The 56,357-nt window shown below is 73.2% G+C and carries 52 protein-coding genes and 1 pseudogene (2 of these 53 cut by a window edge); 28 read left to right on the top strand and 25 right to left on the bottom strand.

Annotation, left to right across the window (positions count from 1 at the left end; genetic code table 11):
* From BLW85_RS16895 to BLW85_RS16885, 3 genes are all read right to left on the bottom strand, one after another.
* On the bottom strand, positions 1 to 257 hold the 5' portion of the coding sequence (locus BLW85_RS16895; RefSeq protein WP_070023646.1) for a hypothetical protein. Its footprint begins 187 nt before the window's first position; only the first 257 of its 444 coding nucleotides appear in the window; the start codon lies at positions 255 to 257; its stop codon lies beyond the left edge, outside the window.
* A gap of 83 nt (positions 258 to 340) precedes the next feature.
* A complete protein-coding gene (locus tag BLW85_RS16890; RefSeq protein ID WP_239697584.1) occupies positions 341 to 910 on the bottom strand; it encodes a carbonic anhydrase in 570 nt (189 codons plus the stop codon).
* 170 nt (positions 911 to 1,080) lie between these two features.
* On the bottom strand, positions 1,081 to 1,503 hold the full coding sequence (locus BLW85_RS16885; RefSeq protein WP_079172351.1) for a MerR family transcriptional regulator: 423 nt from the start codon (positions 1,501 to 1,503) through the stop codon (positions 1,081 to 1,083).
* Positions 1,504 to 1,563: 60 nt separating this feature from the next.
* Between BLW85_RS16885 and BLW85_RS16880 the strand changes: the two genes are divergently transcribed.
* From BLW85_RS16880 to BLW85_RS16870, 3 genes are all read left to right on the top strand, one after another.
* Positions 1,564 to 2,769, top strand: coding sequence for an MFS transporter (locus BLW85_RS16880; RefSeq protein ID WP_074992481.1), 1,206 nt, complete (start codon positions 1,564 to 1,566; stop codon positions 2,767 to 2,769).
* Between the two features lie 141 nt (positions 2,770 to 2,910).
* Positions 2,911 to 3,753: a MurR/RpiR family transcriptional regulator gene (locus BLW85_RS16875; RefSeq protein WP_070023640.1), complete on the top strand. Its 843-nt coding sequence runs from the start codon at positions 2,911 to 2,913 to the stop codon at positions 3,751 to 3,753.
* Positions 3,754 to 3,905: 152 nt separating this feature from the next.
* Positions 3,906 to 4,460, top strand: a complete 555-nt coding sequence (locus BLW85_RS16870) for a hypothetical protein (protein WP_070023638.1) — start codon at positions 3,906 to 3,908, stop codon at positions 4,458 to 4,460.
* Between the two features lie 7 nt (positions 4,461 to 4,467).
* On the opposite strand, the gene BLW85_RS16865 is transcribed toward BLW85_RS16870, so the two are convergent.
* The 5 genes from BLW85_RS16865 to BLW85_RS16845 form a co-directional block, all read right to left on the bottom strand.
* Positions 4,468 to 4,842: a roadblock/LC7 domain-containing protein gene (locus tag BLW85_RS16865; protein ID WP_070023636.1), complete on the bottom strand. Its 375-nt coding sequence runs from the start codon at positions 4,840 to 4,842 to the stop codon at positions 4,468 to 4,470.
* Between the two features lie 11 nt (positions 4,843 to 4,853).
* Positions 4,854 to 5,345, bottom strand: a complete 492-nt coding sequence (locus BLW85_RS16860) for a roadblock/LC7 domain-containing protein (protein ID WP_070023634.1) — start codon at positions 5,343 to 5,345, stop codon at positions 4,854 to 4,856.
* 31 nt (positions 5,346 to 5,376) lie between these two features.
* Complete coding sequence (locus tag BLW85_RS16855; protein ID WP_074992480.1) at positions 5,377 to 6,264, bottom strand: hypothetical protein; 888 nt, start codon at positions 6,262 to 6,264, stop codon at positions 5,377 to 5,379.
* Positions 6,261 to 6,644, bottom strand: a complete 384-nt coding sequence (locus BLW85_RS16850) for a hypothetical protein (RefSeq protein WP_070023630.1) — start codon at positions 6,642 to 6,644, stop codon at positions 6,261 to 6,263. The genes BLW85_RS16855 and BLW85_RS16850 overlap by 4 nt, the downstream gene beginning before the upstream one ends.
* Positions 6,645 to 6,824: 180 nt before the next feature.
* Positions 6,825 to 8,222 (bottom strand): type III PLP-dependent enzyme domain-containing protein, encoded by a 1,398-nt coding sequence (locus tag BLW85_RS16845; RefSeq protein WP_239697585.1) that lies wholly within the window; start codon positions 8,220 to 8,222, stop codon positions 6,825 to 6,827.
* A 137-nt stretch (positions 8,223 to 8,359) separates the two neighbouring features.
* Between BLW85_RS16845 and hutU the strand changes: the two are divergent.
* From hutU to hutI, 4 genes and pseudogenes are all read left to right on the top strand, one after another.
* Positions 8,360 to 10,021, top strand: a pseudogene (gene hutU / locus BLW85_RS16840) (urocanate hydratase); the annotation flags it as partial.
* Positions 10,022 to 10,146: 125 nt separating this feature from the next.
* Positions 10,147 to 11,349, top strand: a complete 1,203-nt coding sequence (locus tag BLW85_RS16835) for an allantoate amidohydrolase (protein WP_074992478.1) — start codon at positions 10,147 to 10,149, stop codon at positions 11,347 to 11,349.
* Positions 11,346 to 12,683 (top strand): formimidoylglutamate deiminase, encoded by a 1,338-nt coding sequence (locus BLW85_RS16830; RefSeq protein WP_074992477.1) that lies wholly within the window; start codon positions 11,346 to 11,348, stop codon positions 12,681 to 12,683. The genes BLW85_RS16835 and BLW85_RS16830 overlap by 4 nt, the downstream gene beginning before the upstream one ends.
* Before the next feature lie 20 nt (positions 12,684 to 12,703).
* A complete protein-coding gene (gene hutI, locus BLW85_RS16825) occupies positions 12,704 to 13,879 on the top strand; it encodes an imidazolonepropionase (protein ID WP_070023624.1) in 1,176 nt (391 codons plus the stop codon).
* Positions 13,880 to 13,985: 106 nt separating this feature from the next.
* Here hutI and BLW85_RS16820 read toward each other — a convergent pair whose 3' ends face one another.
* A complete protein-coding gene (locus BLW85_RS16820; RefSeq protein ID WP_074992476.1) occupies positions 13,986 to 14,882 on the bottom strand; it encodes an RNA polymerase sigma factor SigF in 897 nt (298 codons plus the stop codon).
* A 246-nt stretch (positions 14,883 to 15,128) separates the two neighbouring features.
* Here BLW85_RS16820 and BLW85_RS16815 point away from each other — a divergent pair, with 246 nt between their 5' ends.
* Positions 15,129 to 15,515: an STAS domain-containing protein gene (locus BLW85_RS16815; protein WP_070023621.1), complete on the top strand. Its 387-nt coding sequence runs from the start codon at positions 15,129 to 15,131 to the stop codon at positions 15,513 to 15,515.
* A 486-nt stretch (positions 15,516 to 16,001) separates the two neighbouring features.
* On the top strand, positions 16,002 to 16,580 hold the full coding sequence (locus BLW85_RS16810; protein ID WP_074992475.1) for an ATP-binding protein: 579 nt from the start codon (positions 16,002 to 16,004) through the stop codon (positions 16,578 to 16,580).
* A gap of 276 nt (positions 16,581 to 16,856) precedes the next feature.
* Here BLW85_RS16810 and BLW85_RS16805 read toward each other — a convergent pair whose 3' ends face one another.
* Positions 16,857 to 18,362 (bottom strand): peptide MFS transporter, encoded by a 1,506-nt coding sequence (locus BLW85_RS16805; protein ID WP_074992474.1) that lies wholly within the window; start codon positions 18,360 to 18,362, stop codon positions 16,857 to 16,859.
* Between the two features lie 499 nt (positions 18,363 to 18,861).
* Between BLW85_RS16805 and BLW85_RS16800 the strand changes: the two genes are divergently transcribed.
* Both BLW85_RS16800 and BLW85_RS16795 read left to right on the top strand, forming a co-directional pair.
* Complete coding sequence (locus BLW85_RS16800; RefSeq protein WP_070023613.1) at positions 18,862 to 19,539, top strand: response regulator transcription factor; 678 nt, start codon at positions 18,862 to 18,864, stop codon at positions 19,537 to 19,539.
* A 40-nt stretch (positions 19,540 to 19,579) separates the two neighbouring features.
* Complete coding sequence (locus BLW85_RS16795) at positions 19,580 to 20,854, top strand: ATP-binding protein (RefSeq protein ID WP_070023611.1); 1,275 nt, start codon at positions 19,580 to 19,582, stop codon at positions 20,852 to 20,854.
* Between the two features lie 13 nt (positions 20,855 to 20,867).
* Here BLW85_RS16795 and BLW85_RS16790 read toward each other — a convergent pair whose 3' ends face one another.
* Entirely contained in the window at positions 20,868 to 21,374 is a 507-nt protein-coding gene (locus tag BLW85_RS16790) for a GtrA family protein (RefSeq protein WP_074992473.1), read from the bottom strand.
* 228 nt (positions 21,375 to 21,602) lie between these two features.
* Between BLW85_RS16790 and BLW85_RS16785 the strand changes: the two genes are divergently transcribed.
* From BLW85_RS16785 to BLW85_RS16775, 3 genes are read left to right on the top strand one after another with little or no spacing between them, the layout of a single operon-like run.
* Positions 21,603 to 22,742, top strand: coding sequence for a 5-(carboxyamino)imidazole ribonucleotide synthase (locus BLW85_RS16785; protein WP_074992472.1), 1,140 nt, complete (start codon positions 21,603 to 21,605; stop codon positions 22,740 to 22,742).
* On the top strand, positions 22,739 to 23,278 hold the full coding sequence (gene purE / locus BLW85_RS16780) for a 5-(carboxyamino)imidazole ribonucleotide mutase (RefSeq protein WP_070023606.1): 540 nt from the start codon (positions 22,739 to 22,741) through the stop codon (positions 23,276 to 23,278). The genes BLW85_RS16785 and purE overlap by 4 nt, the downstream gene beginning before the upstream one ends.
* A 5-nt stretch (positions 23,279 to 23,283) precedes the next feature.
* Positions 23,284 to 24,462, top strand: coding sequence for a dipeptidase (locus BLW85_RS16775; RefSeq protein WP_074992471.1), 1,179 nt, complete (start codon positions 23,284 to 23,286; stop codon positions 24,460 to 24,462).
* Between the two features lie 78 nt (positions 24,463 to 24,540).
* Here BLW85_RS16775 and BLW85_RS16770 read toward each other — a convergent pair whose 3' ends face one another.
* Both BLW85_RS16770 and BLW85_RS16765 read right to left on the bottom strand, forming a co-directional pair.
* Positions 24,541 to 24,933, bottom strand: coding sequence for a VOC family protein (locus BLW85_RS16770; protein WP_070023603.1), 393 nt, complete (start codon positions 24,931 to 24,933; stop codon positions 24,541 to 24,543).
* 21 nt (positions 24,934 to 24,954) lie between these two features.
* Positions 24,955 to 25,317: a VOC family protein gene (locus tag BLW85_RS16765; RefSeq protein ID WP_074992470.1), complete on the bottom strand. Its 363-nt coding sequence runs from the start codon at positions 25,315 to 25,317 to the stop codon at positions 24,955 to 24,957.
* Between the two features lie 83 nt (positions 25,318 to 25,400).
* On the opposite strand from BLW85_RS16765, the gene BLW85_RS16760 reads away from it, so the two are divergent.
* Positions 25,401 to 25,907: a CGNR zinc finger domain-containing protein gene (locus tag BLW85_RS16760; protein ID WP_070023599.1), complete on the top strand. Its 507-nt coding sequence runs from the start codon at positions 25,401 to 25,403 to the stop codon at positions 25,905 to 25,907.
* A 99-nt stretch (positions 25,908 to 26,006) separates the two neighbouring features.
* Here the strand turns inward: BLW85_RS16760 and BLW85_RS16755 are convergent, their stop codons facing one another.
* On the bottom strand, positions 26,007 to 27,350 hold the full coding sequence (locus BLW85_RS16755) for a UDP-glucose dehydrogenase family protein (protein WP_070023597.1): 1,344 nt from the start codon (positions 27,348 to 27,350) through the stop codon (positions 26,007 to 26,009).
* A gap of 190 nt (positions 27,351 to 27,540) precedes the next feature.
* Between BLW85_RS16755 and BLW85_RS16750 the strand changes: the two genes are divergently transcribed.
* Together BLW85_RS16750 and BLW85_RS16745 are read left to right on the top strand one after the other, a co-directional pair.
* Complete coding sequence (locus BLW85_RS16750; RefSeq protein WP_070023595.1) at positions 27,541 to 28,698, top strand: acyl-CoA dehydrogenase family protein; 1,158 nt, start codon at positions 27,541 to 27,543, stop codon at positions 28,696 to 28,698.
* Positions 28,699 to 28,857: 159 nt separating this feature from the next.
* The gene (locus BLW85_RS16745; protein WP_070023593.1) at positions 28,858 to 29,223 is read left to right on the top strand and encodes a four-helix bundle copper-binding protein; all 366 of its coding nucleotides are present in this window, start codon (positions 28,858 to 28,860) and stop codon (positions 29,221 to 29,223) included.
* Between the two features lie 66 nt (positions 29,224 to 29,289).
* On the opposite strand, the gene BLW85_RS16740 is transcribed toward BLW85_RS16745, so the two are convergent.
* Positions 29,290 to 30,546 (bottom strand): LCP family protein, encoded by a 1,257-nt coding sequence (locus BLW85_RS16740; RefSeq protein WP_079172350.1) that lies wholly within the window; start codon positions 30,544 to 30,546, stop codon positions 29,290 to 29,292.
* Positions 30,547 to 30,665: 119 nt separating this feature from the next.
* Here BLW85_RS16740 and BLW85_RS16735 point away from each other — a divergent pair, with 119 nt between their 5' ends.
* The gene (locus BLW85_RS16735) at positions 30,666 to 31,223 is read left to right on the top strand and encodes an acyl-CoA thioesterase (protein WP_070023589.1); all 558 of its coding nucleotides are present in this window, start codon (positions 30,666 to 30,668) and stop codon (positions 31,221 to 31,223) included.
* Between the two features lie 16 nt (positions 31,224 to 31,239).
* On the opposite strand, the gene BLW85_RS16730 is transcribed toward BLW85_RS16735, so the two are convergent.
* Positions 31,240 to 32,736, bottom strand: a complete 1,497-nt coding sequence (locus tag BLW85_RS16730; protein WP_483027209.1) for an LCP family protein — start codon at positions 32,734 to 32,736, stop codon at positions 31,240 to 31,242.
* A 126-nt stretch (positions 32,737 to 32,862) separates the two neighbouring features.
* Between BLW85_RS16730 and BLW85_RS16725 the strand changes: the two genes are divergently transcribed.
* Positions 32,863 to 33,888, top strand: coding sequence for a glycosyltransferase family 2 protein (locus BLW85_RS16725; RefSeq protein ID WP_074992468.1), 1,026 nt, complete (start codon positions 32,863 to 32,865; stop codon positions 33,886 to 33,888).
* 42 nt (positions 33,889 to 33,930) lie between these two features.
* On the opposite strand, the gene BLW85_RS16720 is transcribed toward BLW85_RS16725, so the two are convergent.
* From BLW85_RS16720 to BLW85_RS16705, 4 genes are all read right to left on the bottom strand, one after another.
* Entirely contained in the window at positions 33,931 to 35,526 is a 1,596-nt protein-coding gene (locus BLW85_RS16720; RefSeq protein ID WP_074996099.1) for an LCP family protein, read from the bottom strand.
* 134 nt (positions 35,527 to 35,660) lie between these two features.
* On the bottom strand, positions 35,661 to 37,517 hold the full coding sequence (locus BLW85_RS16715; protein ID WP_070023583.1) for an LCP family protein: 1,857 nt from the start codon (positions 37,515 to 37,517) through the stop codon (positions 35,661 to 35,663).
* Positions 37,518 to 37,748: 231 nt separating this feature from the next.
* A complete protein-coding gene (locus tag BLW85_RS16710) occupies positions 37,749 to 38,924 on the bottom strand; it encodes an LCP family protein (protein ID WP_074992467.1) in 1,176 nt (391 codons plus the stop codon).
* A 78-nt stretch (positions 38,925 to 39,002) separates the two neighbouring features.
* Positions 39,003 to 39,764, bottom strand: a complete 762-nt coding sequence (locus BLW85_RS16705; RefSeq protein ID WP_074992466.1) for a TIGR03089 family protein — start codon at positions 39,762 to 39,764, stop codon at positions 39,003 to 39,005.
* Between the two features lie 285 nt (positions 39,765 to 40,049).
* Between BLW85_RS16705 and manB the strand changes: the two genes are divergently transcribed.
* Entirely contained in the window at positions 40,050 to 41,132 is a 1,083-nt protein-coding gene (gene manB, locus BLW85_RS16700) for a mannose-1-phosphate guanylyltransferase (RefSeq protein ID WP_074992465.1), read from the top strand.
* A 73-nt stretch (positions 41,133 to 41,205) separates the two neighbouring features.
* Here the strand turns inward: manB and BLW85_RS16695 are convergent, their stop codons facing one another.
* From BLW85_RS16695 to BLW85_RS16680, 4 genes are all read right to left on the bottom strand, one after another.
* Entirely contained in the window at positions 41,206 to 42,219 is a 1,014-nt protein-coding gene (locus BLW85_RS16695; RefSeq protein ID WP_208624848.1) for a DNA-3-methyladenine glycosylase family protein, read from the bottom strand.
* Positions 42,220 to 42,383: 164 nt separating this feature from the next.
* Entirely contained in the window at positions 42,384 to 43,700 is a 1,317-nt protein-coding gene (locus BLW85_RS16690; protein ID WP_071828486.1) for a coenzyme F420-0:L-glutamate ligase, read from the bottom strand.
* Complete coding sequence (gene cofD / locus BLW85_RS16685) at positions 43,697 to 44,656, bottom strand: 2-phospho-L-lactate transferase (protein ID WP_070023573.1); 960 nt, start codon at positions 44,654 to 44,656, stop codon at positions 43,697 to 43,699. Before cofD ends, BLW85_RS16690 begins: the two co-directional genes overlap by 4 nt.
* A gap of 34 nt (positions 44,657 to 44,690) precedes the next feature.
* On the bottom strand, positions 44,691 to 45,221 hold the full coding sequence (locus tag BLW85_RS16680) for a cysteine dioxygenase (protein ID WP_070023571.1): 531 nt from the start codon (positions 45,219 to 45,221) through the stop codon (positions 44,691 to 44,693).
* A gap of 681 nt (positions 45,222 to 45,902) precedes the next feature.
* On the opposite strand from BLW85_RS16680, the gene BLW85_RS16670 reads away from it, so the two are divergent.
* The 3 genes from BLW85_RS16670 to BLW85_RS16660 all read left to right on the top strand — a co-directional run bounded on the left by BLW85_RS16670 (position 45,903) and on the right by BLW85_RS16660 (position 51,596).
* Entirely contained in the window at positions 45,903 to 46,166 is a 264-nt protein-coding gene (locus BLW85_RS16670) for a WhiB family transcriptional regulator (RefSeq protein WP_003975777.1), read from the top strand.
* A 205-nt stretch (positions 46,167 to 46,371) separates the two neighbouring features.
* On the top strand, positions 46,372 to 50,079 hold the full coding sequence (locus tag BLW85_RS16665) for a glycosyltransferase family 2 protein (RefSeq protein ID WP_107409132.1): 3,708 nt from the start codon (positions 46,372 to 46,374) through the stop codon (positions 50,077 to 50,079).
* Positions 50,076 to 51,596 (top strand): DUF5719 family protein, encoded by a 1,521-nt coding sequence (locus tag BLW85_RS16660; protein WP_070023567.1) that lies wholly within the window; start codon positions 50,076 to 50,078, stop codon positions 51,594 to 51,596. Before BLW85_RS16665 ends, BLW85_RS16660 begins: the two co-directional genes overlap by 4 nt.
* 71 nt (positions 51,597 to 51,667) lie before the next feature.
* On the opposite strand, the gene BLW85_RS16655 is transcribed toward BLW85_RS16660, so the two are convergent.
* A complete protein-coding gene (locus tag BLW85_RS16655) occupies positions 51,668 to 52,120 on the bottom strand; it encodes a metallopeptidase family protein (RefSeq protein WP_071828487.1) in 453 nt (150 codons plus the stop codon).
* Between the two features lie 353 nt (positions 52,121 to 52,473).
* On the opposite strand from BLW85_RS16655, the gene BLW85_RS16650 reads away from it, so the two are divergent.
* The 5 genes from BLW85_RS16650 to manA all read left to right on the top strand — a co-directional run.
* Positions 52,474 to 52,848, top strand: coding sequence for a DUF3499 domain-containing protein (locus BLW85_RS16650; protein WP_037660842.1), 375 nt, complete (start codon positions 52,474 to 52,476; stop codon positions 52,846 to 52,848).
* 117 nt (positions 52,849 to 52,965) lie between these two features.
* Complete coding sequence (locus BLW85_RS16645) at positions 52,966 to 54,330, top strand: phosphomannomutase/phosphoglucomutase (protein ID WP_070023563.1); 1,365 nt, start codon at positions 52,966 to 52,968, stop codon at positions 54,328 to 54,330.
* Positions 54,331 to 54,402: 72 nt separating this feature from the next.
* Positions 54,403 to 54,573, top strand: coding sequence for a Trm112 family protein (locus tag BLW85_RS16640; protein ID WP_071828489.1), 171 nt, complete (start codon positions 54,403 to 54,405; stop codon positions 54,571 to 54,573).
* 102 nt (positions 54,574 to 54,675) lie between these two features.
* The gene (locus BLW85_RS16635; RefSeq protein ID WP_074992463.1) at positions 54,676 to 55,803 is read left to right on the top strand and encodes an SIS domain-containing protein; all 1,128 of its coding nucleotides are present in this window, start codon (positions 54,676 to 54,678) and stop codon (positions 55,801 to 55,803) included.
* A gap of 57 nt (positions 55,804 to 55,860) precedes the next feature.
* Positions 55,861 to 56,357, top strand: the beginning of a protein-coding gene (gene manA / locus BLW85_RS16630) for a mannose-6-phosphate isomerase, class I (protein WP_074992462.1). It continues 655 nt past the right edge of the window; 497 of the gene's 1,152 nt are visible here — the first part of the coding sequence; its start codon is at positions 55,861 to 55,863; the stop codon falls past the right edge of the window.

Raw genomic sequence — 56,357 nt, 5'->3', positions numbered from 1 at the left:
TCGCCCCAGGAGTCGGCGGCCGTCCTGGGCCGCCGGTCGCCGCGCGCGGCCGCCATCTGCTGCTCGGCCAGCTGCCGCCGCACCCGTCGGTCCACCGCGCCGTCCAGCCGCTGCTCGACCTTCTCCAGGAAGGACTCGACCAGGGCGGAGTCGTAGTCGTCGCCCAGGTCCCTGCGGGCCCGGACGGTGGCGTCGAGGTCCTTCCGCAGCTCGGCGTCGCTCCGGAGATCGGCGTCCTGCGGGTCACGTGCGCTCATGGCCCCACCCTAGGGAGCCGCAAGGCCCCGGCGCACTGGGGAAAGCCCCCCTCTCGGGGTGGTGGGGACCACCCCGGGAACCCTTAGGGCAACAGGGACACCAGCCCCGAAGCGGCGTCGAGGCGGGCGGCCGCCACATGGGCGGCGGCGAAGGCGGGATCGGCGCGGATCGCGTCGCGCACCCAGGCCGTGTGGGCGCGCAGGGTGTGCTCGGCCCAGTCGCCGGGCCGGCCCCGGGTGCGGCGGGCGGCCGGGGCGATCTCGTCCACCAGCAGTTCCAGATGGTCCGGCACCGGGGCCCCGGTGCGCAGCCGCTCCAGCGTGGCGGCCACGGCGGCGCAGCGGTCGTGCCCGAGCACCAGTACGAGCGGGGCGCCCAGCTCCTGCACGCCGTACTGGACAGCGCCGAGCACGGCCTCGTCCAGCACCTGCCCGGCCGTACGGCTGACCAGCAGCTCGCCGAGCGGCTGGTCGAAGACCAGCTCCGGCGGGACCGGGGCGTCCACACAGCCGACGACCACCGCGCACGGAACGCGCCCGGCCGGGCGGCCGCAGCGGCGTGGACGGCCGCCGGCGTAGCGGGCGTTGCCGGCGAGGAGTTCGTCCAGCACGGCGGCGGCGGTGCGCGGCGGCTCGCCGGTGCCGGGCGGCACGGACGGCGAGGGGCAGGGGGGACGGGGAGCGGGCGCGGCCGGCGTCCGTAAGGTCCGGTGGGGGGTGGCCATGACGCTTCCTCGGTGTCGTGCCAGTAGCGCTCACCGTAGGCGCCCGCTCCATCACTCTGGGTGGCGGTTTAACGACGCTTGGGTGTTTCCTCGCCGGGTCATCGCTGCCCCGATACCGCCTCTTGAACGGCCTCGCACGCGGGCTCCGGCACGCCCCGCACGCCGCCGCGGCGGACCGCCGCGACGTACTCGGAGATGGCGTCCCGGCTGCGGACCAGGCACTCGATGCGCCGGCTCATCCGGTCCAGCTCGCGCTCCAGCGTCGCCATCGTCTCGGGGGTCGCGTCCGTGACGTGGATGGCCCGGGGCTGCTTCAGGCAGGGCAGGATCTGCTTGATGACGCGGGTCGGCAGCCCGGAGTCGAGCAGCCCCCGGATCTGCAGCACCCGGTCCACGCTGCGCTCGGGATAGTCCCGGTAGCCGTTGGCCGAGCGGTCCGGCACGAGCAGTCCCTGCTCCTCGTAGTAGCGCAGCATCCGGCGTGGTGTGCCGGTGCGTTCGGCCAGTTCCCCGATGCGCATGAGACGCCTCCCCGAGTCGACTTGACCTTCACATAAATGTGAGGGTTCAACGCTACAGGCATGACGACCTCCCAGGCATCACCACGCACCGGCGCGCCCGTCGCGCGGGCCGCCGCACTGCCCGTCTCCCCGCTCCTGGCCCTGTGCACGGCCGCTTTCCTGAGCATCCTCACCGAGGCCCTGCCCGCCGGCGTGCTGCCGGAGATGGCCCGCGACCTCTCCGTCGGCGAGGCCGCGGCGGGCCAGACGCTGACGGTCTACGCGATCGCCACGGGCCTGTCGGCGATCCCCGTCTCCCTGGCCACGGCGGGCTGGCGCCGCAAGCGGCTGATGCTGCTCGCGGTCCTGACGTTCGCCGTCGCCAACGCCGTCACCGCGCTGTCCGCGGACTACCTGCTGACCATGGCCGTCCGGCTGGCCGCCGGGGTCGCCGCGGCCGTGGTGTGGGCCGAACTCGTCGGCTACGCGCGCCGGCTGGCGCCGCCGCGGCTGGTGGGTCGGGCCATCGCGATCACCATGGCCGGCGTCCCGCTCGCCCTCTCCCTGGGCATCCCGATCGGCACCTTCCTGGGCGGACTGCTGGGCTGGCGGCCCACCTTCGGCCTGGTGGCCCTGGTCTCGCTGCTGCTGCTCGGCTGGATCGCCCGCTCGGTGCCGGACTTCCCCGGGCGGCGGCCCGGCGAGCGGCCGCCGGTGCGCGGGGCGCTCAGGCTCCCGGGCGTGGTCCCGGTGCTGTTCGTGGTGGCCGCGTACGTGCTGGCGCACAACATCCTCTACACCTACATCGCCGCGTTCCTGGACCGGCACGGCATGGGCGGCTCCCGGGACCTCGTCCTGCTGGTCTTCGGCGTCGCCTCGGTGGTGAGCATCCTGGTCACCGGCGCCCTGGTCGACCGCCGGCTGCGCGCCCTGACCATCGCCAGCGCCGCCCTGTTCCTGGTGGCGGCCGGTCTGCTGGCGGCACTGGCCGCAAGCGCGGTGGCGGTCTACGGCGCCATGGTGCTGTGGGGCCTGGGCTGGGGCGGCCTGTCCGCCCTGCTCCAGACCGCGGTCACCGACGCGGGCGGCGACCGGGGCCAGGCCCTGCTGGTCACCACCTGGAACTCGGCCATGGCCGCGGGCGGCGCGGCCGGCGGCCTGCTGCTGCGGGCCTTCGGCGCCGGGTCCTTCCCGTGGACCGTGCTGATCCTGCTGGCCCCCGTGCTGACCGTCGTGCTCACCGCCCGCGCGCACGCCTTCCCGGCGGAGCGGCCGGGGGTGGATTGAGACTCCGGGGTGGAGCGCGGGCCCCGGGTCGCGTTGTATAAAGGTATACAGCGCAACCTTTCCTGAATATCAGCCCGTGTTCGGCACGGCCTCGGCGCTGTACTCTCCCGGGGCGTCGAGGACATCCGAGGGGGAGTACACATGAGCGTGACCGACAGCCCGGCCAACCGGTTGCAGGCGCTCTTCGAGGGCCACCGGCTCACGCCGACCCAGCGCCGCATCGCGCACAGCATGGTGCGGCGCGCCGCCGACGTGCCCTTCCTGTCCAGCGTGGAGCTGGCCGAACTGGCCGGGGTCAGCCAGCCGTCGGTGACGCGGTTCGCGGTGGCCCTCGGGTTCGACGGGTATCCCGCGCTGCGCAAGCACCTGCGCGAGGTGGTGCCCGCCGAGCCCGCCCCCGAGAACGGCGCGCACAACGAGTACCAACTGGCCGTCGAGGCCGAGATCGAGAACCTGCGGCATCTCGCGGACCTGCTCGCCGACCCGCGTCCGGTGCGGGAGGCCGGCCGCGTCCTCGCCGCCTCCCGCCCGCTGCCGGTGCTCGGGCTGCGCGCCGCCGCCTCCCAGGCGTACGGGTTCGCCTACTTCGCCGCCAAGGTCCACCCGGACGTCCGGCTGCTGGAGGAGGGCGGCACGATGATCCAGGACCGCATCGACGCCGCCGTCCGCGCGGGCGCCAGCGCGCTGCTGTGCTTCGCGCTGCCCCGGCACCCGCGCGAGGTGGTCGACACCCTCGCCTACGCCCAGGAGGTCGGCCTGACCGTCGTCACGGTCGCCGACTCCGCGTTCGCGCCCGTCGCCAAGCACTCCGACCTGCTGCTGCCCGCCGCCGTCGGCACCGGGCTGGCCTTCGACACCGCGTGCGCGCCGATGCTGCTGGGCCGGGTGCTGCTGGAGGCGGTCTGCGACGATCTGCCGGACGCGCAGGCCCGCCTGGAGGAGTTCGACGCCAAGGCCGCCGCGCGGGGACTCTTCGTGGAGTGACCCGGCCGCCGGGGCGGCACGCGGCCGCGTCCTCTCAGCTCCGTCTCACGTTCGCGCGCTAAGGTCCCGGCCGACTGTGGAGACACGTGACACGGGAGGCCGACGTGGCGCGCGCGGGACGCGAAGGACGCGGTGGACAGGGACTGGCCCGGGTGGCCGTCGTCGTACGGGCGGGGGCCGCTCCGCTCTGGTGGCTCGGTGTGGCCGCCGCGGCGATCGGCGCCGCACCACAGGGAATGACGGGGCGCCGGATCGGTGTGTTCGCCGGGGCCGCGCTGTTCGTCGTCGGCGCCGCGGTGGTCTCGCTGGCCCGCCGCGGGCGGTACGCCGTCCTCGTTCGCTCGGTGGCCCGCGCGGGCAGGTACGACGTCCTCCAGGACCGGGCGGTGACGGTGCGCGCCTGGCGTCGCGGGCACCGCTGGTGGCTGCTGCTGGCCTGGGCCGTCGCGCTCGGCTCGGCCTTCGCCGTGCCGGTGGCCGGCGGACTGCTGCTGGCCGGGTGCGGCACCGGGCTGCGGCTGAAGGCCGCCTGGCTCGGCCGGCGCGAACAGGCCCTGGACACCCTGCTCTGGGTGCGCGTCGACTGGCTCGACCGGCGCGGCGGCGGCCCGGCCGGCAAGGCCGTCAAGGGCCTGCGCGGCACGGGCGTCGCGGCCGGCGACGCGGCCCCCGGCGGGGCCCGCCGCCGTACCGCGGCCCTCGTCTGAGCGGGGGTCAGACCTCCAGGTCCTCCTCGATCCGCTTCAGCTGGTGGCGGGCCATCGCCAGGTTGGCCCGGGCGGAGTCCAGGACCAGGTAGAGGAACAGGCCGTTGCCGCCGCGCCCCTTGAGCAGGCGGATGAGGTGGTACTGGTCGCTGAGCGTGATGAGGATGTCCTCGATCTCGCTGTTGATGCCCAGCATCTCCATCGTGCGCATCTTGGCGCGGATCACATCGGTGTTGCCGGCCGCGGCCACGTTCAGGTCGAAGGTCTTGCTGCCGCCCATCGTGCCCAGCGCCATCCCGCTGGTGTAGTCGACGAGCGCGACGCCGGTGGCGCCCTCGATCGAGGTCAGCGCCTCTTTGAGGGCGGTCTCGGTGTTGGCCATGTCGGGTCCTCTCAACTGTCGGTTGTGGTGCGTGCGGTGGTGGTGCGCGGCGTGCGCGTGGTCCGGGTGCGCGCGGGCGCGGGAGTCGCGGACCGGCGCGCGGGGGCGGCTTGGGCGGCGGCCTCGGCGGCGTCCAGCAGTTCGCCGATGAGGGCACCCGAGCGGCGGCCCTCCAGGTGCAGCCGGCCGACGTTGACCCGGTCCTGGGCGAGCAGGGTCAGTACGGCGCTGCGGCCGGCCGCGTAGGTGGCGACGTAGCCGCGCTCGCCGCGCACCAGCAGCTCCCGCAGGCCGCCGTTGCCGGTGGCGTCGGCGACCCGCACGGAGACCCCGAGCGCGGCCGCGGTGAGCGCCGCGAGGCCGTCCGGATCGACACCGGGCGTGTCGTGGGCGACGACGAGGCCGTCGACGCCCGCCGCGAGCGCCCCGGTCAGCTGGGGCACCCGGGTGCGCAGCCGGTGCAGCTCCTCCAGGACGGTGCGCAGGTCGTCCTCGGACACCATCAGCTCTCTCCTCTCGGCGGGGCGTGGCCGTTCAAAGCGCCTCCAGCGCATCCCTGAGCCTCTTCAGCAGCGCGATGTCGGGGTCGGTGACCGGGGGGACGAGCGGGGGCGGCGGCAGGTCCCGGACCTGCCCGGGTGCCGCCCCGGGCGCCGCCGGTACGGGTGCGAGGTGCCCGGCCGCCGCCAGCCGGCGGACGTCGACCAGCGTGTGGAACGCCTGCCGGCCCAGCTCCCGGGCGATGTCGGTGGCCGTACGGGTGCCGTCCACGCGGTCCAGGACGGCGCGTTGGCGGGGGGTGACGGGGGCGGCGCGGGAGGGTCCGGCCGCCCGGGGGCCGTTGGGGGCCGGGACGGCGGTGGGGGTCGGGCCGGCCGTCCGGGGGCCGGGGTCCGCGCGGATCAGGGGCGCGGTGTCGGCGGCCGGGTCGGGCCACAGGCGGTGCAGTTGCAGCCGGCGCCGCAGGGTCTCGTGTTCCAGCGCGACCACCGGGACCGAGGGCAGCGGGCCGGTGCGGGGCGCGCCGTCGTAGCGGAACCTGCCCGGTGTGCTGCTCGGCGCCAGGGCGAAGTACCCGGCGTCGTACAGCGCGTCCAGATGGCACAGCTCCAGCGCGCCCGCGGGTAACAACCCGGACTCCAGTAGGAGTTCGGCCGCGTGCAGCGGGCCCTCGGCCGCGGCGGCGGCCCGCTGCCAGGCGGCGGCCGCCAGGGTGCCGTGGGCCGTGAGGAGCACGTCGAGCCCGGGGGCGAGGGGGCTCTCGGCGTACACCACCCGGCCCTCGGCGAGATGCAGGGCGCCGTACTCGCGGACCAGGATCCCGGTGGCCCGCTCCTCGGCCAGCCGGGTCAGCATCGGGGACAGGGCGCGCGGGGCCGACTTGTCCCGCACCGGCAGCGGCGGTGTACGGACCATGGTCATCCCAGCACCAGGCGGGCGGCCATCTCGCCGAGCCGGATCCGGGCGAGCGCGAGATTGCCCTCCGCGCGCCCCAGCCACAGGTGCAGGAACACGCTGCTGTCGAACGACGTGTCCACGAACCGCAGCAGGTGGTAGCTGTCGGCGTTGCTGACGATCACGTCCTCCACGGGCGGCCGGTCCTCGCCGCGGGCGGTGAAGGTGCCGTGCTCGGCGGCGATCCGGGCCAGTTCGGCGGCCTCGGCGGCGGCCGCCTCGTGGTCCCCGCCGGGTGCCTCGCCGACGGTGCCGAGCGCGAGTCCGCTCGTCCAGTCCACCAGCGCGGCACCCCGGGCACCGGGCAATCGCATCGCTTCCAGCAGGCACTCGTCGATTCCGGGCACCGCGTGGCTCCCCTCCCGCCTGGGACTCCGGCTGAGTGACCCCGACACTACGCAACGTGTGGGGGAGGGGTGAGCCGTTTGGCATTTTCCAGTGGAACATGCGTCCGGCGTACTAGTGTTGGCCAACCGACCCCTGTGTCACCGGAGTTGATCCACTTGTTCGAGGCCGGCGGGGTCGCGTCAACGGCGCTCGGGCGCTCGGAGGGCGGCGAGCGCGGACGCGTGCGCCCCTCCGGACTCCGCGACCACCTCCGCGACCGTCTGCGGCTCCCGCACGGTGGCGAAGGCGACGCCGCCCGCGCCGTCCGGCACGAAGCCGTAGATCCCGGGCCGGGCCAGGGAGTTGTAGGCGTAGTGGTGCGCGAAGTAGTACGCGCCCGTGTCCAGCGCCGCCGCGTAGTCGCCCTGCTCCAGCGGGGGCAACGCGCGCCCCTCGGCCAGCAGGTCGCCCGAGAAGCAGGCCGGTCCCGCCACGTCCTGCACCACCTCGGGCCCCGGCTTCGGCCGGCCTTCCGCGTCGTACGCGGCCAGCCGCAGCGGCCACGCCCCCGGCGCGTACACCGTCCGCGTCGCCACCTGCACGCCCGCGTGCGTCACCGCGATCCGCCGCCCGCCCGAGCGCTTGGCGTACTCCACCCGCGCCACCACCGTGCCGTGCTTGGCCAGCAGCGACCGCCCGAACTCGGTCACCAGTCCGTAGCGCCCCGCGCGCAGCCCCGGCACCTGCTCGGCCAGCAGCCGCGCGTACTGCGCGTACGTCGGCGCCGTCGCCTCGCCCGCGAAGTTCACCGGCAGCCCGCCGCCGATGTCCAGCGTGTCGACCTGCCGCCGCCCCACCCGCGCGTTGATCTCCTCGGCCAGCGCGAAGGTCTCCGCCACGCCCTGCGCCAGCAGCGCCAGCGGAATCCCCTGTGAGCCGGTGTGCGCGTGCAGCCGGGTCAGCCACGGCCGCTGCGCGTACGCCTGTACGACCCACTCGCGCGCCCCCTCGTCGCGCAGCGCCACCCCGAACTTCGAGGTCTCGGTCGCCGTGGACGTCGCCCCGATGCTGCCGCCGCCGATCTGCGGATTGACCCGGATGCCCAGCGGGGAACGGGTGGGCGCGCGGCCCACCAGGGCGTCCAGCCGGGCCAGCTCCTGCGGGTTGTCCGCGTTCACCGCGATGCCGAGCGCCAGCGCCTCGCGCAGCTCCGCCGGGGTCTTGGCCGGTGAGTCCAGCACCGTGTGCGCCACCGGCACGCCGGCCGCGCGGGCGAGGGCCAGCTCGCCGGGGCTCGCCACCTCGGCGCCGATGCCCGCCTCGTGCAGCAGCCGCAGCACCGGCACCAGCGGGGTCGCCTTCACGGCGAACGCGTGCAGCACCGGGGTGCCCGGCGCCAGCACCGCCTCGAACGCCGCCCGCAGCGCCGCCGCCGACTCCCGGATGCCGGTGACGTCGAGCAGCCCCACCACCGCCGCGTCCGGCCCCAGCAGGCCCTGCGCCACCGCGGCCCGCACCGCGTCGTCCCGCCGCGCGGCCCGCTGCCCCGCCTCGGCCTCGGCCTCGGCCGTCACCTCGTCCACGACCTCGTGGTTCACCGCGTCTCCCTCCTGTCGGCCGTCAGGTGGTTCCAGCCAAACACCCGGGACGCACGGATGGGGACGCCCCGATGTATTGACTAGTTCTATTCAGGCGGCCAGGATGTGAATAGACGTAGCAACAGCAGGAGGCAGAGATGTCGGGACCCCGCCCCGTACGAGCACCGCGCGGCACGGAACTCAGCGCCCTGGGCTGGCAGCAGGAGGCCGCCCTGCGCATGCTCCAGAACAACCTCGACCCCGAGGTGGCCGAGCACCCCGACAAGCTCGTCGTCTACGGCGGCACCGGCAAGGCCGCCCGTGACTGGCGCTCCTTCGACGCGATGGTGCGCACGCTGCGCACGCTCAAGCAGGACGAGACCATGCTGGTCCAGTCCGGCCGCCCGGTCGGCGTGATGCAGACCCACGAGTGGGCCCCGCGCGTCCTCATCGCCAACTCCAACCTGGTCGGCGACTGGGCCAACTGGGAGGAGTTCCGCCGACTGGAGGCCCTCGGCCTGACCATGTACGGCCAGATGACCGCCGGCTCCTGGATCTACATCGGCACCCAGGGCATCCTCCAGGGCACCTACGAGACCTTCGCCGCCGTCGCCGCGAAGAAGTTCGGCGGCACCCTCGCCGGGACCATCACCCTCACCGCCGGCCTCGGCGGCATGGGCGGCGCCCAGCCGCTCGCCGTCACCATGAACGACGGCGTCGCCATCTGCATCGACTGCGACCCGCGCGCCATCGACCGCCGCATCGAGCACCGCTACCTGGACGTCCGGGCCGACAGCCTCGACCACGCGCTCCAGCTCGCCACGGAGGCCCGGGACGCGCGCCGCCCGCTGTCCATCGGCGTCCTCGGCAACGCGGCCGAGCTGGTCCCGCAGCTGCTGGCGATGAACGCGCCCATCGACATCGTCACCGACCAGACCTCGGCCCACGACCCGCTGTCCTACCTGCCGGTCGGCGTCGCCTTCGAGGACATGGCCGACGCCGCGGCGAAGGACCCGGCCGGGTTCACCACCCGGGCCCGCGAGTCCATGGCCAGGCACGTCGAGGCGATGGTCGGCTTCCTGGACGCGGGCGCCGAGGTCTTCGACTACGGCAACTCGATCCGCGGCGAGGCCCAGCTCGCCGGGTACGACCGCGCCTTCGCCTTCCCCGGCTTCGTGCCCGCCTACATCCGGCCGCTGTTCTGCGAGGGCAAGGGCCCCTTCCGCTGGGCCGCGCTGTCCGGCGACCCGGCGGACATCGCCAAGACCGACAAGGCGATCCTCGACCTCTTCCCGGAGAACGAGTCCCTCGCCCGCTGGATCAAGATGGCCGGCGAGCGCGTGCACTTCCAGGGCCTGCCCGCCCGCATCTGCTGGCTCGGCTACGGCGAGCGGGACAAGGCCGGCGAGCGGTTCAACGACATGGTGGCCTCCGGCGAGCTGGCCGCGCCGCTCGCCATCGGCCGCGACCACCTCGACTGCGGCTCCGTCGCCTCGCCGTACCGCGAGACCGAGGCGATGCTCGACGGGTCCGACGCGATCGCCGACTGGCCGCTGCTGAACGCCATGGTCAACGTGGCCTCGGGCGCCTCCTGGGTGTCCATCCACCACGGTGGCGGCGTGGGCATGGGCCGCTCCATCCACGCCGGCCAGGTCACCGTCGCCGACGGCACCAGGCTCGGCGGCGAGAAGATCCGGCGCGTGCTCACCAACGACCCCGGCATGGGCGTCATCCGGCACGTGGACGCCGGGTACGACATCGCCGAGTCCGTCGCCCAGGAGCGGGGGGCCCGGGTGCCGATGCGCGAGGGTGGCGACGCGTGAGCCGCACTCCGGGCGGGCACGGCGACGGTGCGGCGGGGGCCGGGACCCCGTCGCCGGGGGCGGGTGCGGGTGCGGCCGCGCCCGCCCGCCCGAGGCCGGTCCGCGGTGCCTCGTTCCACGAGATGTGGGCCGAGCTGCTCCCCATCGGGCGCGACGCCGGCTCCGGCGGATACCGCCGCTACGCCTGGACCGGGCCCGACGCCGAATGCCGGGCCTGGTTCAGGCAGCAGGCCGAGGACCGCGGCCTGGTCCACGAGGTGGACCGGAACGGCAACCAGTGGGCCTGGCTGGGGGACCCGGCCGCCGGGGACGCCGTGGTCACCGGGTCGCACCTGGACTCCGTGCCGGACGGAGGGGCCTTCGACGGGCCCCTCGGGGTCGTGTCCTCCTTCGCCGCCCTGGACGAACTGCTCGGCAGGGGAGTGCGGTTCACCCGGCCGCTCGCCATCGTCAACTTCGGCGACGAGGAGGGCGCCCGGTTCGGGCTGGCCTGTGTCGGATCGCGGCTGACCGCCGGCGCGCTGACGGTGGAGGACGCGCACCGGCTCACCGACGGGGACGGGATCACCCTGCCCCGGGCCATGGCGGCCGCCGGGTACGACCCCGAGGCCATCGGCCCGGACCCGGAACGCCTCGCCCGGATCGGCGCGTTCGTGGAACTCCACGTCGAACAGGGCCGCGCGCTGGACCTGTCCGGCGACCGGGTCGGCATCGCCAGCGCCATCTGGCCGCACGGCCGCTGGCGGTTCGACTTCCGGGGCGAGGCCAACCACGCGGGCACCACCCGGCTGGCCGACCGCCGCGACCCGATGCTGTCGTACGCCGAGACCGTGCTCGCCGCGCGGCGCGAGGCCGAACTCGCCGGTGCCGTCGCCACCTTCGGCAAGATCGCGGTGGACCCCAACGGCGTCAACGCGATCCCCTCGCGGGTGCGCGGCTGGCTCGACTCCCGCGCCGCCGACCAGGAGACCCTGGACACGGTGGTCTCCGGCATCGAGAAGGCGGCCCGGGAGTACGCGGACGCGCACGGCGTGGACCTGGACGTCGTACGGGAGTCCTTCACGCCCGTCGTGGAGTTCGACCACGCGCTGCGCGACGAGCTGGGCCGCATCCTGGGCCGGGACACCGAGCTGACGGTGCCCGTCCTCGGCACCGGCGCGGGACACGACGCCGGAATCCTCTCGGGGAGCATCCCCACCGCCATGCTGTTCGTGCGCAACCCCACCGGTGTCTCGCACTCCCCGGCCGAGTTCGCGGCCGAGGACGACTGCGTGGCCGGGGTGGGCGCGCTCGCCGACGTACTGGAAGGGCTGGCCTGCAGGTGACCAAGGCGACCTACTGGCTGGAACACGCCTGGCTCGGCGACCGTGTCGAGCCGGGGGTCCTGGTCGAGACCGACGGCGGGCGGATCGGTGCCGTGCGCACCGGGACGCCCGCCCCGCCGCCCGGCGCCGAGGTGCTGCGCGGGCTCACCCTGCCGGGCCTGGCCAACGCGCACAGCCACGCCTTCCACCGGGCGCTGCGCGGCACCGTCCAGGTCGGCTCCGGCACCTTCTGGACCTGGCGCGAGGTGATGTACTCCGTCGCCGACCGGCTCACCCCGGAGCGCTACCACGCGCTCGCCCGCGCGGTGTACGCCGAGATGGCGCTGGCCGGCATCACCTGTGTCGGCGAGTTCCACTACGTGCACCACGCCCCCGGCGGCACCCCCTACGCCGACCCCAACGCCATGGGCGAGGCGCTGATCGCGGCCGCCGCCGAGGCCGGCATCCGGATCACCCTCCTCGACACCTGCTATCTCTCCGCGGGCTTCGGCGAGGCGCCCAACACGCACCAGCTGCGGTTCTCCGACGGCACCGCGGAGGCGTGGGCGGAACGCTGTTCGGTTCTCAAGGAACGGGATCACGCACGGATCGGGGCGGCGATCCACTCGGTGCGGGCCGTGCCAGCGGGCCAGTTGGCGACCGTGGCCCGCTGGGCGGAGGAGCGGCGGGCGCCCCTGCACGTGCACCTGTCGGAGCAGACCGCCGAGAACGACGCCTGCCTCGCCGCGCACGGCCGCACGCCCACCCGGCTGCTCGCCGACCACGGCGTCCTCGGGCCGCGCACCACCGGGGTGCACAACACGCACCTCACCGACGAGGACATCGCGCTGCTCGGCGGCTCGGCGACCGGCACCTGCATGTGCCCGACGACCGAGCGGGACCTGGCCGACGGCATCGGCCCGGCCGTCGCCCTGCAACGGGCCGGCTCCCCGCTCTCCCTCGGCTCCGACAGCCACGCCGTCATCGACCTGCTCGAAGAGGCGCGCGCGATGGAGCTGAACGAGCGGCTGCGCACCCGCACCCGGGGCCACTGGACGGTCGCCGCCCTGCTGCGGGCCGCCACCGCCGACGGCCACGCCGCCCTCGGCTGGCACGAGGCCGGCGCCATCGCGCCGGGCGCGCTCGCCGACCTGACGACGATCGCCCTGGACTCGGTCAGAACAGCGGGCCCCGCGCCGCGGCTGGGCGCCGAGACGGCCGTATTCGCGGCGGGCGCGGCGGACGTACGGCATACGGTCGTGGGCGGCCGGCACGTCGTACGCGACGGGGCGCACACGCGCGTCCCGGACGTACCGCAGGCCCTCGCGCGGGCGGTCGAGGCCCTCCGCTCCTGACACCCACCCACGAGGACACCATGAGCAGCAGCACCGTCATCACCAACATCGCCGCACTGGTCACCAACGACCCCTCCCTCGGTGACAACTCCCCTCTCGGTCTGATCCAGGACGCGGCCGTCGTCATCGACGGCGACCGCGTCGCGTGGACCGGTGAGTCAAGGAAAGCACCCGCCACTGACAACCGGGTCGACGCGGGCGGCAGGGCGGTGCTGCCCGGCTTCGTGGACTCGCACTCCCACCTGGTCTTCGCCGGGGACCGCACCCAGGAGTTCAACGCCCGGATGTCCGGCCGCTCCTACTCGGCGGGCGGCATCCGCACCACCGTCGCCGCCACCCGGGCCGCGAGCGACGCGGAGCTGGAGGCCAACCTCACCCACTACCTGGCCGAGGCGCTGCGCCAGGGCACCACCACCTTCGAGACCAAGTCCGGCTACGGCCTGACCGTCGAGGACGAGGCCCGCGCCCTGCGCCTGGCCGCGAGGCACACCGACGAGGTGACGTACCTCGGCGCGCACATCGTCTCCCCCGACTACGCCGACGACCCCGCGGCCTACGTCGCCCTGGTCACCGGCGAGATGCTGGACGCCTGCGCGCCGCACGCCCGCTGGATCGACGTCTTCTGCGAGAAGGGCGCCTTCGACGGCGACCAGGCCCGCGCGATCCTCACCGCCGGCAAGGCGAAGGGCCTGCACCCGCGCATCCACGCCAACCAGCTGTCCTACGGCCCCGGCGTGCAGCTCGCCGTCGAGCTGGACGCGGCCAGCGCCGACCACTGCACCCACCTCACCGACGCGGACGTCGACGCCCTGGCGAGCGGCGGCACGGTGGCCACACTGCTGCCCGGCGCCGAGTTCTCCACCCGCGCCGCGTGGCCGGACGCCCGCCGGCTGCTGGACGCGGGGGTGACCGTCGCCCTGTCCACGGACTGCAACCCGGGCTCCTCCTTCACCTCCTCCGTGCCGTTCTGCATCGCCCTGGCCGTCCGCGACATGGGGATGACCCCGGACGAGGCGGTCTGGTCGGCCACGGCGGGCGGCGCCGCGGCCCTGCGCCGCACCGACGTCGGCCGCCTCGCCCCCGGCGCCCGCGCCGATCTGACGCTCCTCGACGCCCCCAGCCACGTCCACCTCGCCTACCGGCCGGGCGTGCCGCTGGTCAGCGGGGTGTGGCGGGCCGGCGTCCGCGTGGTCTGAGCCGGCGGCCGGACCCCGGCCGCACCCGTACACGCCGAAGCGGCCCGGTCCAGGAGACCGGGCCGCTTCGGCCGTGTGTGCTGCTGCGGGACCGTGGTCCGGGAGGTCACTCCTCCACCGTCAGTCCCTTGCGCAGCCGTACCAGCGTGCGGGACAGCAGCCGGGACACGTGCATCTGGGAGATGCCGAGCTCCTCGCCGATCTCCGACTGGGTCATGTTGGCCACGAAGCGCAGCGAGAGGATCTTGCGGTCGCGCGCGGGCAGCCCGGCGATCAGGGGCTTGAGGGACTCGATGTACTCGATCCCCTCGATCCCGTGGTCCTCGTACCCGATGCGGTCCGCGAGCGCGCCCTCGGTCTCGTCCTCCTCGGGCTGGGCGTCCAGCGAGGAGGCGGTGTAGGCGTTCGAGGCCGCCATGCCCTCGACCACCTCCTCGTTGGTGATGCCGAGGCGCTCGGCCAGCTCCGCGACGGTCGGCGCGCGGTCCAGCTGCTGGGCCAGCTCGTCCCCGGCCTTCGCCAGGTCCAGGCGCAGCTCCTGCAGCCGGCGCGGCACGCGCACGGACCACGAGGTGTCGCGGAAGAAGCGCTTGATCTCGCCGATGATGGTTGGCATCGCGAAGGTGGGGAACTCGACGCCGCGCGCGAGCTCGAAGCGGTCGATCGCCTTGATCAGGCCGATGGTGCCGACCTGGATGATGTCCTCCATCGGCTCGCTGCGGGAGCGGAAGCGGGAGGCGGCGAACTTGACCAGCGCGAGGTTCAGCTCGACGAGGGTGTTGCGGACGTACGCGTACTCGTGCGTCCCTTCCTCCAGCGTCTCCAGACGCTCGAAGAGGGTCTTGGACAGGGCCCGTGCGTCGACGGGACCGACCTCGTCGTAAGGGGGGATCTCCGGGAGCCCCTCGAAGGGGTCGTGGAGATCGATGGGATGGTCCAGTTGTTCCGGTGGGGGTGTCGACGTCGCGGTCGGGGTAGGCGAGGCGTCGAGCCGGGGTGACATGGGTGTCCTCCATCGTTCTCGGCATCAGGCTGCCGAAGCCGTTGCGTGCACTGCGGAGTGCGGCGCCTCCAAAGCCGGCGTGTAGGGGTAGGTGTCCTTACTAGCCCTATCGGCTTTCCCGAAGCGATCGCAAGTGCGTTCTGTTTGCCTATGTCCGGTTATGTGAGGTTGTTCGGGTGTCGGAGTGCCCTGGGAAGGCGTAATGTTCGAGGGCATCAGCAGCCACGACCTCGGGAGAGAGACGGCATGGACCACGGGACGGTCGGCAGCGCACAGTCGGGCCGGCTTCTGGTGGAGGTGCGTGAAGAGGGCGCCAGCGCCGTTGTCACACCGGCGGGTGAGCTCGACCACCACACCGCCGATCTGCTGCGCGAGCCCCTCGACGACCTCCTCGGCAAGGGATTCTCACGGCTCGTGGTGGACTGCTCGCGCCTCGACTTCTGCGACTCCACGGGGCTCAACGTCCTGCTCGGGGCCCGGCTCAAGGCGGAGGCCGCCGGTGGCGGGGTCCACCTGGCCGGAATGCAGCCCGTCGTCGCCCGCGTGTTCGAGATCACCGGGGCCGAGGCGGTCTTCACCGTCCACGACTCCGTGGCGGACGCGCTGGCCGGGGAGGGCGGCGGCGCCGACTGAGCCCGCGTCCTCCGCGTGGCCGGGTGTACCGGTATGGCTGCTGACCATCCACTTCTCATGAACCCCAGACATCTCGCCGATCCCACACAAGACGGTGGTGTTCCGGCGCCCGGGTCGGGCAGGAGAAGTGCTGACGACCACCGGCCGCCGGGTCGCCGTCACCGCCCCGCGGGTGTGACGCATCCGCGGGTGTGCGACGGCCCCGATCGGGCAGGAACCTGCCCGGACGACCGCGAACCGGCGGCCGGACGGCGCGTGCGGGCGACGGCCCGTACGGCGGACGGACGGCGATCGGCGGATCGTCGGCCTGTCGCGGCCACGGCCGGGCACACGGGCACGGAAGGTGGACGACGGGCGGACGGGACTGATGTGCGGATGACGGGACGTACGGCCGGGCGCTGGTGCCGACGGCGGACGGACCGGCCGGTACCGGGCGGTGCCGGACTTTTCAATCGTGAACTGGTGATTCGGTGAGGTGAAGCGCTGATGAGCACCACCCGGCCCTACTCGCCGGGCGACCGCGGCCCGGAGCCGAGCGGCGCTTCCGGGGCGTCCGAGGAGGACACGCCGTCCGGCGCGCCCTCCGTCATGGGCGCGACCGTGTCGTCCGTGCCGCCGTCCGGGGCCGACGCCGGCGTCGCCGGGGCGTCGTCCGGGCGGCAGGTCCGCAGGCTGGAGCTGCGGGGGGAGAGCGGCGTCGTGCCGCTCGCCCGCGACTTCACCCGGCAGGCGCTGTACGCCTGGGGCTGGCTGCCCGCCGCGGCCGCCGACCGGCGTGCCGCGGCCGAGGACGTCCTGCTCGTGGTCTCCGAACTCGTCACCAACGCCTGTCTGCACGCCGAGGGCCCCGACGAGCTGGTCCTCACCTGCGACAACAAGGTGATCCGTCTGGAGGTCAGCGACCGCGGCACCGGCCAGCCGGCCCCCCGCAACCCGCACCGCGCCGGACGTCCCGGCGGCCACGGCATGTTCATCGTCCAGCGCCTGTGCCTGGACTGGGGTGTCCTGCGCAGCCCCGGACGGCCCGGCAAGACGGTGTGGGCGGAGCTGGGCGCCCCGGCCTGAGCCGGGCCCGCCACGTCACCGGCTCCCGCCCCGGACCGACCCGACTTCCCCCGCGACGCGTCTTCCCCCTCGTGACCCCGGGCGTGCCCCGACGGCAGATCTGATGTGCCGTCAGGAGGCGCCGGGGCCGGCTCCCTGCTGCCCCCGGGCCGCTCCGGCGGCCCGCGCCCCGGCCGACATCGCCACCTCCGGCAGTGCCCGCGGTGCCCGTGAAAAGCGGAGAGGGCCGCCGCACCCGGGTGGGTGCGGCGGCCCTCTCCGTCGAGGACATGGCGGCTAGCGCACGTCGCCCATCATCTTCTTCACCTTGTTGCGGTACATCCACACCGCCACACCGGCGACGACGGCCAGCACCGCCTCCAGGGCCACGAAGCCCTTCTTGTCGAGGTTGACCCCGCCGACCGCCGGGTTGGACAGCAGCGCGGTCACGGAGTCGCCCGCGGTGACCGCGAGGAACCAGACGCCCATCATCTGCGAGGCGTACTTCTTCGGCGCCATCTTCGTCGTCACGGACAGACCCACCGGCGACAGCGTCAGCTCACCGACGGTCTGCAGGAAGTAGATGCCGACCAGCCACAGCGCGGCGGCCTTGTGACCGTCCTGCGCGATGGACAGCGGGGCGAGGAAGACGAAGAAGGACGCGCCGACCAGGACCAGGCCGGAGGAGAACTTCACGATCGTGCTCGGCTCCTTGCCGCGCCGGTTCAGCGCGAGCCAGAGCCAGGCGAAGACCGGCGCCAGGGCCATGATCATGACCGGGTTGACCGACTGGTACCAGGAGACCGGGAAGTTCCAGCCGAGGATCGTGTTCTTGGCCGAGTCGGACGCGAACAGCGACAGGGTCGAACCACCCTGGTCGTAGATCATCCAGAAGACCGCGGCGGCGACGAAGAACCAGATGTACGCCCGGACCTTCGTGCGCTCCTCGCCGTCGAGGTCCTTGTCCCGCAGGATGCGCGCGATGACCAGGATCGGCACGATCAGGCCGATGAGGGTCAGCGGGATCAGCGCCCAGTTGAGGGTGAAGTGGCCGGTGAAGCCGACGATGCCGTAGAAGACCGCGGCGATGACGAGCCAGATCAGGCCCTTGCGCAGGGTGGCGGACTTCTCCTGGGCCGTCATCGGCGTCGGGACGACCTTGCTCTGCTCGCTCAGGTGACGGCCGCCGAGCAGGTACTGGACCAGGCCCAGCGCCATGCCGAGCGCGGCCAGCGCGAAGCCGAGGTGCCAGTTGACGTTCTCACCGATGGTGCCGATGACCAGCGGTGCGACGAAGGCGCCCAGGTTGATGCCGATGTAGAAGAGGGTGAAGCCACCGTCGCGGCGTCCGTCGTTCGGGCCGTCGTACAGGTGGCCGACCATGGTCGAGATGTTGGCCTTGAGCAGGCCGGAACCGATGGCGACCAGCACCAGGCCGACGAAGAAGCTCGCGGCGGCCGGCAGGGCCAGGCACAGATGGCCCAGCATGATGATCAGACCGGCGGCCGCGACCGTCTTGCGGGGGCCGAGGAGCCGGTCGGCGACCCAGCCGCCGGGCAGCGCGAGCAGGTACACGAGCGACAGGTAGACGGCGTAGATCGCCGTCGCCGTGCCCGCACTCAGGTGCAGGCCACCCGGAGCCACCAGGTACAGCGGGAGCAGGGCCCTCATGCCGTAGTAGGAGAAGCGCTCCCACATCTCGGTCATGAAGAGGGTGGCCAGGCCGCGGGGGTGGCCGAAGAAGGTCTTCTCGGTGCCGGGGGTGCCCGGGTGGACCGAGTCCTTCGTCAGGCTGGACGCCATGGTCGTTCCTTGCTGGTCGGGACGCGCGGTGGAGCGTTGCGCGCCCGGTGGGGGGTGTCGGCCGGCACCGGCAGGGTCGGCCGCCCGCCCCCAACGCCCGGGGGGAGTCCACTCCGGATCACGGAGTGGTGGACGGCGACCACCGGGATCCACGCTCCGTGACGCGACGGTGCGTTCGGAGCCCGGCCAGAGGTCATTCCTTTCAAGGCCGGTCGGTGCCCGACCGGCCCGCACACAACAAAGACCTTCAGCGACAAGCCCGCCGAAGGTCTCCGGATGTACTACAGGCGTTCACGTCACTCTACGTCAGGACACTGCCGGATATGGAAGGACTTGAGACGCGGATCACAGGTGTCGGTGGAACCACGCGACCGAATTCGAAGGTCCCTTCTACGATCGCATCCCACAGGTGATGGTCCGTACCACCGGGCACCCCAGGTAAGAATCCCTGGAACCGATCACACCCCAGCACCGCACGCGGGCGGTCTACCATCACCTCATGACCCGTGTACTGCTCGCCGAGGACGACGCGTCCATCTCGGAGCCGCTGGCCCGCGCCCTGCGCCGGGAAGGTTACGAGGTCGAGGTGCGCGAGGACGGACCCACCGCGCTCGACGCCGGAATGCAGGGCGGTGTCGACCTGGTCGTACTGGACCTGGGCCTGCCCGGCATGGACGGCCTGGAGGTCGCCCGCCGGCTGCGCTCCGACGGCCACACCGTGCCGATCCTCATCCTTACCGCGCGGGCCGACGAGGTGGACACCGTCGTCGGTCTGGACGCGGGCGCCGACGACTACGTCACCAAGCCCTTCCGGCTCGCCGAACTGCTCGCCCGCGTACGGGCGCTGCTGCGGCGCGGTGCCGCCGAGCCTCAGCAGCCGCCGGCCACGCACGGCGTGCGCATCGACGTCGAGTCGCACCGCGCGTGGATGGGCGACGAGGAACTCCAGCTCACCGCCAAGGAGTTCGACCTGCTGCGCGTCCTGGTGCGGGACGCCGGCCGGGTGGTCACGCGCGACCAGCTGATGCGCGAGGTCTGGGACACCACCTGGTGGTCGTCCACCAAGACCCTCGACATGCACATCTCCTGGCTGCGCAAGAAGCTCGGCGACGACGCGGCCAACCCCCGCTACATCGCCACGGTCCGAGGCGTGGGCTTCCGCTTCGAGAAGAGCTGAGCCCCGCACCGGGGCCGGCGGTCACTCCAGGTAACGGAACATGCGTCGACGTCTCATCCAGTCCACCCTCGCCGTCGTCCTCGTGGTGATCGCCGTCTTCGGCGTCTCCCTGGTGATCGTCGAGAGCCGCACGATCAGCAACAGCGCCCAGGAGCGGGTGGAGTCCGAGGCGGTGCGGCTGGCCAGCATCGTGGACAGCCGGATCCTGGCCTCGGAGCACGTCGACACCGACGCGCTGCGCAACCCGGTCAGCAAGGACCAGTACGCGGTGATCCGCGTGCCCGGCCGGCCGCCGATCGAGATCGGCACCCGGCCCGTGGGCGACGTCATCCACGCCACGCAGCACGGCGAGGAGGGCGAGACGGTCACCGTGCAGGAGCCGCGCTCCGCGGTGACCCGCGAGGTCGGCCGCACCCTGCTGATCATCGGTCTGGTGGCGCTGCTCGCGGTGGTCGCCGCGGTCCTGCTCGCGGTACGGCAGGCCAACCGGCTCGCCTCCCCGCTGACCGACCTCGCCGAGACCGCCGAACGGCTGGGCTCCGGCGACCCGCGCCCGCGGCACAAGCGGTACGGCGTGCCCGAGCTGGACCGGGTCGCCGATGTGCTGGACTCCTCCGCCGAGCGGATCGCCCGCATGCTGACCGCCGAGCGGCGGCTGGCCGCCGACGCCTCCCACCAGCTGCGCACCCCGCTCACCGCGCTGTCGATGCGGCTGGAGGAGATCACCCTCACCGATGACCCGGACATCGTGAAGGAGGAGGCGAACGTCGCGCTCACCCAGGTCGAGCGGCTGACCGACGTGGTCGAGCGGCTGCTGACGAACTCCCGCGACCCCCGTACCGGCTCCGCCGTCACCTTCGACCTGGACGAGGTCATCCAGCAGCAGCTCGCCGAGTGGCGGCCCGCCTACCGCGGCGTGGGCCGGGCCATCGTCTCCTCCGGCAAGCGGCACCTCCAGGCCGTGGGCACGCCGGGCGCGGTCGCCCAGGTGCTGGCCGCGCTGATCGAGAACTCGCTGATGCACGGTGGCGGCACCGTCGCCCTGCGTACCCGGGTCACCGGCAACCAGGCCGTGGTCGAGGTGACGGACGAGGGGCCCGGGGTGCCGGCCGACCTGGGGGCGCGGATCTTCGAGCGGACCATCAGCGGCCGCAACTCCACGGGCATCGGCCTCGCCGTCGCCCGGGACCTCGCCGAGGCCGACGGCGGCCGGCTGGAGCTGCTCCAGTCCCAGCCGCCGGTGTTCGGCCTGTTCCTGTCCCGCACGCCCCCGGCGCACCGGGCGGACGACGAGGCGTACCCGACCGTCCGCTGAGCCGCGCCCGCGGCTACGGGACCCGCTGGGTCTTCGGCTCGGGCCCGGCGGGCGCCCGGCGGGACTCGGCCGCCAGGATCGACTCCGCCTCCTGCGCGGGCAGCGCGCGGAACACCCAGGTGCGGTACGACCAGAACCGGAACAGGGTGGCGATGCCGATGCCGAGGAACTTGAAGACGTTGCTCTCCAGCGGGGTGTCCCAGTGGAGGCCGTAGGTGGCCAGGAAGAGCACGCCGTTCTCGATCACCAGACCGATCGCGCTGAAGAACAGGAAGAGCGTGAGTTCCTTGGTCCGGCCGCTGCGGTCACGGTCCCGGTACGTCCAGTAGCGGAAGCCGACGTAGTTGAACGCGATGGCGACCACGGTCGCGATGATGCTGGCGCGCACCACCGGAAGGTCGGACATATGCCGGACCAGGTTGAAAACGCCCAGATTGACCAGGACTCCGGCGCCGCCGACGGCGCCGAACTTGGCCACCTCGCCCACGAGCCGTTGCAGCCCCGAGGAACGCTGTTCCATGGCGTTGCAGCTCCCGTCGGTAGGTTTCGTCAACCCCGCCATGCTATCGGCGCAAACGGCCCAACGCCTGAGGACGAGGCCAGGGCGGGGAAACAGGTCGGAAAGAGACCGGAAAGCGATGGGTAAGAGCCCGGAACGCACCGGAGACGGACCGGTAAGGGCCCGGGAGCCGACCGAGTGCGGAGGGACGGCATCCGGCCGCCTTGCCGTGGCCGATACGCTGTAGGTGTGACGTTCCCGGTAGTCGGCATGGTCGGCGGGGGGCAGCTCGCGCGTATGACGCACGAAGCGGGCATCCCGTTGGGCATCAGGTTCAAGCTCCTCAGTGACACTCCCCAGGATTCCGCGGCGCAGGTCGTGGGCGATGTCGTCATCGGCGACTATCGCGATCTCGACACGCTGCGCGAGTTCGCGCGCGGATGCGACGTGATCACCTTCGATCACGAACACGTACCCACCGAGCACCTCAGGGCCCTGGAGGCGGACGGCATCCCCGTGCGCCCGGGGCCCGACGCGCTGGTGCACGCCCAGGACAAGGGCGTGATGCGGGCGCGGCTCGACGCGATCGGCATCCCGTGCCCACGGCACCGGATCGTCGCCGATCCGGAGGACGTGGTGCGGTTCGCGGGCGAGGGCGACGGCTTCCCCGTCGTCCTGAAGACCGTCCGCGGCGGCTACGACGGCAAGGGCGTCTGGGTGGTGGAGACCCCCGAGGAGGCCGCCGAGCCGTTCCGGGCGGGCGTCCCGGTCCTCGCCGAGGAGAAGGTCGACTACGTCCGCGAGCTGGCCGCCAACGTCGTCCGCTCCCCGCACGGCCAGGCCGTCGCCTACCCGGTGGTGGAGTCCCAGCAGGTGAACGGGGTGTGCGACACGGTGATCGCCCCGGCCCCCGACCTGGACGAGGAGCTGGCCCTGGAGGCCGAGCAGATGGCCCTCACCATCGCCAAGGAGCTGGGCGTCGTCGGGCACCTCGCCGTCGAGCTGTTCCAGACCCGCGACGGCCGCATCCTCGTCAACGAGCTGGCGATGCGCCCGCACAACTCCGGCCACTGGTCCATGGACGGCGCGATCACCTCGCAGTTCGCCAACCACGTCCGCGCCGTCCTCGACCTGCCGCTCGGCGACCCGCGCCCGCGCGCCCCGTGGACGGTGATGGTCAACGTGCTGGGCGGCGACTACCCGGACATGTACTCCGCGTACTTGCACTGCATGGCCCGCGACCCCAAGCTCAAGATCCACATGTACGGCAAGGACGTGAAGCCCGGCCGCAAGGTCGGACACGTCAACACCTACGGCGACGACCTGGACGACGTGCTGGAGCGCGCCCGTCACGCAGCCGGCTACCTGAGAGGCACCATCACCGAATGAGCCCTGCCCTCCCGTCCTCCCCGCTGGTCGGCATCGTCATGGGGTCGGACTCCGACTGGCCCGTCATGGAGGCCGCCGCCAAGGCCCTGGACGAGTTCGAGATCGCGTACGAGGTCGACGTCGTCTCGGCGCACCGGATGCCCCGCGAGATGATCACGTACGGCGAGCAGGCAGCCGACCGCGGGCTCAAGGCGATCATCGCCGGGGCCGGGGGCGCCGCCCATCTGCCGGGCATGCTGGCCTCGGTCACCCCGCTGCCGGTCATCGGCGTGCCGGTGCCGCTGAAGTACCTCGACGGCATGGACTCCCTGCTGTCGATCGTGCAGATGCCGGCCGGCGTCCCGGTCGCCACGGTCTCCGTGGCCGGTGCCCGCAACGCCGGACTGCTCGCGGCCCGGATGCTCGCCGCGCACGACGAGGACCTGCTGCACCGCATGCGCGACTTCCAGCACGACCTCAACGAGCAGGCCACCGAGAAGGGCAAGCGGCTGCGCGCCAAGGTCGAGGGCGCCGGCGGCTTCGGGTTCGGGAAGTGAGCGGCGTGGCGAACCTGGACGAGGCCCGCGCCCTGCTGCGCGAGTTCCCGGTGGTCGACGGCCACAACGACCTGCCGTGGGCGCTGCGCGAGAAGTCGGGGTACGACCTGGACCGGCTCGACATCGCCGGGCACCAGCACGAGCACCTGCACACCGACATCCCGCGGCTGCGCGCGGGCGGTGTCGGTGCCCAGTACTGGTCGGTCTACGTCCCGGCCGAGCAGCCGGACCCGGTCGCCGCGACGCTGGAACAGATCGACTGCGTACGGCAGTTGCTGGACCGCTACCAGGCGGACCTGGCGCCCGCGCTGACCGCCGCCGACATGGAGGCGGCGCGCGGCGAGGGCCGTATCGCCTCCCTGATGGGCGCCGAGGGCGGGCACTCCATCGCCAACTCCCTCGGCACCCTGCGCGGTCTGCACGCGCTCGGCGTGCGCTACCTGACCCTCACCCACAACTCCAATGTGGACTGGGCGGATTCGGCGACCGACACGCCGAAGGCGAACGGCCTGACCGCGTTCGGCCGCGAGGTCGTGCGCGAGATGAACCGGATCGGCATGTTGGTCGACCTCTCGCACGTGGCGCCCTCGACCATGCGCGACGCGCTGGACGCGACCTCCGCGCCGGTGATCTTCTCGCACTCCTCCGCCCGCGCGGTCTGCGACCACCCCCGCAACATCCCGGACGACGTGCTGGAGCGGCTGCCCGCCAACGGCGGCATGGCGATGGTGACGTTCGTGCCGAAGTTCGTGCTCCAGGCGGCCGTGGACTGGACGGCCGCGGCCGACGAGAACATGCGCGCCCACGGCCTGCACCACCTGGACACCAGCGCCGAGGCGATGAGGATCCACCGCGCCTTCGAGGAGCGCACCCCGCGCCCCGTCGCCACGGTGTCGGTGGTCGCCGACCACCTGGACCACATGCGCGAGGTCGCCGGCATCGACCACCTCGGCATCGGCGGCGACTACGACGGCACGGCCTTCACCCCGGACGGCCTCGACGACGTCTCCGGCTACCCGAACCTCCTCGCGGAGCTGCTGGAGCGCGGCTGGTCCAGGGCGGACCTGGCCAAGCTCACCTGGCAGAACGCGGTGCGGGTGCTGGGCGCGGCGGAGGACGTCGCCCGCGACCTCCAGTCGCGGCGCGGCCCGTCCCACGCCACGATCGAGTCGCTCGACGGCTGACGTGCGGCGACAAGGCGGGGCGGCCGGTACGGCCGCCCCGCCTTTTTCCGTCTTCTCCCCGGCTGGCGCGCGCGGCCGCTAGGCGTGCTCGATCCGGCACAGGCAGAACGGATGCCCGGCCGGGTCGGCGTACACCTGGAAGTCCTTCTTCTCCCGGTCCTCCAGGTCCAGCGGGCGGGCGCCGAGCGCCAGGACCTTCTCGTGGGCGGCGTCGATCTCCGCCCAGGTGCTGCCGGCGTCGAAGTCGAGGTGCAGCTGCTGGCCGTTGTGGTCGGCGCGGGGCCACTGCGGCGGCGTGTGGTCCGGGGCGAGCTGGAAGCCCAGCCGGGGGCCGTCCGGGATCTGGAGTACCACCCAGTCGTCGGACTCCGCCTGCGGGGTGCCCCCGGCCACCGCCGCGTAGAAGGCGGCCAGGGCATGCGGGTCACGGCAGTCGAGCACGATGTTGCGGAAACGGGCGACGGACGCCATGTTCTCCTCCTGGAGGACGGTTCAGCAGGCGCAGAGACAGAACGGGTGTCCCGCCGGATCGGCGTACACCCGGAAGGAGCGGGAGCGGTCGTCGGTGTCCAGGGGCTTCGCCCCCAGCTTGAGGACCCCTTCCTCCGCCGCGTCCAGGTCCGGCACGTCCAGGTCCAGGTGGAACTGCTGCGAGCGCTCCTCGGAGGGCCACTGCGGCGGGGTGTGCCCGGCGGCCCGCTGGAAGGCCAGCGTCTGCCCGCCGGGCACCGGCAGTTCCACCCAGTCGTCCTCCTCGCGCCCCACCGTGCCGCCGAGCACCTCGGCGTAGAAGCGGGCCAGCGCGCCGGGATCGGGACAGTCCAGGACCACCACACCGAGCTTGGCGAGAGCCATGACGACCTCCTTCTGTTACCTGTAGAGGCGGGTAACCGGTAACGGTTACCCCATGCTCCCGGACTGGCGGTAACGTCGCAACCATGAATGACAGATCGGCGGCTCCCGGCGGCCTTGCCCTGGTCGAGTCCCTGGTCAACACCGTGGACCTGGAGAGCGGCGTCGACGCGCTGGACACTCCGCAGGGGCGCGAGCGCTTCGGGATCGCCGAGGACGGCCTGGCCGAGGCACGGGAGCTGCGGGAGTCGCTGCGGGCCGCGCTGCTCGCCCACGCCGGGCATCCACCGCACCGGTCGGTCACCCCGCTCGGCGACCTGCTGGCCCGCGCGCCGCTGTACGTCGCCGTCGACGCCCAGGACGGCTCGGCGGCCCTCGCCCCGGGCGCGGACGCCCCGCTGCCGTCCCGGATCGCCGCGGCCGTCGCCGGGGCGCTGGTGGCCGGCACCTGGATGCGGCTGAAGGCGTGCGAGGCCGAGACCTGCCACTGGGCGTACTACGACCGCAGCCCCGCCGGGCGGGGCCGCTGGTGCTCGATGCGGGTCTGCGGGGCGCGCGCCAAGATGCGGCGCTACCGGGCCAAGGGGGCCTGACCGGCCCACAGGGAGCTGGGGCAAAATGCGGGGCGGCACCGGTTCGGCCGACTGAGCCTCGGCCGAACCGGCGCCGCCCCGGTATGTCGTCTTCGCCGGTCAGGCGGTCGGGCGGCCCATCGCCCGGTACGTCCAGCCCGCCCGGCGCCACAGCTCCGGGTCGAGGGTGTTGCGCCCGTCCAGGACCACTCGGTCCGACACCACCTCGCCCAGCGCGGCCGGGTCCAGCTCGCGGAACTCCCGCCACTCGGTCAGGTGCAGCACGACGTCGGCGCCGCGCACGGCCTCCAGCGCCGAGCCGGCGTAGCCCAGGGTGGGGAAGACCTTGCGGGCGTTGTCCATGCCCTTCGGGTCGTACACGGTCACCTGGCCGCCCTGGAGGTGTATCTGGCCGGCCACGTTCAGCGCGGGCGAGTCACGGACGTCGTCCGAGTCGGGCTTGAAGGTGGCACCGAGCACGGCCACCCGCTTGCCGAGGAAGGAGCCGCCGCCCAGCGCCTCCCGGGCCATCTCCACCATCTGGCCGCGCCGGCGCATGTTGATGGAGTCGATCTCCCGCAGGAAGGTCAGCGCCTGGTCCGCGCCCAGCTCGCCGGCGCGGGCCATGAACGCCCGGATGTCCTTGGGCAGGCAGCCGCCGCCGAAGCCGATCCCGGCGCGCAGGAACTTGCGCCCGATCCGGTCGTCGTGGCCGATGGCCTCCGCCAGCTTGGCCACGTCGCCGCCGGCCGCCTCGCAGACCTCCGCCATCGCGTTGATGAAGGAGATCTTGGTGGCGAGGAAGGAGTTCGCGGCGGTCTTCACCAGTTCGGCGGTGGGGAAGTCGGTGACGACGAAGGGGGTGCCCTCCTCCACCGGCGTCGCGTACACCTCGCGCAGCAGCTTCTCCGCGCGCTCGCTGCGCACGCCCACCACGATCCGGTCCGGGTGCAGGGTGTCCTCGACGGCGAAGCCCTCGCGCAGGAACTCCGGGTTCCAGGCCAGCTCGGCGTCGCCGCCCGCCGGGGCGTGCTCGGCGAGGTAGGCGGCGAGCCGGTCGGCCGAGCCCACCGGCACCGTGGACTTGCCGACCACCAGGGCCGGGCCGCGCAGATGCGGGGCGAGGGAGGCGACGGCGGAGTCGACGTACGACATGTCACAGGCGTACTCGCCGTGCTTCTGCGGGGTGTTCACACAGACGAAGTGCACATCGCCGAAGGCACCGGCCTCGGCCCAGTCGGTGGTGAACCGCAGCCGCCCGGTGGACCCCTCGAAACCGGCCACGTGCCGGCGCAGCAGCTCCTCGAGACCCGGCTCGTACATCGGGGTCTCGCCGCGCTCCAGCATGGCGATCTTCTCGGGCACGACATCCAGGCCCAGTACCTCGAACCCCAGCTCGGCCATGGCCGCGGCGTGCGTGGCGCCGAGATAGCCGGTGCCGATCACTGTGATCTTCAGGCTCATGGATGCACTCCAGCTCGGGGATTGTCTCGTGCGGGCCCGAGCATAGCGGTGCCGCTCGGCGGGCAGCTTTCCCGCTGTCGCCAAGCTCACGTAGGCGACCTGGGGCAGGAGCCCTAAAATTCGAGTTACTTAACGGTAATTAGCGTCTGTAATGTGCCACCATCACTGCGTCTTTGGAGCGTGAGAGACCTTGGCCGGATCGGCTGACTTCGACCTGTACCGCCCGTCCGAGGAGCACGACATGCTCCGCGACGCCGTCCGCTCCCTGGTCGAGGCGAAGATCGCGCCGTACGCCGCGGCGGTGGACGAGGAGGCACGCTTCCCGCAGGAGGCCCTCGACGCCCTGGTCGCCAACGACCTGCACGCCGTGCACGTCCCCGAGGAGTACGGCGGCTCCGGCGCCGACGCCCTCGCCACGGTCATCGTGATCGAGGAGGTGGCCCGCGCCTGCGTCTCCTCCTCCCTGATCCCCGCGGTGAACAAGCTCGGCTCGCTCCCGGTGATCCTCTCCGGCTCCGAGGAGCTGAAGAAGAAGTACCTGGGCCCGCTGGCCAAGGGCGACGCGATGTTCTCGTACTGCCTCTCCGAGCCGGAGGCGGGCTCGGACGCGGCCGGCATGAAGACCAAGGCGGTCCGCGACGGCGACCACTGGATCCTCAACGGCGTCAAGCGGTGGATCACCAACGCGGGCGTCTCCGAGTACTACACCGTCATGGCGGTGACCGACCCGGCCAAGCGCTCCAAGGGCATCTCCGCCTTCGTGGTCGAGAAGTCCGACGAGGGCGTCTCCTTCGGCGCCCCCGAGAAGAAGCTCGGCATCAAGGGCTCGCCGACCCGTGAGGTCTACTTCGACAACGTCCGCATCCCCGCCGACCGCATGATCGGCGAGGAGGGCACCGGCTTCGCCACGGCGATGAAGACCCTGGACCACACCCGCATCACCATCGCCGCCCAGGCGCTCGGTGTCGCCCAGGGCGCCCTCGACTACGCCAAGGGCTACGTCCAGGAGCGCAAGCAGTTCGGCAAGGCGATCGCCGACTTCCAGGGCATCCAGTTCATGCTCGCGGACATGTCCATGAAGATCTCGGCGGCCCGCGCCCTGACCTACCAGGCCGCCGCCGCCTCCGAGCGCGGCGACTCCGACCTCACCTACCTGGGCGCCGCGGCCAAGTGCTTCGCCTCCGACGTCGCCATGGAGGTCACCACCGACGCCGTCCAGCTCCTCGGCGGCTACGGCTACACCCGCGACTACCCGGTCGAGCGCATGATGCGCGACGCCAAGATCACCCAGATCTACGAGGGCACGAATCAGGTCCAGCGCATCGTGATGGCGCGCAACCTGCCGTAACGGCCCTCCGGCTCGTCACCGAGGCCCCCGGCCGCCGCCGGGGGCCTCTTCGCGTCCCGGCCTTACGACCGGTCGGTCACATGCGGGGCGGCGCCGGGCGACGTAGGACGGAAGCACACGGGACCCGAGCCCGGGTCCCCCCGCTCCCGAGGAGGAGCCATGGCCCAGCCCGGAACCACCATGCCCGCCATGACCAAGCAGATGCAGGACTGCATCGAGGCCTGCATGAACTGCCACAGCATCTGCGAGGAGACCATGAGCTCCTGCATGCAGCAGGGCGGGCAGGCGCAGATGCAGATCATGCGGGCGCTCATGGACTGCTCGGAGACGACCAGGATGTGCGCCGACATGATGATGCGCCGCTCGCCGATGTCGGGCGAGATGTGCGCGATGTGCGCCAAGGCGTGCGACATGTGCGCCGAGGCGTGTATGGCCATGCCCGACGACCCGCAGCTGATGCGCTGCGCGCAGGCGTGTCGCCGCTGTGCGGAGATGTGCCGCGCGATGGCGGGCGTCCGGATGTGAGCCGACCGCCGGGCGGCGTTCGAGGGCGGCCCGCCGGGTGCCCTCGGACGCCGCCCGGCGCCGTGCCTAGTTGCCGGTGACGGTGATCTTCTGGTCGTTGTTCAGCTGGTCCACCAGGGTCTTCACCTTCGCCTTGTCCCAGACGAGGTTGCCGCCCACGGAGCCCGATATCGGCATGTTCAGCGAGGTGCCGTCACCGCCGTTGACGCCCTTCATCGCCCAGAACATCGAGGCCAGGTCCCACAGGGACATGTCCTTGTCCACGATCAGCGAGTCCAGGCCCGCGCCCATGGTCGGGTAGAGCCGGAACGGGTTGAGGACCGTCGACGGCGTGGCCACCTGGTGGGCCAGGGCCGCCAGGAACTTCTGCTGGTTCTTGGTCCGCTGGAGGTCGGAGGCGGCGAACGCGTGCCGGGTGCGGACGAAGGCGAGCGCCTGCTGCCCGTTCAGGGTCTGCTTGCCGGCCTGGAAGTCGGCGCCGGACCACTTGTCCTTGAAGCCCTTGTCGATGTCGATCTGGACCCCGCCGACCGCGTCCACGATGTTGGCGAAGCCCTGGAAGCCGATCTCGACGTAGTGGTCGATGTGCAGCCCGGTGTTGTACTCGATCGTGCGCACCAGCAGCGTCGGGCCGTCCTCGGCGTAGGCCGCGTTCAGCTTCTCCTGGCGGCCGGTGGCGGGGTAGACCTTCCCGGACGTCGAGCCCTTGTACGAGGGGATCTCCACGTTCGAGTCGCGCGGCAGCGAGATCAGCGTGTCGCCGTTGTCGCCGACGTGCAGGATCATCATCGAGTCGGTGCGCTTGCCCTCGGCGGCACCGGTGTGCAGCTTCTTCTCGTCCGCCTTGGTCATGCCCTCGCGGCTGTCCGAGCCGACGATCAGGTAGTTGGTGCCCGAGCCCGACTGCGGCCGGTCGATCACCGTGGACAGGTCGACCTCACGGCGCAGCTTGGAGTCGGCCCAGAAGTAGGTCGCGACCGATGTGACGACGACCACGGTGGCCAGCGTGATCGCCGTCCACTTGATCCGCCGGCGCCAGTTCGGCGCGCGGCGCGGGCCGGGTCCCGGCGCGCCGCCCGGCCCGCGGCCGCCGGGGCCGCCGTAGACCTGGCCGGTGTTGTAGCCGCTGTCGTACCCGCCGTCGTACCCGCCGCCGTCCACGTACGACGGCTGCTGCGGAACGCCGGCCCCCGGCGGCGGCGCCGCAGGGCCGCGCCGCACCTGACGCATCACGCGGGCGCCCTCCGGCTGTGCGCCGGAGCTGCCGCGTCCGTAACGGGGGCCGCGATCGTCGTCGGACCATCCCTCGGGCCAGTCATTCATGCGGACCAGTGTGCAGGGCGCCGCCGTACGGCTTACAAGGGCTGTCGGAAAATAAGGGCGCCGCTGTTGCGAAGCTGACACAAATTCCGCGAATGTCACTTCGGCATAAGGTAGAGCGCATGACAGACCAGGCCACGGACTCGGAAGCAGTGGAAACGGACATCCCGGGCAAGCCCACGTCCGCCTCGCGCACCACGCTGAGCCACATCATGACGCACAGCGACACCAACCTGCTGGGCACGGTGCACGGCGGGGTGATCATGAAACTGGTGGACGACGCGGCGGGCGCGGTCGCCGGACGGCACTCCGGCGGTCCCGCCGTCACCGCGTCCATGGACGAGATGGCGTTCCTCGAACCGGTCCGCGTCGGCGACCTGGTCCATGTGAAGGCGCAGGTCAACTGGACCGGCCGGACCTCCATGGAGGTCGGCGTACGGGTCCTCGCCGAGCGCTGGAACGAGTCCGCCCCGGCCACCCAGGTCGGCTCGGCCTACCTCGTCTTCGCGGCCGTGGACGCCGACGGCAAGCCGCGCCCGGTGCCGCCGGTGATACCCGAGACCGACCGCGACCGCCGCCGCTACCAGGAGGCGCAGATCCGCCGCACCCACCGGCTGGCCCGCCGCCGCGCCATCCGCGAGCTGCGCGAGCAGCGGGCCGCGGAGGGCCTCCAGGACTGAGCGGCCGGTGGTGTGGTCAGGCGTCGCCCGAGCACACCACCTCGTTGCCCCGCACCACCCTCTGGTCCGGACGCCCCGGGTCCTCGAAGCGCACCGCCCGCACGCCCCGGAAGCCGGCCCCGGCGGTCACCGTCAGCACCGGCCCCTGCCCGGGCGCCGCGCGCAGCTCGCTGCCCGGCAGGGCCGCGGCCAGGGCGTGGGCGGAGCGGTCCCAGCGGGGGTCGTAGGTGATGAGCGTGGCCGCCGACCGGGCGGGCGCGGTCACCGGCCGGTGGGTGGTGGCGAAGCCGCTCGCCGCCAGCTCGGTGTCGATCCGCTTGGCCAGCCCCGAGGTGGTGGTGCCGTTCGCCACCTGGACCCGGACCTGCCGGGGGTCCACGTCGACGGGCGCCGCGGCGGGGGCGGCGGCGTGGTGCGCCGCGGTGAGCGGCTTGTCGTCGCGCAGCGCCGCGAACAGCCGGGCGGACCGGGCCGGGTCCCACTTCAGGGTCTCGCCGACGCCCTTGACCTGGTAGTTCATCTGTCCGATGGGGACGGTGGTGAACTCCGAGGACGCAGGCGAGAAGTTCCGCATCGCGCGGCCGAGGTCGAGCAGCTCGTCGGTGCCGAAGCCCTTGTCGGCACGGACCGAGCCCAGCACCGCCCGGGTCACGTCCCTGAACCGCATCGGGTTCAGCAGCACCCCGGACGAGGTGGCCTTCTCGATCAGCGCGGCCAGGAACCGCTGCTGCCGCTTCATCCGGCCCAGATCGCTCGCCCCGTCCAGGTGCCGTGAGCGCACGTACTGGAGCGCCTGGCCGCCCAGCAGGGTGTGCGTGCCGGGCGCGAGGTCGAGCCCGCTGTACGTGTCCTTCAGCGGCGTCGCCGTGCAGATCCGGACCCCGCCGAGGACGTCCACGGTCCGCATGAAGCTGGTGAAGTCGATCTCCAGGTAGTGGTCGATCTTCACCCGGGTCATGTCCTCGACCGTGCGCACGGTCAGCTGGGGGCCGCCCTCGGCGTAGGCCGCGTTCAGCTTCAGCGGGTGCGGGCCGAGCTGCCGGCCGGTGCTCTGGTCGAGGTGGGCGGGCACCTCGGCGTAGGAGTCGCGCGGCAGGCTCACCACCGTGGCCCGCTCCCGGTCCGCCGAGATGTGCACGATCATCATCGTGTCGGTGCAGTGGCAGGGCTGTCCGCCCAGGTGGAACGCGCGCCGCTGCCGCTCGGTGATCTTGTCCCGGCCGTCGGTGCCGACCAGCAGGATGTTCATGCCGTGGCCCGCCTGCGGCCGGTTCTTCATGTCCCTGAAGGCGTCCACCCGGGCGATGCCCGCGTCCAGGCTGGTGACCACCGCGTGCCCGATGCCGGCGGAGGCGAGCACCACCACCGACAGGGTGGTCATCGCCCGCATGGCCCAGCGCGGGCGCCGCCGTCGGCGCACGGGCCGCACGGGTCGCTCGGGTGGGGGCGGTACCCGGCGGGGCGGCTGCGGGCGGCGCTGGGGACGCGCCGGGGACCGGGGCGGGCTGGCCAAGGGACACCTCCGGACGAGGCCGTACGTGGGATCCGTGAGCACAGTAGGCCGATACGATCTCCATCCCGCGTCACGGCCCCGGCGGCGCGCACCGCTGTCCCCCGTTCGCGGTAACGTGAGCGTCCTATGAACGCCAAGCCCGACGTGCGGTTCCCCGCCGTATCCGTGATCATGCCCGTCCTCAACGAGGAACGGCATCTGCGCGGGGCCGTCCAAGCGATCCTCGCGCAGGAGTACGCCGGCGAGATGGAGGTCGTGATCGCCCTCGGTCCGTCCACGGACCGAACGGACGAGATCGCCGCCGAGCTGGTCGCCGAAGACCCCCGCGTGCACACCGTCCCGAATCCGACCGGCCGCACCCCCGCGGCGCTGAACGCGGCGATCAAGGCATCCCGGCACCCGATTGTGGTCCGCGTCGACGGCCACGGCATGCTCTCGCCGAACTACATCGCCACCGCCGTGCGGCTCCTGGAGGAGACCGGCGCGCAGAACGTCGGCGGCATCATGCACGCCGAGGGCGAGAACGACTGGGAGCACGCGGTCGCCGCCGCGATGACCTCGAAGATCGGCGTCGGCAACGCGGCGTTCCACACCGGTGGCCAGGCCGGCCCCGCCGAGACCGTCTACCTCGGCGTCTTCCGGCGCGAGGCGCTGGAGCAACAGGGCGGCTACAACGAGGAGTTCATCCGCGCCCAGGACTGGGAGCTGAACTTCCGCATCCGCGAGGCGGGCGGCCTGATCTGGTTCTCACCGGAACTGAAGGTCTCCTACCGCCCCCGCCCCTCGGTGCGCGCCCTCGCCAAGCAGTACAAGGACTACGGCCGCTGGCGCCATGTCGTCGCCCGCTACCACTCCGGCTCCATCAACCTGCGCTACCTCGCCCCGCCGACCGCGGTGTGCGCCATCGCCGCGGGCCTGGTGGTCGGCGTGGCCGTCACCCCCTGGGCCCTGGTGGTCCCCGGCGGCTACCTGGCCGCGATCGCCGCGGGTTCCGTCCCCGCGGGCAAGGGCCTGCCGGCCAAGGCCCGGCTCCAGATCCCCGTCGCCCTGGCCACCATGCACATGTCCTGGGGCTGGGGCTTCCTGACCAGCCCCAGGTCGCTGGCGAAGCGGGTCATCGCCTCGCGCCGGCCCGCGGTGCGCGGCGCCTGACGAAGAGCCGGGGCCCCTTCCCGCGAAGGTGCCCCGGCCGCCTCACCACTGGTACGGCTTGTACACGTCCATGCAGTCCGTGTCCGCGCCGTTGATGGCGTCGGCGTTGGACGGGATGTCGCCGGCCTTCGGCTTGGACTGCTTGGGGAAGACCGTGCCGCTGCGCCAGTCGGCGCCCACCACCACCGTGACACCGGAGACCCCGGTGGACTTGCGCACCGCGCTCGCCGGGATGCCCAGCGCCTTGGCCACGCCCTGAGCGTCGCCCTCCAGGTCCGCGCTCGGGTACTCGACGACCGTCTTGTCCTCGGACAGCGACCCCGAGGTGTCGGCCGTCGCCCTGCCGAAGCCCTGCGCCACGAGTGCCTGCGCGACGGTCCTGGCCCGCCCCGGCGCCGCGGCCTGCGAGGAGGAGCCGGTGGCGTTTCGCACCAGCACCCCGAGCCGGGACGGGTCGGTGGAGGGCGTCTGCGCCGGCTGCGGCTTGTCCGCGACCGGCTTCGAGGACCCCTTGCCGCCGTTCTTGTCGAGCGGGACGTCGTCGCGCAGCATCGCGAACAGCCGGTCCGCGTCCGCCTGGTTGGGCACGACGTGGTTGTCGGGGTCCCGCGGGTCCGGGAGGTTGGGCATCGTCACGCTGGTGATGCGGTTGGTCGGCACCGACTTCATCTCCATGGCGAGGTCGTAGAGCTTCTTGACCGTGCCGATCTCCTCGGAGACCTTGAGGGAGTTGACGGCCGAGTCGGCCAGGTCCATCAGGCGCCCGCTGTCGGTGAAGACGTTCTGCGACTTGAGCGTGCGGATCATGGAGTTCAGGTACATGTGCTGGGCGCGCGCCCGCATCAGGTCGCTGCCCCAGGCGTGCCGGGTGCGCAGCCACTGGAGCGCCTGCACGCCCTTGACCTTGTGCGTCCCGGCCGTCAGCTTCAGCCCGGAGCCGCCGCGCTGGGCCGCGGTCGGGCGGTCCCAGACGTTCTGCTTCACACAGACGTCGACACCGCCGATGGCGTCCGCCATCTTCACCACACCCGCGAAGTCGATCGTCATCCAGTGGTCGATGTAGACCCCGGTGAGGTTCTCCCAGGTGGCCAGCGTGCAGCCGGCGCCGCCCCGGCCCAACGTGGTGTTGATGATGTCGTTCGTCGGGGGATAGACCTTGCCGGTGTCGGGGTCCGTGCACTTGGGGATGGCGACCCGGGTGTCCCGGGGGATGCTCACCATGGCCGCGCTCTTGCGGTCGGCGGATATGTGGATGAGCATCTGCACGTCCGCGAGCGGGGGATCGCCGACGCTGCTCCGGCTGCCGCCCAGCTTCAGGTTCTCGGCGGAGTTACGGCTGTCCGAACCGAGCAACAGGATGTTCACCGGGGTCTGTCCGGCCGCGTTCGGGGCGGTCCTGCGCGCCTTGGCGTCACCGCTGCTGCGCTCGCCCTTGCGTATGCTGCCGTTCAGGTGCTGGTAGTAGAGGTAACCCGCGCCCGCGGTCCCGAGTATGACCACCGCCAGCACCGTCGCCGACCAGCGCAGCGCGCGCCGTCCCCGGCGTGGCCGGTCCTTCCCGGTACCCCCCGTGCGCCGCCCGCCCCCGTGCCGTCCGGCACTGTCCGACGGGCTCGCCGTCCGCGGTGTGAGCGCCATCGTGTCGTCCACTTCGGCAGCGTCACCCCGCACTTCGCTCTGCGCCAATCTCCCTGCCCTCCCCGCCCCTTGCGCCATGCGACGGGCCCGTCCCGCGTCGAGTGGTTAGACGCACGACGGGCCCGCAGGGTTACCTATGAGGCGCACTTAACCTCGTTGGCCGTTGACTTGTCGACCTTCGGCGCCTTCTGCGGGGCGGTCAGCGGGATGCCCGCGCCCTTGAAGTCCTTGCTCAGGGTCAGGGTCATCGCGGGCAGCCCCTGGGAGTTGACGACGCTCTTGCCCGGCTTGAGCGCCGAGCCCGGCAGCCCCATCAGCGCGGCCAACTCGCGTGCCTGGTCTGCCTGTTCGGGGCCGTACTCCAAGGTGGTCTTCGTCAGCTGCGCCGGGGCGTCGCCCGCGTTCTCCGACTTCGACACGCCCTCGGTGTTCTGGAGCCAGGTGAGGACCGCCTGGGCGCTGCCGGTCTCGGCACCGCCGTTGAGGATGCGCACCCGAACGTCGCCGGGCGCGGACCTGCTGCCCTTGAGCAGGGCGTTCTGGGCGTCCTTGGCGGCCTTCTGCTTGCGCTTCACGTCGGTGAACGAGACGTCGTTCTGTATCGCCTGGAAGACCGAGGGGGCCGCCGACTGGTTGAGGACGACGGTCACGGGGACCTTCTCGGCGGGGTTGTCCACCACCGGCACCGTGGTGAAGGTGATGTTCTTCGGCGGCACCTTCTTCAGCTCCAGCGCCATGTCCTTCAGCGTGCTGATGTTGTCGATGCCGGTGTCGACGGTGAGCGCCTTGGTGGCCGCCTCCGCGAGGTCCATCAGCTTCGAGGGGTTGGTGAGCGTGTCGCTGGAGGACATCTTGCGCATCAGGGAGCCCAGGAACTGCTGCTGGACCTTGATGCGGTCGAGGTCGCCGTGGTTGCCGAAGCTGTGCCGGGTGCGCACGAAGGCGAGTGCCTGCTCGCCCTGCACCCAGGACTTGCCCGCCGGCAGCTTGAGGTGGGAGTCCGGGTCGCTCACGGGGTGGGTGACACACACCTGGACGCCGTTCACGGCGGTGGTCAGTGTCTTCACCGCGTTGAAGTCGGCCATCATGAAGTGGTCCACGTGTATGCCGGTGACCTCTTCGACCGTGCGCATGGTGCAGCCCGGGTCGCGGCCGTCCTGGCCGAGGCTGGTGTTGAAGCGCACGTTCTCCGAGCCGGGGACCACCTTGGTCGAGCCGTCGGGCTGCTTCGTCGGGCAGTCCGGGACGTTCACGATCAGGTCGCGCGGGATGCTCAGCGCGGTCGCGTTGCTGCGGTCCTTCGAGACGTGCAGCAGGATGTTGGTGTCGGCGTGCCCGACGCTGCCCTTGTCGCCGTAGCCCTCGTTGCCCTTGCCGGTCCGCCGGTCGGTGCCGATGATCAGCAGGTTGAAGGCCTCGTCCTTGCTGAAGCCCTTGGAGCCCGCGTCGCCGACGTCGGTGGAACTGATGTTGCCCTCAAGGTGCTTGAGGTACAGGTACCCGGCGGCGCCCGCGGCGACCAGCACGAACGCGGTGCCGCCCGCGGTCCACGCGAGGACCTTCTTGACCTTCGACTTCTTCTTCGCCGGCCGCCGGCCGCGGCGCCCCGGCGCCGGCTCGGGCTCGGCGCCCTTGCGGCGGGAGGAGCGCGGCGGAGGGACGTCACCGGCGCGTGCCTTGTCACCGGCGCGCCCCTTGTCCGAGGCGCGCGTCCCGCCCCGGGCGCGGGTCGCGGCACCGGCGCGCGCGCCGCCCTCGGCGAGAGCGCCGTCCTCCGCCCCCACCTGGCTCATCTCACGGGTCTCGCCCGGCGCCATGTCGTTACGGCGCCGCCGCCCGCCGCCGTTCTCGGTGGACGGCCGGCGCGGACCGGGTACCGATTGCGTTCCGGAAGGGGGCAGTCGCAGTTCGTATTCGCCGGTGTTCGGATTGAGCACCCACTGGTCTGCGGGATCGATGTTGTCCGCCCGCCCACGGCCTTGCGCGTCCACGGTTGTCCGAATCCTCCGTCGGGGCCACGCGGCGCCTTCCCCCTCAAAGGCGCTCGGGTCTCGGTGAAACAGTGCACGACCCCAGGTCGGACCTCGTGGCCACGTGCACCGGATCGCTCACACTATCCGCCCAGTTCAGCGTCAAGCGACGCCGGTGACAAATTCGTCGTCCCTACAACTGGGCAATCCGCCTCATTTTCTGAACGGAAGTCCGCTCCCTTGGCGAATGCCTTACCCGCAGCCGTGCTCCGCGGCCGTGTTCCCGGTGAAGACGGGCGCCGCGGAGGGGTCGCCCTTTGTGCCTTTTTGCGCCCCCTGCCGAGGCTTCGGGGCATCGCCGGCGACCGCCACCGGCCGGTCCGTGCGCAGCCGGGCGAACAGCTTCTCGGCGGCGGGCTCCACGAGTTGGTCACGATCGGCGTCGCGGACGTACGACTCCCTCGGCACCGTCAGGAACCGCACGTGTTCGGTGGGGATGTCGCGCAGCGCGCGCACCAACCGGTACAGATCGACCGGGTCCGCCAGACCGGGGTCGGTGGTGAGGGACGAGGTCGCCGCGTCCAACACGGCATACAGCCGCAGCGGGTTGAGCAGTACGTCGATGCCGCGCAGCCTGGTGACGAGGGCGCCGAGGAAGCGCTGCTGCCGTCGGATCCGCTCGGTGTCGCTGCCGTCGCCCACCGACTCCCGGGCCCGCACGTAGCCGAGGGCCCGCTCCCCGTCGAGGGTGACCGGGCCCGCGGGCAGCCGCAGCCGGGCCGCCTTGTCGTCGATGGGCTCCTTCAGGCAGACCCGCACCCCGCCGACGGCGTCCACCAGGTCCTTGAACCCGCTGAAGTCCACGATCACGTGGTGGTCCACGCGGATGCCCGTCAGCTTCTCCACGGTACGGATCGTGCAGGCCGAACCGCCCAGCTCGAAAGCCTGGTTGAGCATCGTGAACACCGGCTCGCCGCGGCTGCCGTCGGTCCGCGGGCAGCCGGGAACGCGCACCATCAGGTCCCGGGGCAGGGACACGGCGGTGGCGCTGCGCCGGTCGGCGGCCAGGTGCAGCAGGATCGTGGTGTCCGACCGCTGGCTGCCGAGGTCCCGCCCGTAGCGGGCGTTGCCGCTGCCGGTCCGGGTGTCGGAGCCGATCAGCAGGATGTTCCGGGCGTCCGGCACCAGATCCGGGGGCCGCTCGCGCGCGTGCCGGGCGAGTTCCGCGGCGGCCGCGTCATCGGCCCGGATGTTGTCACTGAGCTTGTCGTAGACCGCCCACCCGGCCCCGGCGGCCGCCACGGCCAGCGCCACGGCCCCGCACGCCGCCGCCGCGCCCCACCGCCGGCGCCGCCGCCGGGCGAGCCCACGCCCGCTCGCGGACGAGCCGGCCCCGGGGCCGGGCGGCGTACGGGCGGAGTCGGTCACGGCGCACAATCCCCGAAGCGGTAGGAGCGGCGGTACTCCTACGACGATGGGGCGCGCGGGCCGGTCGGGCGCCCTGGGCTACGCCGAGCGGGGGAGCCCGCGTACCGCCGTCACCTTCTCGCTCTCGATCCGCCTGGCCAGCGCCTCCTCGTCCAGCCGGTCCAGGTGGCGGCAGAGCACCACGGAACCACCGCCGGCCAGCGGCGCGTACAGGCCCGCGCTCAGCCCCTCCCAGGTGTCGTACGGCAGCCCCGACAGCAGCCGCGAACCGGGACCCGTCAGATCCAGCGCGGGGGCGTCGGCGACGGCCTTCTCCACGACCTCCGCCCCGCTGTACTCCGCACCGGCCACGATCAGCGCCGACTCCCCGGCGTAGGGCGAGGAGAACCGGTCGCCCTGGCCCGGCACCTCCACGGCGTAGTCGAGGAACCCCTGCGGCGGCTGCGGGAACCGCCCGCCGAGCGGCCGCAGGGACAGCGCGACCCGCTCGCCCCGGCACGCCCGCGCCGCCTCCAGCGTGTCGGGCCCGCTGGCCACCACGTCGGCCGCCGCCGGGTTTCCGGCCACGTCCGCCACCGCGCCCACCGACGCGCACGCCAGCAGCCACACCGCCGTCTGCCAGTGCGCGGGCAGCAGCAGCGCGACCCGGTCGCCGGGTTCCACGGACAGGTCGCCCTGGAGGAGGTTGGCGGTCTTGGCCACCCAGTTGGCGAAGGTGGCGACGGACAGTTCGACGCGTTCGCCCGTGGCATCGTCGTAGAAGGTCACCAGCGGGCGGCCGGGGTCCGCGGCGAGCGCGGCGGCCAGCAGGTCGGCGGGGGTGCGATCGGTGGCGTTCACCCGGCACAGCGTACGCGTGGGAGGGTGGGGGACGATCCGGCCCGCCACGGGGCGGGCGACCGGTTCGGCCGGTGGTGCGAGGATCGGCCCGGTGTCCGGTTCCGGTGCGGGTTCCGGGGCAGGTTTTGGTGCGGGGCGCGCCGATCTCTCACCGATCTCACACCGATCTCTCGGCAAACGGCGTGGTCGTCACGGCCTCCATCGCTACGGTCTGCATACACTGACCGGCCGATACGAGTAGAACGAGGCAGTTCGGCCGGTCCCGGCAGGAAGCAGAGACGACAGGTGACAGAAGCGATCCTCCTGGTCGGCGGCAAAGGCACCCGACTGCGTCCGCTGACGGTGCACACCCCCAAGCCCATGGTGCGGGCCGCGGGGGTGCCGTTCCTCACCCACCAGCTGGCACGGGCGAGAGCGGCGGGCGTCGAGCACATCGTCCTCGCCACCAGCTACCTGGCCGAGGTCTTCGAGCCGTACTTCGGCGACGGCTCGGCGCTGGGCCTCCACCTGGAGTACGTCACCGAGGAGGAGCCCCTGGGCACCGGCGGGGCGATCCGCAACGTCGCCTCGCGGCTGCACTCCGGCCCCGACGAGCCGGTGCTGATCTTCAACGGCGACATCCTGACCGGCCTGGACATCCGGGCCCTCGTCGACACCCACCGGTCGACGGGCGCGGACGTCTCGCTGCACCTGACGAAGGTGACCGACCCGCGCGCCTACGGCCTGGTGCCCACGGACGAGACGGGCCGGGTGCTGGCCTTCCTGGAGAAGCCGCAGACGCCGCAGGAGATCGTCACCGACCAGATCAACGCGGGGGCGTACGTCTTCCGCCGCTCGGTCATCGACACGATCCCGGCGGGCCGGCCGGTGTCCGTGGAGCGCGAGACCTTCCCGCAGCTGCTCGCGGCCGGCGCGCATCTTCAGGGCATGGTCGACTCGACGTACTGGCTGGACCTCGGCACCCCGGCGGCGTTCGTGCGCGGCTCGGCCGACCTGGTGCTCGGCAAGGCGCCGTCCCCCGCGGTGCCCGGGCGGTGCGGGGACCGGCTGATCCTGCCGACCGCCCGGATCGCGCCGGACGCGAAGGTGACCGGCGGCACGGTGGTCGGCGAGGGCGCGTTCGTCGCGGAAGGCGCGCGGGTCTTCGGCTCCACGATCCTGCCCGGCGCCGTCATCGAGCCCGGCGCGGTCGTCACCGACTCCCTCATCGGCACCCGCGCCCGCGTCGGCGAACGCTCCGTCCTCACCGGCACGGTGGTCGGCGACGGCGCGGTCGTCGGCCCGGACAACGAACTGCTCGACGGAGCGCGGGTGTGGTGCGACGCGCTGATCCCGGCGGGCGCGGTCCGCTTCTCCTCGGACCAGTAGGGCCGCGGCCCGCCGCGGCCGGCCGCGCCGCCGGGGGAGGCGGGCGCGGGGCCACGCCGGGCCCGGCCCCGGTTCACAGCAGACCGATGTCCACCCGCGGCATCTTCGGCACCCGCCGCGCCGGTGCCACACCGCTCAACAGGATCAGCCGGGCCGCCCGGTGCCGCTGCCCGGCATAGGGCTCCAGCAGCCGCAGCATCACGGAGTCGTCCGCGTCCCGGTCACCCGCGAGGGCGAACCCGACGATGCGCGGCAGGTGCAGGTCCCCGACCGTCACGGCGTCCGCCGCCCCATGGCTGCGTTGCACCACCTCGGCGGACGTCCACGGGCCCACCCCGGGCACGACCTCGAGGCGCGCCCGCGCCTCGGCCGCCGGCATCCCCACCGCCTGTTCGAGCCGTGCGGCGACCCGTACCGCGCGCAGCACGGTGGACGCCCGTTTGTCGTCGACCCCGGCCCGGTGCCACTCCCAGGAGGGAATCAGCGCCCAGGTCCGCGGCGCGGGCATCACCGACATCGGCCGCTCCCCGGACCCCGCGGGGCCCGGCGCCGGCTCCCCGAACCGCCGTACGAGCAGCCGCCACGCCCGGTACGCCTCGTCCGTCGTGACCTTCTGCTCCAGCACCGACGGGATCAGCGACTCCAGCACCAGCCCGGTCCGCGTCAGCCGCAGCCCCGGCCGCCGGTGCCGGGCCAGCGCGACCACCCGGTGCCGGGGCACGAACGCGTCGGGGTCGTCGGCCGCGCCGAGCAGCTCGGGCAGCCCGTCGAGCAGCCACTCGGCGCCGGGCCCCCAGGCCTCGCCGAGCACCTCGCCGCCGCGGGCCCGCACCCGCAGCGTGCCGGGGCCCGCCGGGGTGCGGGTGGCGCGCCACACGGACCCGTCCGCCGTGGCCCGGAACGTCGGGTCGGCGGGCCCGCGCCGCAGCGGCCCGAGCACCAGACCGAGGTCCAGCGGTCCCTCGGGCGTCCAGCGCCGCACCCGCGCGGGGGCCGCGGCCTGCCGCGGTATCCCGGCGGCGGGCAGGCCGGGACCGCCGCCGCGCACGGTCGTGCGCGTGGCTCGGGGAGCGAAGCGTCCTGCCACGGATCAGATCCTCGGAAGTACCGGTGTGCCGTCCTTCGAGACTAGGGCCTTTCTCCCGGAACGGGCCGACCCGCCGAGATCGGGCCGACCCGGCGAGACCCGACCTGCCCGGCGAGACCGACCGCCCCGGCGGGCCGGGAGCGCGGTCCCGGATCCGCCGTCGTTCAGCGCACCTCGATGAACGCCTCCGCGTCCCGCTCGCCGCGCGGCGCGGGCGGCTGGGCCGGGCGCCCGATCGCCACCGCGCCCATCGGCTCCCACTCCGGGGGCAGCCCCAGCGTCTCGCGGACCACGTCCCGGCAGAACATCGTGGACGACACCCAGGCCGAGCCCAGGCGCTCCCCGGCCAGCGCCACCATGAAGTTCTGCACGCCCGCGCCCATGGCGACGACGAACATCTCCCGCTCGGCGCCGTCCCGCCGCGCGTCCCCGTAGTGGTGCGAGCCGTCCATGACGAGGCAGGGCACCGCCAGGAAGGGCGCGTTGCGCAGCACGTCACCGCGCCGGACCCGCCTGGCGACGGCCTCCTCGCTCTTGCCGTCCCGGCGCAGGTCCGCGATCCACGCGTCCCGCATCGCGTCCAGCAGCCGGGTCCGGGACTCGGCCGACTCCAGCAGCACGAACCGCCAGGGCGTGGTGTGGTGCGGGGCGGGCGCGGTCAGGGCCGCGGCCACCGCCCGCCGCACCGCACCGGGATCCACGGGATCGTCGGTGAAGGCCCGCACGGTGCGCCTTTGGGTCATGGCCTCGCGGACGGCCTCGGAGGTGCCGAGCCGGAACATGTCGTCGGCCGCGTTGCGCACCAGCGCCCGCGCGCCCGTGTCGCCGTCCGGCCGCACCACGTGCGGCAGACCGCGCAGCACCGCGACCGGCCGGCCCTCGGCCTTGCCCTTGACCAGGTCACCGGCGGCGGCCAGCTCGTCCGCCGTGGCCACGATGGTGGCGATCAGCGGATTGCCGTACGCGTCCGTGCCGCCGCGCAGGTCGTCCAGCACCCGCACCCCGGCGGCGCCGATCGCCACGTCCGTCAGCCCGGAGCGCCAGGGTCGCCCGAAGGTGTCGCTGACGACGACCCCGACCTCGACCCCGAGCGCGTGCCGCAGGCCGTCCCGGATGGCCCGGGCGGACGCGTCCGGGTCCTCGGGCAGCAACAGCACGGTCCCGGCGGGGGTGTTGGAGGCGTCGACCCCGGCGGCGGCCATGACCAGGCCCTGCCGGTTCTCGACGATCCGCAGGGTGCCCCGGCGGGCCACCACCCGGACCGTCTCCGCGTCGATCGCGGCCTGCCGGTCCTCGGCCTCCATGATCCGGCCCTCGGCCTTGGAGACGATCTTGGAGGTGACGACCACCACGTCGCCGTCGGCCAGGCCGGGCTCGGCGGCGGCGATCAGCTTGGCGAGGTCGTCGCCCTGGCGCACCTCGGGAAAGCCGGCCGGCGCCCAGACCCGGAACTCCGGCCGCTCCTCGCTGTTCGTGCTCACGCGCCGCGCACCTCCTCGGCCAGGGCCAGCGCCTCGCGCGCCATCTGCGCGGCCGCGTCCACGTCGGTCATCATCAGCGGCACGGCCCGGCAGCGGATGCCGTCGGCCTCGACCCGCTCCACCACCGCGGCGTCCACGGTGTCCACCAGCCAGCCGTCCAGCAGGCCCGAGCCGTAGTGCTCGGCGACCGCCGCCGCGGTGGACTCCACGCCGACCGCCGCGAGGACCTTGTCGGCCATCCCGCGCACGGGCGCGTCGCCGACGATGGGGGACAGGCCGACCACGGGCACGCCCGCGTCCGCGATGGCCTCCCTTATGCCGGGGACCGCGAGGATCGTGCCGATGGACACGACGGGGTTGGACGGCGGGAAGAGGATGACGTCCGCGCCGGCGATGGCCTCCAGGACGCCCGGGGCCGGCTTGGCCTGCTCGGCGCCGACCGGGACCACGGCCTCGGCGGGGACGGAGGCCCGCAGCCGCACCCAGTACTCCTGGAAATGGACCGCCTTGCGTTCGCCGTCGATGTCGACGGCCACATGGGTCTCCACGCGGTCGTCGGTCATCGGGATCAGCCGCACGCCCGGCTTCCACCGGTCGCACAGCGCCTCGGTCACCGCGCTCAGCGGATAACCGGCGCCGAGCATCTGCGTCCGCACGATGTGCGTGGCGAAGTCCCGGTCGCCGAGCCCGAACCACTCCGGGCCGACCCCGTAGGCCGCCAGTTCCTCCTTGAGGTGGAAGGTCTCGTCGGACCGCCCCCAGCCCTGTTCCTCGTTGATGCCGCCGCCCAGCGTGTACATCACCGTGTCGAGGTCCGGGCAGACCTTCAGCCCGAAGAGGTGGATGTCGTCGCCGGTGTTGCCGATCACCGTGACGTCCGCGTCCGGCACGGCCCGCTTCAGACCGCGCAGGAAACGGGCACCGCCGATGCCGCCTGCCAGAACCACAATGCGCATGGGGACCAGTCTCGCAGGAGGGGCCGACAACATGTCAGGCAGTCGCCGTACTGGCCTCGCAGTAGGGGGCCGCGGGGGCGGCCCCGGCCGCACGGAGCCGGGACGGGGACAGCATCGGCATCTCGGTCAGGCCCGGGTGGTAGATGTGCAGGCTGACCGCCGGTTCCAGCGTGTCGTTGACGACCTCGTGCACATAGCCCGGAGCGAACACCCGCTGCGCGCCGGGCGCGAGGGCGTGGCCGCCGCGCCGGGTGTGCTCGGTGAGGGTCCCCGCGAGGACGGTGAGGACACCGGAGGAGCGGCCGTGGTCGTGCCGCCCGCTGCCCTGGCCGGGCAGCCAGGACAGCAGCCACACCTCGTAGCCGGGGCCGGTGCGCAGCCGGTGGTACCAGCGGGTGGTGGCGTCGTAGCGGACCAGGCCGGCCCACTGGGCGCGGTCGGCGGCGATGGCGCGGGCCAGCCCCGCGAACTCGGCGACGGTGGCCGGGTGCTCGCGCGGCGGCTGCAGCAGGTGCGGGACCTCGAGCAGGTCGCCGGCGATCTGGAGGTCGTTGTCGCTGTTCATGGGTGCGCTGGTTCCTCGGCGGAGAGAGGGCGGAGAAAGAGGGGACCCGGATCGGGAGACGGGTGCGGCGAAGCTCGGTCGGGAGGTACGGCCGAGCCACGCGGGGCGGGGCGTCGGCGGCAGCCGGAGCGAAGACCTCGGAAGGCGGCGGGCTCAACAGCTGGAACAGCGACAACAGCTACAGCGCGCCCGGGCAGCACCGTGGGACCCGGCGGTGCGGGTCGAGGTGAATGCCGAGTGCGCGAGCATGCCCCCTAGGACAACGGTTCACACCTGCGCTGTCAACTCGATGACCGCCACGTGGGACACAATTCACCTCATCCGGGGCATCTGGCCGAGTGGTGGTTTGCGCCTCGGGACTCCGGGACACATGGGGCACATCCGAGCGGGCGACGAGCCGTGTGCAACGCGATCGAACGCCAGGGCGTCTTTCTCCGTGCAGGGGCCCCAGTGGTGCCGTGCGGAGTGCGGCAGCCCATCGGGCCTCGACCATGTGTCGGGGTTTATGGCGATTTGAACACTTTCCGCATGGCCTTGGTTCCGCAGAGTGAATAACGGGCTCAATAGCAGATCTCGGCTTGACTCGCCCGGAGCAGCACACTTGTAATTTCACTCGTGTCGTTCAGCCGAAATCGGTAACGGCCACGCCACGGGGACGCGAAAGACAGACGAGGGGCGCACATGACCGAGCTGGTGCAGCAACTGCTGGTCGACGACGCGGACGAGGAACTCGGCTGGCAGGAGCGCGCGCTGTGCGCCCAGACCGACCCCGAGTCCTTCTTCCCCGAGAAGGGCGGCTCCACCAGAGAAGCGAAGAAGGTCTGCCTCGCCTGCGAGGTCCGTTCCGAGTGCCTCGAGTACGCCCTCGCCAACGACGAGCGCTTCGGCATCTGGGGCGGCCTGTCCGAGCGGGAGCGCCGCCGGCTGAAGAAGGCCGCCGTCTGACCGCGCGCGAGCAGCACGCATACCCGGGGAAACGTCACGAACGGCCCGCGGCCGGTGGGTTGTCCACAGGCGGCGGGCCGTCGTCGTGGGCAGCCGATAGTGTGGTCGCTCGTCCGAGACGGCCCGCACTCCCCTCGACGTCCCCCTGAGGTCGCAGGAGGCGCGGGCGTCCACCGCAGTCCATCGAACCGGGGCCCGTACCTCGATGTCCGTGCACAGCCATACGGCAGCCCAAGACCCGGCCGCCGCCGCAGCGTTCGACCCAGCCCGCCCGCCCGAGTTCCCGCGCCATGTGGTGACCGCGGTCCTCGTCTCCCATGACGGCGCCCGCTGGCTGCCCGACGCGCTCGCCGGGCTGCTCGGCCAGGAGCGCCCGGTCCAGCAGGCGGTGGCCGCCGACACCGGCAGCGCGGACAACTCCGCCCAGCTGCTCGGCGCATCCCTCGGCGACGCGGGCGTGCTGCACCTCGCCCGCCGCACCGGCTTCGGCCAGGCCGTCGAGGAGGCGAGCCGCACCGCACCCGTCCTCACCCCGGACGAGCTGCCCTACCTCAAGCGCCCCAGCGGCTGGGACCCGGCCACCCGCACCTGGCGCGACGACGCCTACGACCTTCCCGAACTGCCGTACGGCGAACCCGTCCACTGGCTCTGGCTGCTGCACGACGACTGCGCGCCCGAACCCGACGCCCTCGCCCAGCTGCTGCGGGTCGTCGACAACGAACTCGAACTGGGCCGCGACGACGTGGCGGTGGTCGGCCCCAAGCTGCGCGGCTGGTACGACCGCAGGCAACTGCTGGAGGTCGGCGTCTCCATCGCCAACTCCGGCCGCCGCTGGACCGGTCTGGACCGCCGCGAACAGGACCAGGGCCAGCACGACCACGTCCGCTCGGTGCTCTCCGTCTCCACCGCCGGCATGCTGATCCGCCGCGACGTGTTCGAACAGCTCGGCGGCTTCGACCGCCGGCTGCCCCTGATGCGCGACGACGTCGACCTGTGCTGGCGCACCCACCTGGCCGGATACCGCGTCCTGGTCGCCCCGGACGCGGTCGTACGGCACGCCGAGGCCGCCTCCCGCGAGCGCCGCACCGTCGACTGCGTGGGCCGCACCGCCGCCTCCCCGCACAAGGTCGACAAGGCGGGCGCCGTCTACACCCTGCTCGCCAACACCCGTACCGCGGCCCTGCCCTGGGTGATGCTCCGGCTCGTCCTCGGCACCCTGCTGCGGACCGTCGCCTACCTCGTCGGCAAGGTACCCGGACAGGCCGTGGACGAGATCCGCGGCCTGCTCGGCACCCTGCTGCGCCCCGAGCGGATCATCGCCGCCCGGCGCCGCCGCGGCACCCCGCGGATCGACAAGGACGAGCTGCGCAGCCTCTTCCCGCCGCCCGGCGCGACCATCCGGGCCACCGTGGAGCAGTTCGCGGGCAACCTCACCGCGGGCTCCGACACCGACACCGCCCCGGCCGGCCGGCACGGCGGCGCCGTGGAGTCCGGGCCCGGCGGCGACGACGCCGACTTCCTGGAGGTCGAGCAGTTCGCCCGGCTCAGGCGGATCGCCCGCAGGCCAGGGCCGGTGCTCTTCCTCGCGCTGCTGGTCATCTCCCTGGTCGCCTGCCGCGCCCTGCTCTCCGGGGGCGCGCTCGGCGGCGGCGCCCTGCTGCCCGCCCCGGCGAGCGCCGGCGAACTGTGGTCCCGCTTCGCGGACGCGTGGCACCCGGTGGGCGCCGGCGGCACCCCGTCCGCACCGCCCTACCTGGCGCTCGTCGCCACCCTCGCCACCCTGCTCTTCGGCTCCACCGGACTCGCGGTCACCGTGCTGCTGGTCTGCTCGGTGCCGCTCGCCGGGTTCACCGCCTACTTCGCCTCCCGGCCCCTGGTCACCTCCCGGCTGCTGCGCGCCTGGGCGGCCATCGCCTACGCCTTCCTGCCCGCCACCACCGGCGCCCTGGCCGGCGGACGCATCGGCACCGCCGTACTCGCCGTGCTGCTGCCGCTCATCGCCCGCGCGGGCATCGCCGCGAGCGGCCTCACCGGCCGCGACGGCACCCGCGGCAGCTGGCGCGCCACCTGGGCGTACGCGCTGCTGCTGACCATCACCACCGCCTTCACCCCGGTGGTCTGGCCGATCGCGCTGATCCTCGGCCTCGGCGTGCTCGCGCTGCGCCGCGCCGACCTGGCCGCGTCCGGGCTGCGCTTCCTCGCCCAGCTCGGCACCCCGCTGCTGCTCCTCGCCCCCTGGTCGCTGACCCTGCTGCCGACCGGCTTCTTCACCGAGGCGGGTCTGGCGTACGGCGCCTCGGCCGCCTCCGCGCTCGACCTGCTCGGCATCAGCCCGGGCGGCCCCGGCACCGCGAGCGGCCTGCTGCTGCTCGGCATCGTGCTCGCCGCCCTGGCCGCACTGCTGCGCTCGGAACGGCAGTTGGGCATCCGCACCGCCTGGGCCGTCGCCCTGGTGGGCCTGGTCTTCGCGGTGCTCGCCAACCGGTCCGCCTGGGCCGGCCCGGCCACCCTCGTCTACGGCATCGCCCTGCTGTCGGCCGCCGTCCTCGGCGCCGACGGCGCCCGCGCCCGCGTGGCCGAGCAGAGCTTCGGCTGGCGCCAGCCCGTCGCCGCCCTGATCGCCCTCGCCTCGGCCGTGGGCCCGCTGCTGCTGGCGGCCGGCTGGATGCTGCGCGGCGCCGACGGGCCCGTGCAGCGCCGCGACCCGGCCCAGGTGCCCGCGTTCGTCGCGGAGGACTCCACCACCGGCGACCGCGCCCGCACTCTCATCCTCGACAGCGACTCCGCCGCGCGGGTGCGCTACACCCTGGTGCGCGGCGCCGGTGCCCGCATGGGAGACGGCGAACTGGCCGCCGCCGACGGCGAGAACGCGCGCCTGGACAAGGTCGTCGCCAACCTGATCGCCGGCTCCGGCGCCGACCAGGCCGACGAACTCGGCGGGTTCGCCGTGCGCTACGTCCTCGTCCACAAGGGCGCGCCCCGCGACATCTCCCGCGTCCTCGACGCCACCCCCGGTCTCGCCCGGCTCAGCCAGCAGGACGGCAACGCGCTGTGGCGCGTCGACCAGGAGGTCTCCCGCGCCGTCATCCTGCCTGAGGGCGGCTCCGGTTCCGCCGGCGGCCGGCCCGTGAGCGCCGGACCGGTGGACATCCACACCACCGTCCCCGCCGGCTCCGACGGCCGGGTCCTGCGCCTCGCCGACAGCGCCGCCCCCGGCTGGACGGCCACCCTGGACGGCAAGCCGCTGCCCCGCACCACGGTCGACGGCTGGGCCCAGGGCTTCCGGCTGCCGTCCGCCGGCGGCCGGCTCGACGTCACCTACGACGCGCCGATCACCCACACCGCCTGGCTGTGGGCCCAGGGCCTGCTCGGCCTCGTCCTGGTCGTGCTCGCCCTGCCCGGCCGCCGCCGAGACGTGGACGACGACCTCCCCGAGGAGGAGCCGGTGCCCGCACAGCCCGTCGCCGGCGAGGGCCGCCGCGCCCGCCGCCTGCGCGCCCAGGCCGAGGCCGAGGAGGCACCGGCCGAGGACGCGCCGCAAGCACCGGCCGAGGAGCCACCGGCCGCCCTGGAGGGCGCCGGGGAGCAGCCCGCGCCGATCCCGCACCAGCAGCCGTACGACCCCTCCTTCGACGAGTCGTACGCCGGCTCCTACGCGAACACCCCGTACCCCGGCTACGGCGGCGACGCCTACCAGACGGGCGGCTACGACCAGCAGCAGCCGTACCAGGCCGACCCCTACCAGGCGGCCGGGTACGACCCGTACGCCTACGGCAACGGTCAGCAGCCGTACGATCCGGCGGCCTACCAGCAGCAGGTCTACGACCCGGCGTACGACCCCGCCCAGCAGGGCTACGACCCCCAGCACCCCCATGGCACCGGCAACGAGCGCCCCGACGGGAGCCAGCAGTGAACCGCACCACCCTGTCCCTGATCGCCGGCGCCGGCGCGCTGGCCGCCGTCACGGCGTTCGCCGCGCTGGCCGGCCCCTCGGCCTCCGGCGCGGCCGCGCCCACCGCCGCCGCCCACCTGCCGGTGGAGCGCACCAGCCTGCTGTGCCCGGCGCCCAGCGTCTCGGACATCGCCGACACGTCGTACACCTCGTTCACCCCCGTCACCCAGGGCGCGGCGAGCGACGGCAAGGCCCGGCTCCAGCCCGCCGCCGAGGAATCGGTGGACGGCACGGGCGGCACCCAGCAGGGCAAGGGCAAGGGCAAGGACGGCAAGAAGACCACCGCCGAACCCGTGCTCACCCCGAAGGCACCGGGCACCCCCGCCACCGGGGACACCTCGGGCGCCGACGCCCCCGCGCTGATCGGCACCGCCGACGGCAAGTTCGCGCCCGGCTGGACCGTCCAGGAGACCACCGAGATCGCCGCCGGCACCGGCCGCGGCCTCCAGGGCGTGACCTGCACGCCCGCGGACACCGAGTTCTGGTTCCCGGGCGCGAGCACGGCCGACAGCCGCACCGACTACCTCCACCTGACCAACCCGGACGACTCCGCCGCCGTGGTGGACGTCGAGCTGTACGGCAAGAACGGCGCGATCAAGTCGCCGCTGGGGGAGAACCTCACGGTCAAGCCGCACACCAGCGAGCCGATCCTGCTGTCCACGCTGACCGACGAGCGGCAGGACGACGTGACCGTGCACGTCAGCGTGCGCAGCGGGCGGGTCGGCGCGACCGTGCAGGCGCTGGACGGCAAGACCGGCGGCGACTGGCTGGCCGCATCCGCCGACCCGGCGGGCTCCCTGGTGCTGCCCGGCATCCCCAAGGACGCCACCGACGTCCGCCTGATCGCCTTCACGCCGGGTGACGCCGACGCGGACCTCACGATCCGCCTCGCCTCGCCCAGCGGCCTGATCACCCCCGCCGGGAACGAGACGCTGCACGTGAAGTCCGGCATGACCACCGCGGCGGACCTCGGCCCGGTGACCCGGGGCGAGGCCGGCTCGCTGGTGCTGACGCCCACCGACCAGTCGGTGCCGGTCGTCGCCGCGCTCCAGGTGCTGCGGGGCAAGGGCGCGAACCAGGAGATGGCCTTCATCCCGGCCACCGCCCCCGTCGGCACCCGCGCCACCTCGGCCGACAACAGCGCCAAGGGCACGACCCTCGCCCTGACGGCGCCCACCGGCACGGCCAGGGTCAAGGTCACCGCCTCGGCGGGCAGCGACGGCGGTACGGCGGTCTCCAAGACCTACACGATCGGCTCCGGCACCACCCAGAACATCGAGGCGCCGGTCCCCTCGGGCCAGGGCGGCACCTACGCCCTGACGGTCGAACCCCTCACCGGCGCGCCCGTCTACGCCGCCCGCACCCTCACCGCCACCGAGTCGGGCATCCCCGGCTTCACCGTCCAGACCCTCCCGAACGACCGGGGTCTGGTCGCGGTCCCGAAGACGGACGAGGACCTGTCCATCCTCCAGAAGTGACCGGCCGGCGCCCGCGGTTGCACCGCCGCACTCCGCGATCGCGGGCGCCTGGCACGGTCCGCGAGGAGTGACTAGTCCTCCCCGTACCGGGGATCCACGGTCTCCGGCGTCAGCCCCAGCAGCTCGGCGACCTGCTCGACCACCACCTCGTGCACCAACGCGGCCCGTTCGTCCCGCCCCTTGGAGCGGATCTCCACCGGCCGCCGGTACACCACCACCCGCGCCCGCCGGCCGTCGCGCGCCGGCGCGATTCCGCCGAGCGGTACCGCCTCGTCGCCCCACAGCCCCGCCTCGGCCCCTTCGAGCCGCGGCACCTCCAGCACCAGGAAGTCGACCTCGGTCAGCTGCGGCCACCGCCGCTCCAGCCGGTCCACGGAGTCCTGCACCAGGTCGGCGAAGACCTCCGCGCGGCTGGCCGCCAACGGCACCTGCGGAGGCGCGATCGGCCCCCGCATGCCCCGCCCGTGGCGATCACGGCGACGGGGCCCGGGGCCTGCGGCTCGGGGCGGTACACGGTTGTCCATCACCGGTGAAGCGTAGTCCTCGCCCGCCCGGCCCGCCCGGCCTCACGCGCCAACCGGCCACCGGTGACTTCGTGTCGCGTCGGTGTCGCAGGATGACCGTTCCGGCCAAGTACCGGCTCGTTTCGGCAACCGTCCCGAAACCGTTCACGGCCATAGAACTCAAGGCATTTGACGGTGTTTGTACCGGCTCATGACCGAAAACGGCCCCTCCCGATCCCTTCGAAAACCCCTTCCGCGCAGGTCAACAGGGCCTGTCCGCAGGGGTATGTGGGGCGTCTCACAGCACGACACGGGGGAGTGACTGGGCGGAGAGTCGTCGCGGCCCGCTCAAGAGTGCGGTACCGTCCAACGTCGTGAGCCCTGTACGTCGCTGTTCGCGCACCGCCTGCGGCCGACCCGCCGTCGCGACGCTGACGTACGTCTACGCCGACTCGACCGCGGTCCTCGGCCCGCTCGCCACCTACGCCGAGCCCCACTGCTACGACCTGTGCGCCGAGCACTCCGAGCGCCTCACCGCCCCGCGCGGCTGGGAGGTCGTCCGTCTCCTCGACGGCTCCGCCCCCGCCCGCCCCAGCGGTGACGACCTGGAGGCGCTCGCCAACGCCGTGCGCGAGGCCGCCCGCCCCCAGGAGCGCGCGGCCGAGGCCGGTGGCGGCGCCCGGACGGCGGACCCCATGGAGGTCGCCCGCCGCGGCCACCTCCGGGTCCTGCGCTCCCCGGACAACTGAGCGGCACCGGCCGCCACTCCTCCCGGTGACGGCCGCGCGTCCGCTGGTGTCCGCACACCTCGCCCTTACCCCGGACGGGTAGTTTGTGGGCACCCAAGAACTTCAGGAGGGTTGGCCGTGACTGCTGATCTGTCGCAGATCGTGAAGGCGTACGACGTGCGCGGAGTGGTCCCGGACCAGTGGGACGAAACACTGGCCGGGCTCTTCGGCGCCGCCTTCGCGGAGGTGACGGAGGCCACGGCGATCGTCGTCGGCCACGACATGCGGCCCTCGTCCCCCGGCCTGTCGCGCGCCTTCGCGCGCGGCGCGGCGGACCGCGGCGCCGACGTCACCGAGATCGGCCTGTGCTCCACGGACCAGCTGTACTACGCCTCGGGCGCGCTGGACCTGCCCGGCGCGATGTTCACCGCCTCCCACAACCCGGCCCAGTACAACGGCATCAAGATGTGCCGGGCCGGCGCCGCCCCGGTCGGCCAGGACACCGGCCTCGCGCAGATCCGCGAACTGGTCGAGGAATGGCTGGAGTCGGGCGCCCCCGAGCCGGTCGCCGAGCCCGGCACCATCGGCTCCCGCGAGACGCTGGAGGACTACGCGGCGCACCTGCGCTCGCTGGTCGACCTCACCGCCGTCCGCCCCCTGAAGGTCGTGGTCGACGCGGGCAACGGCATGGGCGGCCACACCGTGCCCACGGTCTTCGCCGGCCTGCCCCTGACCCTCGTCCCGATGTACTTCGAACTGGACGGCACCTTCCCGAACCACGAGGCCAACCCGCTCGACCCGGCCAACCTCGTGGACCTCCAGAAGCGGGTCCCGGCCGAGGGCGCCGACCTCGGCATCGCCTTCGACGGCGACGCCGACCGCTGCTTCGTCGTCGACGAGAACGGCGACCCGGTCTCCCCGTCCGCCGTCACCGCCCTGGTCGCCGCGCGCGAACTCGCGCGCCACGGCGGAGCGGGCACCGTCATCCACAACCTGATCACCTCGCGCACCGTCCCGGAGGTCGTCCGCGAGCACGGCGGCACCCCGGTCCGCACCCGCGTCGGCCACTCCTTCATCAAGGCGGAGATGGCCCGCACCGGCGCGATCTTCGGCGGCGAGCACTCCGCGCACTACTACTTCAAGGACTTCTGGAACGCCGACACGGGCATGCTGGCCGCCCTGCACGTGCTGGCCGCCCTCGGCGGCCAGCAGGGCACGCTGTCCGCGCTGGTCGCCCAGTACGACCGCTACGCGGGCTCCGGCGAGATCAACTCCACCGTCGCCGACCAGGCCGGCCGCATCGCCGCGATCCGCGCCGCCTACGAGGGCCGCGACGGCGTCACCCTGGACGACCTCGACGGGCTCACCGTCTCCGCCGCCGACTGGTGGTTCAACGTCCGCCCCTCCAACACGGAGCCGCTGCTCCGGCTGAACGCCGAGGCGAAGGACGAGGCCACCATGGCCGCGATCCGCGACGACGCCTTGGCGATCATCAGGGCCTGAAACCCCGATCCGCCCCGCAGCGGTTACGCTGACCAGCGGTCAACGAAACTCCGCCCCTCGAAGGGACACCCCATGCCGCTCGAAGCCGGCCTCCTGGAGATCCTCGCCTGCCCGGCCTGCCACGCGCCCCTCAAGGAGCAGGACGCCGAGCTGATCTGCACCGGCCGGGACTGCGGCCTCGCCTACCCGGTCCGCGACGGCATCCCGGTCCTCCTCGTGGACGAGGCCCGCCGCCCCGAGTGAGCCGGGCCGCCCGGCACCGTGACCTCCCCGGAGCGCCGCGGGCGCCGCGGACCCGCGTAGCGTCGTAGACACCGCATCCCGGCGATCGGAGGGCTGCCGCCCATGCTGGACGAAACGCTGCTCGACAGCCCGGAGGGCCTCGCCGAGGCCGACCGCCGGGGCCTGCTGCGCGGTGCCGCCGAGGCCGGCGCCCGGGTGCGCACCGCGGCCCGGCACGCCGCCGAGGCCGGCGTCGGCGGCCTCGAACCCGACGGCCGCCCCCGCGCCGTACTGATCGCGGGCCCCGGCGCCGCCGCCACCCACACCGCCGACCTGCTCGGCACCCTGGCCGGGCCCGGCAGCCCGGTGGTCCGCCTGGCCCCCACCGGGGTCGCCCCCGCCGCGGGCGCCCTGCGCTGGGAACTGCCCGGCTGGGCCGGCTCCGTGGACCTGCTGCTGATCGCCACCCCGGACGGCACCGAGCCCAGCCTCTCCCTCCTCGCCGAACAGGCGTACCGCCGGGGCGTCTCGGTGGTCGCCGTCGCCCCGGCCGACACCCCGCTCGCCGAGGCGGTCTCCGGCGCGCACGGAGTGTTCGTGCCGATGGCGACGGCCCCCTACGACCAGGAGGAACCGCTCGCCGCGTCCTCCCCGGGCGTCTTCTGGGCCCTGCTGACCCCGCTGCTCGCCCTGCTCGACCGCGTCGGCCTGCTCAGCGCCCCGCCGGAGGCCCTGGAGAAGGTCGCCGACCGGCTCGACGAGATCGCCGAGCGCTGCGGCCCCGCCATCGTGGCCTACAGCAACCCGGCCAAGACCATCGCCGCCGAACTCGCCGACGCGCTGCCCGTGGTGTGGACGGAGGGCGCCTCCGCGGGCCCGGCGGGCCGCCGGTTCGCCGCCGCCCTCGCCGAGCTGGCCGGCCATCCCGCCGTCGTCGCCGAACTCCCCGAGGCGCTCGCCGCGCACGGCGCCCTGCTGGCCGGCCCGCTCGCGGCCAGCGCCGACCCGGACGACTTCTTCCGTGACCGGGTGGAGGAGCCGCCCGCGCTGCACGCGCGCGTCGTGCTGCTGCGCGACCGCCCGCTCGGCGGTCTCACCGCCGCCCCCGCCGCCCGTGACCTGGCGCTGAGCCACGACACGCCGATCAGCGAACTCGAACCCGAGGAGGGCGGTGAACTGGAGACGCTCGCGGAACTGATCGCCGTCACCGATTTCGCCGCCGTTTACCTGGCGCTCGCTTCCGGGGCCTGATCTGGCTACAGGCCGGAGAGCACCGGTCGGCGCACGCACGGAAGACAGAGAAGACACATGGACCGCCTCGACAACACCGTCCGCCCCTACGCCTGGGGTTCCCCCACCGCCATCCCGCGGCTGCTCGGCACCGAGCCGACCGGCGAACCCCAGGCGGAGATGTGGATGGGCGCCCACCCCGGCGCCCCCTCGCGCACCGCGCGCGGCACGCTCGCCGAGGTGATCGACGCCGACCCGGAGCGCGAGCTGGGCAAGGAGACGGTCGCCAGGTTCGGCCCGAGGCTGCCGTTCCTGCTGAAGATCCTCGCCGCGGACGCGCCCCTGTCGCTCCAGGTGCACCCCGACCTCGCGCAGGCCAGGGAGGGCTACGCCGACGAGGAGCGCCGCGGCGTCCCGCTCGACGCCCCCGAACGCAACTACAAGGACGCCAACCACAAGCCCGAACTGATCTGCGCCCTCACCGAGTTCGACGGCCTGTGCGGCTTCCGGCCCCCGCAGCGGACCGCCGACCTGCTCGCCGCGCTCGGCGTCGACTCCCTCAAGCCGTACGTCGA

Source organism: Streptomyces misionensis, from assembly GCF_900104815.1.
GTDB lineage: Bacteria > Actinomycetota > Actinomycetes > Streptomycetales > Streptomycetaceae > Streptomyces > Streptomyces misionensis.
Note: the sequence above shows the minus strand (reverse complement) of the source record. Positions and strands in the feature narration are given on the sequence as shown.

Bases quoted from the DNA above. Each gene is read 5' to 3' on its own strand.
- BLW85_RS16885 (WP_079172351.1), bottom strand. From the start codon at position 1,503: ATGCGCATCGGGGAACTGGCCGAACGCACCGGCACACCACGCCGGATG.
- BLW85_RS16880 (WP_074992481.1), top strand. From the start codon at position 1,564: ATGACGACCTCCCAGGCATCACCACGCACCGGCGCGCCCGTCGCGCGG.
- BLW85_RS16875 (WP_070023640.1), top strand. From the start codon at position 2,911: ATGAGCGTGACCGACAGCCCGGCCAACCGGTTGCAGGCGCTCTTCGAG.
- BLW85_RS16865 (WP_070023636.1), bottom strand. From the start codon at position 4,842: ATGGCCAACACCGAGACCGCCCTCAAAGAGGCGCTGACCTCGATCGAG.
- BLW85_RS16860 (WP_070023634.1), bottom strand. From the start codon at position 5,345: ATGGTGTCCGAGGACGACCTGCGCACCGTCCTGGAGGAGCTGCACCGG.
- BLW85_RS16855 (WP_074992480.1), bottom strand. From the start codon at position 6,264: ATGACCATGGTCCGTACACCGCCGCTGCCGGTGCGGGACAAGTCGGCC.
- BLW85_RS16835 (WP_074992478.1), top strand. From the start codon at position 10,147: ATGTGGGCCGAGCTGCTCCCCATCGGGCGCGACGCCGGCTCCGGCGGA.
- hutI (WP_070023624.1), top strand. From the start codon at position 12,704: ATGAGCAGCAGCACCGTCATCACCAACATCGCCGCACTGGTCACCAAC.
- BLW85_RS16820 (WP_074992476.1), bottom strand. From the start codon at position 14,882: ATGTCACCCCGGCTCGACGCCTCGCCTACCCCGACCGCGACGTCGACA.
- BLW85_RS16815 (WP_070023621.1), top strand. From the start codon at position 15,129: ATGGACCACGGGACGGTCGGCAGCGCACAGTCGGGCCGGCTTCTGGTG.
- BLW85_RS16810 (WP_074992475.1), top strand. From the start codon at position 16,002: ATGAGCACCACCCGGCCCTACTCGCCGGGCGACCGCGGCCCGGAGCCG.
- BLW85_RS16805 (WP_074992474.1), bottom strand. From the start codon at position 18,362: ATGGCGTCCAGCCTGACGAAGGACTCGGTCCACCCGGGCACCCCCGGC.
- BLW85_RS16800 (WP_070023613.1), top strand. From the start codon at position 18,862: ATGACCCGTGTACTGCTCGCCGAGGACGACGCGTCCATCTCGGAGCCG.
- BLW85_RS16795 (WP_070023611.1), top strand. From the start codon at position 19,580: ATGCGTCGACGTCTCATCCAGTCCACCCTCGCCGTCGTCCTCGTGGTG.
- BLW85_RS16790 (WP_074992473.1), bottom strand. From the start codon at position 21,374: ATGGAACAGCGTTCCTCGGGGCTGCAACGGCTCGTGGGCGAGGTGGCC.
- purE (WP_070023606.1), top strand. From the start codon at position 22,739: ATGAGCCCTGCCCTCCCGTCCTCCCCGCTGGTCGGCATCGTCATGGGG.
- BLW85_RS16770 (WP_070023603.1), bottom strand. From the start codon at position 24,933: ATGGCGTCCGTCGCCCGTTTCCGCAACATCGTGCTCGACTGCCGTGAC.
- BLW85_RS16765 (WP_074992470.1), bottom strand. From the start codon at position 25,317: ATGGCTCTCGCCAAGCTCGGTGTGGTGGTCCTGGACTGTCCCGATCCC.
- BLW85_RS16760 (WP_070023599.1), top strand. From the start codon at position 25,401: ATGAATGACAGATCGGCGGCTCCCGGCGGCCTTGCCCTGGTCGAGTCC.
- BLW85_RS16755 (WP_070023597.1), bottom strand. From the start codon at position 27,350: ATGAGCCTGAAGATCACAGTGATCGGCACCGGCTATCTCGGCGCCACG.
- BLW85_RS16745 (WP_070023593.1), top strand. From the start codon at position 28,858: ATGGCCCAGCCCGGAACCACCATGCCCGCCATGACCAAGCAGATGCAG.
- BLW85_RS16740 (WP_079172350.1), bottom strand. From the start codon at position 30,546: ATGAATGACTGGCCCGAGGGATGGTCCGACGACGATCGCGGCCCCCGT.
- BLW85_RS16735 (WP_070023589.1), top strand. From the start codon at position 30,666: ATGACAGACCAGGCCACGGACTCGGAAGCAGTGGAAACGGACATCCCG.
- BLW85_RS16725 (WP_074992468.1), top strand. From the start codon at position 32,863: ATGAACGCCAAGCCCGACGTGCGGTTCCCCGCCGTATCCGTGATCATG.
- BLW85_RS16720 (WP_074996099.1), bottom strand. From the start codon at position 35,526: ATGGCGCTCACACCGCGGACGGCGAGCCCGTCGGACAGTGCCGGACGG.
- cofD (WP_070023573.1), bottom strand. From the start codon at position 44,656: ATGCGCATTGTGGTTCTGGCAGGCGGCATCGGCGGTGCCCGTTTCCTG.
- BLW85_RS16680 (WP_070023571.1), bottom strand. From the start codon at position 45,221: ATGAACAGCGACAACGACCTCCAGATCGCCGGCGACCTGCTCGAGGTC.
- BLW85_RS16670 (WP_003975777.1), top strand. From the start codon at position 45,903: ATGACCGAGCTGGTGCAGCAACTGCTGGTCGACGACGCGGACGAGGAA.
- BLW85_RS16665 (WP_107409132.1), top strand. From the start codon at position 46,372: ATGTCCGTGCACAGCCATACGGCAGCCCAAGACCCGGCCGCCGCCGCA.
- BLW85_RS16655 (WP_071828487.1), bottom strand. From the start codon at position 52,120: ATGGACAACCGTGTACCGCCCCGAGCCGCAGGCCCCGGGCCCCGTCGC.
- BLW85_RS16640 (WP_071828489.1), top strand. From the start codon at position 54,403: ATGCCGCTCGAAGCCGGCCTCCTGGAGATCCTCGCCTGCCCGGCCTGC.
- BLW85_RS16635 (WP_074992463.1), top strand. From the start codon at position 54,676: ATGCTGGACGAAACGCTGCTCGACAGCCCGGAGGGCCTCGCCGAGGCC.